The sequence below is a fragment of the Photorhabdus kleinii genome (genome assembly GCF_025384885.1).
In the GTDB taxonomy this organism is placed as follows: domain Bacteria; phylum Pseudomonadota; class Gammaproteobacteria; order Enterobacterales; family Enterobacteriaceae; genus Photorhabdus; species Photorhabdus kayaii.
In genome coordinates this window covers 1-49,448 of record NZ_JAJAFY010000035.1, presented here as the reverse complement: position 1 = coordinate 49,448, position 49,448 = coordinate 1, and the positions used below count along the sequence as shown (strand labels likewise).

The 49,448-nt window shown below is 43.7% G+C and carries 39 protein-coding genes, 1 other RNA gene and 1 pseudogene; 33 read left to right on the top strand and 8 right to left on the bottom strand.

Going from position 1 to position 49,448, the window contains the following annotated elements:
• Positions 1 to 229: fimbria/pilus outer membrane usher protein (locus tag LG003_RS16060; protein WP_262981153.1), on the bottom strand; the 229-nt coding region annotated here is incomplete at its 3' end.
• A 75-nt stretch (positions 230 to 304) separates the two neighbouring features.
• Here LG003_RS16060 and LG003_RS16055 point away from each other — a divergent pair.
• A protein-coding gene (locus LG003_RS16055; RefSeq protein WP_262981152.1) for an IS3 family transposase occupies positions 305 to 1,458 on the top strand; the annotation gives its coding sequence in 2 pieces (ribosomal slippage) (positions 305 to 551 and positions 551 to 1,458; 1,155 coding nt in all).
• Positions 1,459 to 1,520: 62 nt separating this feature from the next.
• Here the strand turns inward: LG003_RS16055 and LG003_RS16050 are convergent.
• Positions 1,521 to 2,114: a fimbrial protein gene (locus LG003_RS16050; protein WP_262981151.1), complete on the bottom strand. Its 594-nt coding sequence runs from the start codon at positions 2,112 to 2,114 to the stop codon at positions 1,521 to 1,523.
• A gap of 672 nt (positions 2,115 to 2,786) precedes the next feature.
• On the opposite strand from LG003_RS16050, the gene LG003_RS16045 reads away from it, so the two are divergent.
• The 9 genes from LG003_RS16045 (at position 2,787) to acnB (ending at position 15,194) form a co-directional block, all read left to right on the top strand.
• Complete coding sequence (locus LG003_RS16045; protein ID WP_112876764.1) at positions 2,787 to 3,365, top strand: hypothetical protein; 579 nt, start codon at positions 2,787 to 2,789, stop codon at positions 3,363 to 3,365.
• An 8-nt stretch (positions 3,366 to 3,373) separates the two neighbouring features.
• Complete coding sequence (locus tag LG003_RS16040) at positions 3,374 to 3,595, top strand: helix-turn-helix domain-containing protein (RefSeq protein ID WP_112876763.1); 222 nt, start codon at positions 3,374 to 3,376, stop codon at positions 3,593 to 3,595.
• 345 nt (positions 3,596 to 3,940) lie between these two features.
• Entirely contained in the window at positions 3,941 to 4,213 is a 273-nt protein-coding gene (locus LG003_RS16035) for a lipoprotein (protein WP_112876762.1), read from the top strand.
• Between the two features lie 47 nt (positions 4,214 to 4,260).
• Positions 4,261 to 4,629 carry a hypothetical protein gene (locus LG003_RS16030; RefSeq protein ID WP_112876761.1) on the top strand — a complete coding sequence of 123 codons (369 nt, stop codon included), beginning with the start codon at positions 4,261 to 4,263 and terminating at the stop codon, positions 4,627 to 4,629.
• Positions 4,630 to 5,259: 630 nt separating this feature from the next.
• Complete coding sequence (gene pdhR, locus LG003_RS16025; protein WP_036777528.1) at positions 5,260 to 6,024, top strand: pyruvate dehydrogenase complex transcriptional repressor PdhR; 765 nt, start codon at positions 5,260 to 5,262, stop codon at positions 6,022 to 6,024.
• 189 nt (positions 6,025 to 6,213) lie between these two features.
• Positions 6,214 to 8,877: a pyruvate dehydrogenase (acetyl-transferring), homodimeric type gene (gene aceE / locus LG003_RS16020; RefSeq protein ID WP_112876760.1), complete on the top strand. Its 2,664-nt coding sequence runs from the start codon at positions 6,214 to 6,216 to the stop codon at positions 8,875 to 8,877.
• Positions 8,878 to 8,891: 14 nt separating this feature from the next.
• Positions 8,892 to 10,490, top strand: a complete 1,599-nt coding sequence (gene aceF / locus LG003_RS16015) for a pyruvate dehydrogenase complex dihydrolipoyllysine-residue acetyltransferase (RefSeq protein ID WP_262981150.1) — start codon at positions 8,892 to 8,894, stop codon at positions 10,488 to 10,490.
• A gap of 206 nt (positions 10,491 to 10,696) precedes the next feature.
• Positions 10,697 to 12,124 carry a dihydrolipoyl dehydrogenase gene (gene lpdA, locus LG003_RS16010; protein ID WP_112876758.1) on the top strand — a complete coding sequence of 476 codons (1,428 nt, stop codon included), beginning with the start codon at positions 10,697 to 10,699 and terminating at the stop codon, positions 12,122 to 12,124.
• A gap of 472 nt (positions 12,125 to 12,596) precedes the next feature.
• Positions 12,597 to 15,194 carry a bifunctional aconitate hydratase 2/2-methylisocitrate dehydratase gene (gene acnB / locus LG003_RS16005; RefSeq protein ID WP_112876757.1) on the top strand — a complete coding sequence of 866 codons (2,598 nt, stop codon included), beginning with the start codon at positions 12,597 to 12,599 and terminating at the stop codon, positions 15,192 to 15,194.
• A gap of 1,062 nt (positions 15,195 to 16,256) precedes the next feature.
• On the opposite strand, the gene LG003_RS16000 is transcribed toward acnB, so the two are convergent.
• On the bottom strand, positions 16,257 to 16,454 hold the full coding sequence (locus tag LG003_RS16000) for a Dabb family protein (protein ID WP_262981149.1): 198 nt from the start codon (positions 16,452 to 16,454) through the stop codon (positions 16,257 to 16,259).
• A 375-nt stretch (positions 16,455 to 16,829) separates the two neighbouring features.
• On the opposite strand from LG003_RS16000, the gene LG003_RS15995 reads away from it, so the two are divergent.
• On the top strand, positions 16,830 to 17,201 hold the full coding sequence (locus tag LG003_RS15995) for a YacL family protein (protein ID WP_112876755.1): 372 nt from the start codon (positions 16,830 to 16,832) through the stop codon (positions 17,199 to 17,201).
• Between the two features lie 135 nt (positions 17,202 to 17,336).
• The gene (mscS, locus tag LG003_RS15990) at positions 17,337 to 18,209 is read left to right on the top strand and encodes a small-conductance mechanosensitive channel MscS (RefSeq protein ID WP_112876754.1); all 873 of its coding nucleotides are present in this window, start codon (positions 17,337 to 17,339) and stop codon (positions 18,207 to 18,209) included.
• Between the two features lie 111 nt (positions 18,210 to 18,320).
• Here the strand turns inward: mscS and LG003_RS15985 are convergent, their stop codons facing one another.
• Positions 18,321 to 18,701, bottom strand: a complete 381-nt coding sequence (locus tag LG003_RS15985; protein WP_112876753.1) for a hypothetical protein — start codon at positions 18,699 to 18,701, stop codon at positions 18,321 to 18,323.
• A gap of 236 nt (positions 18,702 to 18,937) precedes the next feature.
• Between LG003_RS15985 and argO the strand changes: the two genes are divergently transcribed.
• Both argO and LG003_RS15975 read left to right on the top strand, forming a co-directional pair.
• The gene (gene argO / locus LG003_RS15980; RefSeq protein ID WP_112876752.1) at positions 18,938 to 19,561 is read left to right on the top strand and encodes an arginine exporter ArgO; all 624 of its coding nucleotides are present in this window, start codon (positions 18,938 to 18,940) and stop codon (positions 19,559 to 19,561) included.
• A gap of 113 nt (positions 19,562 to 19,674) precedes the next feature.
• Positions 19,675 to 20,397, top strand: coding sequence for an oxidative stress defense protein (locus LG003_RS15975; protein WP_112876751.1), 723 nt, complete (start codon positions 19,675 to 19,677; stop codon positions 20,395 to 20,397).
• Here the strand turns inward: LG003_RS15975 and LG003_RS15970 are convergent.
• On the bottom strand, positions 20,394 to 21,296 hold the full coding sequence (locus LG003_RS15970) for a LysR family transcriptional regulator ArgP (protein WP_112876750.1): 903 nt from the start codon (positions 21,294 to 21,296) through the stop codon (positions 20,394 to 20,396). The genes LG003_RS15975 and LG003_RS15970 overlap by 4 nt on opposite strands.
• Before the next feature lie 379 nt (positions 21,297 to 21,675).
• Between LG003_RS15970 and LG003_RS15965 the strand changes: the two genes are divergently transcribed.
• The 4 genes from LG003_RS15965 to serA all read left to right on the top strand — a co-directional run bounded on the left by LG003_RS15965 (position 21,676) and on the right by serA (position 24,928).
• A complete protein-coding gene (locus LG003_RS15965; protein ID WP_262981148.1) occupies positions 21,676 to 22,230 on the top strand; it encodes a hypothetical protein in 555 nt (184 codons plus the stop codon).
• Between the two features lie 196 nt (positions 22,231 to 22,426).
• A complete protein-coding gene (locus tag LG003_RS15960; RefSeq protein ID WP_011147774.1) occupies positions 22,427 to 22,588 on the top strand; it encodes a hypothetical protein in 162 nt (53 codons plus the stop codon).
• Positions 22,589 to 22,754: 166 nt separating this feature from the next.
• Positions 22,755 to 23,414, top strand: a complete 660-nt coding sequence (rpiA, locus tag LG003_RS15955) for a ribose-5-phosphate isomerase RpiA (protein WP_262981147.1) — start codon at positions 22,755 to 22,757, stop codon at positions 23,412 to 23,414.
• 272 nt (positions 23,415 to 23,686) lie between these two features.
• Positions 23,687 to 24,928 (top strand): phosphoglycerate dehydrogenase, encoded by a 1,242-nt coding sequence (gene serA, locus LG003_RS15950; protein ID WP_262981146.1) that lies wholly within the window; start codon positions 23,687 to 23,689, stop codon positions 24,926 to 24,928.
• A 48-nt stretch (positions 24,929 to 24,976) separates the two neighbouring features.
• Here the strand turns inward: serA and LG003_RS15945 are convergent, their stop codons facing one another.
• The 3 genes from LG003_RS15945 to zapA form a co-directional block, all read right to left on the bottom strand.
• Entirely contained in the window at positions 24,977 to 25,573 is a 597-nt protein-coding gene (locus tag LG003_RS15945; protein ID WP_262981145.1) for a 5-formyltetrahydrofolate cyclo-ligase, read from the bottom strand.
• A gap of 37 nt (positions 25,574 to 25,610) precedes the next feature.
• A non-coding RNA gene (gene ssrS / locus LG003_RS15940) (6S RNA) lies at positions 25,611 to 25,797 on the bottom strand.
• 111 nt (positions 25,798 to 25,908) lie between these two features.
• Positions 25,909 to 26,238, bottom strand: coding sequence for a cell division protein ZapA (gene zapA / locus LG003_RS15935; protein WP_112876745.1), 330 nt, complete (start codon positions 26,236 to 26,238; stop codon positions 25,909 to 25,911).
• A gap of 186 nt (positions 26,239 to 26,424) precedes the next feature.
• Between zapA and LG003_RS15930 the strand changes: the two genes are divergently transcribed.
• The 15 genes and pseudogenes from LG003_RS15930 (at position 26,425) to LG003_RS15865 (ending at position 48,701) form a co-directional block, all read left to right on the top strand.
• A complete protein-coding gene (locus LG003_RS15930; RefSeq protein WP_112894387.1) occupies positions 26,425 to 27,000 on the top strand; it encodes a YecA/YgfB family protein in 576 nt (191 codons plus the stop codon).
• Positions 27,001 to 27,173: 173 nt separating this feature from the next.
• Positions 27,174 to 28,490 (top strand): Xaa-Pro aminopeptidase, encoded by a 1,317-nt coding sequence (gene pepP / locus LG003_RS15925; protein ID WP_262981144.1) that lies wholly within the window; start codon positions 27,174 to 27,176, stop codon positions 28,488 to 28,490.
• 7 nt (positions 28,491 to 28,497) lie between these two features.
• Positions 28,498 to 29,676: a 2-octaprenyl-6-methoxyphenyl hydroxylase gene (ubiH, locus tag LG003_RS15920; protein ID WP_262981143.1), complete on the top strand. Its 1,179-nt coding sequence runs from the start codon at positions 28,498 to 28,500 to the stop codon at positions 29,674 to 29,676.
• Positions 29,677 to 29,714: 38 nt separating this feature from the next.
• Complete coding sequence (ubiI, locus tag LG003_RS15915) at positions 29,715 to 30,947, top strand: FAD-dependent 2-octaprenylphenol hydroxylase (RefSeq protein WP_112876741.1); 1,233 nt, start codon at positions 29,715 to 29,717, stop codon at positions 30,945 to 30,947.
• Positions 30,948 to 31,304: 357 nt separating this feature from the next.
• The gene (gene gcvT, locus LG003_RS15910) at positions 31,305 to 32,399 is read left to right on the top strand and encodes a glycine cleavage system aminomethyltransferase GcvT (protein ID WP_112876740.1); all 1,095 of its coding nucleotides are present in this window, start codon (positions 31,305 to 31,307) and stop codon (positions 32,397 to 32,399) included.
• A gap of 121 nt (positions 32,400 to 32,520) precedes the next feature.
• Positions 32,521 to 32,913: a glycine cleavage system protein GcvH gene (gcvH, locus tag LG003_RS15905; protein WP_112876739.1), complete on the top strand. Its 393-nt coding sequence runs from the start codon at positions 32,521 to 32,523 to the stop codon at positions 32,911 to 32,913.
• 87 nt (positions 32,914 to 33,000) lie between these two features.
• A complete protein-coding gene (gene gcvP, locus LG003_RS15900; RefSeq protein WP_262981142.1) occupies positions 33,001 to 35,877 on the top strand; it encodes an aminomethyl-transferring glycine dehydrogenase in 2,877 nt (958 codons plus the stop codon).
• 797 nt (positions 35,878 to 36,674) lie between these two features.
• Positions 36,675 to 43,076, top strand: a pseudogene (locus tag LG003_RS15895) (two-partner secretion domain-containing protein); the annotation flags it as partial.
• Positions 43,077 to 43,184: 108 nt separating this feature from the next.
• Positions 43,185 to 45,752 (top strand): DUF637 domain-containing protein, encoded by a 2,568-nt coding sequence (locus LG003_RS23525; protein WP_390894146.1) that lies wholly within the window; start codon positions 43,185 to 43,187, stop codon positions 45,750 to 45,752.
• 7 nt (positions 45,753 to 45,759) lie between these two features.
• The gene (locus tag LG003_RS15890; protein ID WP_262981140.1) at positions 45,760 to 46,065 is read left to right on the top strand and encodes a hypothetical protein; all 306 of its coding nucleotides are present in this window, start codon (positions 45,760 to 45,762) and stop codon (positions 46,063 to 46,065) included.
• A 248-nt stretch (positions 46,066 to 46,313) separates the two neighbouring features.
• Positions 46,314 to 47,225 (top strand): ribonuclease domain-containing protein, encoded by a 912-nt coding sequence (locus LG003_RS15885; RefSeq protein WP_262981139.1) that lies wholly within the window; start codon positions 46,314 to 46,316, stop codon positions 47,223 to 47,225.
• Positions 47,222 to 47,518 carry a barstar family protein gene (locus LG003_RS15880; protein ID WP_118987824.1) on the top strand — a complete coding sequence of 99 codons (297 nt, stop codon included), beginning with the start codon at positions 47,222 to 47,224 and terminating at the stop codon, positions 47,516 to 47,518. The genes LG003_RS15885 and LG003_RS15880 overlap by 4 nt, the downstream gene beginning before the upstream one ends.
• A gap of 355 nt (positions 47,519 to 47,873) precedes the next feature.
• The gene (locus LG003_RS15875; RefSeq protein WP_262981138.1) at positions 47,874 to 48,020 is read left to right on the top strand and encodes a hypothetical protein; all 147 of its coding nucleotides are present in this window, start codon (positions 47,874 to 47,876) and stop codon (positions 48,018 to 48,020) included.
• Between the two features lie 235 nt (positions 48,021 to 48,255).
• Complete coding sequence (locus LG003_RS15870; protein ID WP_112876736.1) at positions 48,256 to 48,552, top strand: type II toxin-antitoxin system HicB family antitoxin; 297 nt, start codon at positions 48,256 to 48,258, stop codon at positions 48,550 to 48,552.
• Between the two features lie 14 nt (positions 48,553 to 48,566).
• Entirely contained in the window at positions 48,567 to 48,701 is a 135-nt protein-coding gene (locus tag LG003_RS15865) for a hypothetical protein (protein WP_262981137.1), read from the top strand.
• Positions 48,702 to 49,448 lie beyond the last annotated feature (747 nt).

The following is a 49,448-nucleotide window of genomic DNA, read 5'->3' as shown; positions in this document are numbered from 1 at the left end:
AACCTTGCTGGAGGTTATAACTCAGGCGGTTATCCCATAACATGCCACTGATGCCGGTCTGTTGAGAGAGGTTACCCTGTGAGTCGCGTGAGGCGGTATAGCGGGCGTAAACGCCCCGTAACGCCGACGATGACCCAAAGAGACTCAGCGGGACCTGCATATTGAATGATACCTGACGGTTTTCCGGCCAGTGGCCTTCGCCCTTTATACGAGAAATGTTATAACTCAGGTTTGATGTGGCACACTAATTTTGGTCACCATTACAGAGGTGATATTCTTACCTCAATAAAAAATAGGTGACATTATGCAAAGACGTTTTAGTTCAGAATTCAAACTGGAATCCGCACTACTGGTGCTTGAACACAACTATTCTATCGCCGAGGCAGCCAGAGTCATGAATGTCAGTAAATCTGCCATGGGTAAGTGGGTTAATCAGTTAAGGGATGAGCGACTGGGACTCTCACCAAAGGCAACGCCAATCACACCGGAGCAGCTTGAAATCCGTGAATTAAAGAAAAAACTGCAACGCCTGGAAATGGAAAATGAAATCATAAAAAAGGCTACGGCACTCTTGATCTCGGACTCCCTGAACAATTTGCGTTAATTGAACGATTCAGAGTGCATTACCCCGTCGTTTTGCTTTGCCAACTCTTCGGCATACATCGCAGCAGTTATCAAGCCTGGCGAACCCGAAAAAAATCGCCAGACCCCGAACGTGTCCAACTAAAGAGCTTAATTCGCGAAGCTTTTCAGGAAAGCCACGGCTCTGCGGGAGCCCGGACTATGGCGTCGATGGTCACTGCGAAAGGCCGGCCATTAGGGCGTTGGCTGGCGGGCAAATTAATGGCTGAAATGGGGCTGGTCAGTCGCCAGCCATCACGGCATAAGTACCCGCGGGGAACACCAGAACACATTGATATTCCTAATCACCTTGGACGTCAATTTGCGGTCACCGAACCCAATCAGGTCTGGTGTGGCGACGTGACATTTGTGTGGACAGGGGAAGGCTGGGTTTATCTGACGGTGGTGATTGATCTGTTTGCCCGGAAACCTGTCGGCTGGGCAATGTCTTGCTCACCGGATTCAGCGTTAACCAAAAAGGCGCTCAAAATGGCTTATGAATCAAGAGGAAAACCACAGGGTGTTCTGTTTCATAGTGATCAGGGCAGTCATTATACCAGTAAAGCGTTCAGGAAATTATTGAGTCATTACCCGATCAAGCAAAGCCTGAGCTGTTGGGATAATGCGCCAATGGAGCGTTTCTTCAGGAGTCTGAAGAGCGAATGGCTCCCATTGACAGGGTATCGAAATGCGGAGGAAGCCACGCGCTCCATCATCAGTTATATAACGGGCTATTACAGCCAACTTCGTCCCCATTGGTATAACAATGGGTTGACACCGAATGAATCAGAAAATTTATTTTGGAAAAACTCTCAGGCGGTGACCAATTTTCGTTGACCACAACAAACTTCCCTGTCCAATTCGATTGCTATGATGCCCTTAGCACTTGATGGCGTTGATTATTTATAAACTACTTGGAATGTTACTGGGGCTATTACCTCTTGAGAAGCTGCTGCGCCTGACTTGGAAGCCAGAGCCACTTTAAATGCTGCCATGCCTTCGCCTTCGGTTAGTGCTTTTGCGAAATCAATTTCTTTAGTACCAGTGAGATTAATCTTCTCTCCGCTAGTAATGGCAGTACCATTGTGATACACAGCCACTCCTGCGGTAGCGGCAGAGTTGGCATTAAATATCTTCTTAGCTGTATCAATGGTCTGTCCAAAAACATTCATCTCAATTGCAGCACTAGGAGTGAATTTGTTGCTTGCTGTGTTTCCATATTGAGAGCCACACTTAACTAGTTTGACCTCTATATTTTTTGCTGATGTGGGGGCAGAAGGTTGTAGGGTTTTAACGTCTAATGATTTAACGTTTCCCATATCTAATTGGTAGGAACCGTTACTACCAGTAACATCACCTTCAACATTGAGTTCACAAGTCGCTTGGCCTATGGTAGCCATCACGTTTACCGTAGTACCACTTGAAGCATGTGCCATCCCCATGCTCAGGAGCACTGCGGCTAATACGCTGGTTTTTAAAATTTGTTTTTTCATTTCATCTCATCTATTCCTTATCTACATCTATTTACATACATTTTGCCTAAAACAACACCATGACAGGTTAAACAATCGGACCGCCAAGGCGGTGCGTTTACTAGTCATTCTAACTCTAAATGTTCGGTTTTATGTCCCGTATCAGAAACTGATGTCATTGAAAGCCACACCGTTACTTCGAGTAACGCTTTTCCTCGCGATTACACTTTCTTACCGTTGCGCAGAAACACGAATCTCCAGAATCGTAAAAGCATTACATCAATTATTCTTATTGATTTTCAGTGTTGAGGGGATTGGTTAAAACCTGATATCAGGTTCATTTTGAGCCATTATTTTCGATTCACTCTATATTGAAATTGACCGGCATTGCGTGGGCTTTGAAAGGTACCCGGAGTAGGCCGTTCTGTATTTGTCATACAATCTTCACAACAAACTATCGCGGTAAACCATGTGATGGCAGGATGATAGAACAGTGACCAAGTAACATATACTGTTTGAAGATATTCAGGTAAATGATGATTTTTTTCTTTTTCTATCAATAAATTAATGACAGTTTTCAAATTACCCTGAATCATATTCTGTCTATTTAGTGATAAAAAATTATTGTCATACGATAACTTTTAAAGTACTTTAGCGACAGTTTAGTTAAACATGTATATGGAATGACACAAGATGTGTGATAAACAGGAGTTTGTAACTAATCCCAGAATCAAGCTACTCAGCTTTCTGGCTATTATTATTGCTTCCATTATGGTAATTGGTGATATTGGGTTCCATATTGCGTCTTGGTCGTTATGGCATGATGCCACTCGCCAGGCTGTTCTTCAGGCGTATAGCGATCTTATGCCGGCATTGACTGCAAAAGGATTTAAGCAATCTTTATTAAGTCAGGTGCTTTATATCTCGTTGGATACGATACCTCGGATTATATCAACGTCATCTTATATATTAATTGGCATTCTGTTTTTCCGGTTTGCTAAAGGTGAAATATGGAGTAACCGTAATATTTCCGCTTCATTTATTATTGGTTTCCTGATGATTCTAGAGCAACTTCTCTACCCTGTGATTAATATGTTACAAGGAATGGCGTTATCTGTGGATTTAGTGAAAGGGCAACGGGTATTTAGTTTTTCGTTTGGAGTTAATTCAGAATCTCTGTTTATTATTATGTTTGGTGTATTCCTTTTGATATTTAGCTTAATTATGCGTGAATCTAAGAAGATAAGCGATGAGCAACGTTATTTTATCTGAGAATCATCATGAGTATTATAATAAGGTTGGATGTGATCTTAGCGAAAAGGAAAGTAAAGTCTAAAGAATTAGCTGCCATTATTGGTATTACTGAGCAAAATTTATCATTACTGAAAAATGGCAAAATAAAAGGTATCCGTATCGAGACGCTGGAAAAAATTTGTAGGCATTTGCAGTGTCAACCTGGAGATATATTGGAATATGTGGAAGATGGAGAGGATAGCCGTTAATATAACAAATAAAGTCATTGTATGTCTTTTGGTATCTTATAAGATAGAACTTTATATTCATTAGCCAGTTTTAAATACATGAAAATATTAATTATTTCATGTTTTTTATCTAGCCTGTTACTTTTCGGTGTTAATGGTTCACCAATAAAGCAGGTTTTTCCTAGCGATAAGAATATATATTTCTCTCTGGGGGGATATTGTTCTGATATTCCGTGGAATGCCAGAAAGATAAAATGCATATGTAGATATTATTTACTCGATCATAAGAAATGATCTCTCTTTTTATATGGTTTTTCATTTAAGTTAAATTTTTATAAAATATACAGTAATTTAAGGATATTAAGAATGAATAAATTTCTCATTGCTTTATTATCAATATTTGTAGTTACGGGATGTTCCATGCCACGGCTTACTGATAGCTATATTTCAACCTGTGGTTATTTTGAATGTAATGTCAAGGATATAGTTTCAGGCAGTGAAGTTAAAGTAGATAATATACATTCTATTCCTGATATTTACAGAGATATCTCAAACCAAGATAGACAAATTATACAGTCTGGTGGACAGCCATCTTTTGAAGATAAGAGTTACCGTATTGGGGGGACTTTTAAATTCTAATTTAATTTCTTTGGTTATTTCTTTATTTTTAATTAAGGTATTGTTATATGAATTTTATAAGAAAAATAGCTGTTATCCCTTTATTTACCTTATTTACTGTATTGGCGGGTTGTACATCATGGGAAAAACCAGGCGCAACTCAGTATGAAAGAGATAGGGATTATGCTGAATGTAAAGCATTGGGTTATTCTCAATTACCATCAGACTGGACCAGCGAAGTTGTTCATTCTTTCGAGACAAAACGTTTTTCCTGCAAAGATAAAGACAAGGACGAAGATAAATCCTGTAATCATTATATTACTGTGCCGAAAACTGAAGTTAAGCGTTGGGATAAAAATGAATCGTCAAGGCGTTGGATAATTTCATCCTGTATGTATAAAAAAGGGTGGCATGAAGAGACGCGCTATTGGTTTTAATATATACCCGTCATCTTTCAAGTTGCCTCTTTGTTGGCTGCACTCACTCACCCCGGTCACATCGTTATCTATGCTCCCGGGGATTCTCTCCCTTGCCGCCGCGATGCATCTTGAAATCTATAGGGTATAGTTCATTTTTTCCATCAGCAGGAGTTATGTGGAGCTGTTGCTGGTGGTTCCTCACATTTTGTCATTATTCCTTTCTAATCGTTGGTTTTAGCCTCTCGGTTTTATTGATTTGAGCTACATTTATAACTTGATGGTATACATTTGTATTTAAAATCAGCAGGTGATGATTTGGTAGCTATATCTTTTTAATAAAGGTTCAACTATTTTATTGCTGTAACGATTCAATATACCCATTTATATGTTTAAAAAAGGTTGGTTAAAATATTATCTTAGGATGTTTATTAACCTACTGGTTATCAGCTTTTACTAATTTTTAAAAAAAATTGTCAAAATTTGCAGGTTTTTATGATTTAGCAAAAGGTCTTTATAGACAGTTGATGAATACTTTGTTACTTTTATGGCCGGGTGGTTTAAATTGGTATTACCAATTGACTTCGGCAAAGACCGAAACAACAAACAAAATAGCCTCATGAGATAGGTTCTAACTGGCTTATAATAAATATGGCTTATAGTAAAATCCGCCAACCAAAACTATCAGATGTCATTGAGCAGCGTCTTGAGCATCTCATCCTTGAAGGATCTGTGCGTCCAGGGGAGAAGTTGCCGCCTGAACGTGAGTTGGCGAAACAGTTTGATGTGTCACGTCCTTCACTGCGCGAAGCCATTCAACGGTTAGAAGCTAAAGGTTTTCTTTTTCGCCGTCAGGGTGGGGGAACGTTTGTTCAGAGTAACCTCTGGCAAAGTTTCAGTGATCCGCTGGCACAATTACTGGCTGGTCACCCAGAATCTCAATTTGACCTCCTTGAAACCCGCCATGCTTTGGAAGGTGTTGCTGCCTATTACGCGGCACTGCGTGGAACTGACGAAGATTTTGAGCGTATTCGGCAATATCACCTTGTTATTCAACAAGCTCAGGAAAGTGGTGATGTCAATGCTGAATCCGAAGCTGTTTTGCAATATCAGCTTGTCGTTGCTGAAGCCGCGCATAATGTGGTTCTCCTTCATTTATTACGTTGTATGGCACCTATGCTGGAACAAAATATCCGGCAGAATTTTGAGTTTTTGTATACCCGCCGGGAAATGCTGACGGCTGTCAGCGATCATCGGGCGAAGATTTTTGAAGCAATAATGGCGAGGCAACCAGAGAAAGCCCGTGAGGCCTCCCATCGCCATTTAGCTTTTATCGAAGATGTCTTATTGGATCTCAGCCGCGAGCACACTCGCCGTGAGCGATCATTACGACGTCTTCAACAGCATCAGGAATAAAATTAGCTGTGTAGATCTTGAAGTTTGCTGCGTTTGCACAGCTAAGTTGAGTCCCTTTACTGAGGGCGCTAGCGGCAACAACAGTGAGGGCCTATCTTCCAGTCATGACCGGCTGAACGTCAAAGGGTATGACGGGAAGGTAGGCTCCAAAACAATCATTAGAAACAGATAACAGATAAGGAATACACCATGTCAGACATTTTGAAAAATGACGTGGATCCGATCGAAACTCGCGACTGGTTACAGGCGATCGAATCGGTCATCCGTGAAGAGGGTGTTGATCGTGCCCAGTTCTTGATTGATCAGGTACTGAACGAAGCACGTAAAGGTGGCGTGAATGTTGCAGCCGGTGCTGCTAACCGCGATTATATCAATACCATTGCTGTTGAGGATGAGCCTGCTTACCCTGGCAATCTGGATTTGGAGCGCCGTATTCGCTCTGCTATTCGTTGGAATGCTGTGATGACCGTGTTGCGGGCATCCAAAAAAGATCTGGAATTGGGTGGTCACATGGCTTCATTCCAGTCTTCAGCAACCATGTATGAAGTTTGTTTCAACCATTTCTTCCGTGCCCGTAATGAAAATGACGGCGGTGACTTGGTTTATTTCCAAGGCCACATCTCTCCAGGCGTCTACGCTCGTGCTTTCCTTGAAGGTCGTTTAACTGAAGAGCAGATGAATAATTTCCGTCAGGAAATTCATGGCAACGGTCTCTCTTCTTATCCGCATCCAAAATTGATGCCTGAATTCTGGCAGTTCCCAACCGTTTCAATGGGATTGGGGCCAATCGGTGCGATTTATCAGGCTAAATTCCTGAAATATCTGGAACACCGTGGTCTGAAAGATACCTCCAAGCAGACCGTTTATGCCTTCTTGGGCGACGGTGAAATGGATGAGCCAGAATCCAAAGGTGCGATTACTATCGCAACCCGCGAGAAACTGGATAATTTGGTATTTGTTATCAACTGTAACCTGCAACGTCTGGATGGTCCAGTTACGGGTAATGGCAAAATCGTTAATGAGCTGGAAGGCATTTTTGATGGCGCAGGTTGGCAGGTTATTAAAGTGCTTTGGGGAGATCGTTGGGATGAACTGTTGCGTAAAGATACCAGCGGTAAATTGATCCAACTGATGAACGAAACGCTGGACGGTGATTACCAGACGTTCAAATCCAAAGATGGCGCTTATGTGCGTCAGCATTTCTTTGGTCGTTACCCAGAGACCGCTGAATTAGTCAAAGATATGACCGATGACCAGATTTGGGCGTTGAACCGTGGTGGTCATGATCCTAAGAAAGTCTTTGCTGCTTTGAAAAAAGCGCAAGAAACTACCGGCAAACCAACGGTTATCTTGGCTCAGACTATCAAAGGTTACGGTATGGGTGATACGGCGGAAGGTAAAAATATTGCTCATCAGGTTAAGAAGATGAATATGGAAGGCGTTCGCCATTTCCGTGATCGTTTCAATGTCCCTGTTGCTGATGAGCAAATCGAAAACCTGCCATATGTGACTTTCGATAAAGATTCTGAAGAATACAAATACCTGCATGAGCGTCGTGCAGCGCTTGGTGGCTATTTGCCAAGCCGTCGTACTCATTTTGAAGAGAAACTGGAACTGCCAACGCTGGAAGATTTTGGTGCGTTGCTGGAAGAACAAAACAAAGAAATTTCTACTACTATTGCTTTCGTTCGTGCTTTGAACGTGATGTTGAAAAACAAGTCAATCAAAGATCGTCTGGTTCCAATCATTGCCGATGAAGCGCGTACTTTTGGTATGGAAGGTCTGTTCCGTCAAATCGGCATCTACAGCCCTAACGGCCAGCAATATACTCCGCAAGACCGTGAGCAGGTTGCTTACTATAAAGAAGACGCCAAAGGTCAGATTCTACAAGAAGGTATCAATGAACTGGGTGCCGGTTCATCATGGCTGGCGGCGGCAACGTCTTATAGCACCAATAACCTGCCAATGATTCCGTTCTACATCTACTACTCTATGTTCGGGTTCCAACGTATTGGCGACCTGTGCTGGGCAGCTGGCGACCAACAGGCTCGTGGCTTCCTGATTGGTGGTACTTCTGGTCGTACAACCCTGAATGGCGAAGGTCTGCAACACGAAGATGGTCACAGCCATATTCAGTCTCTGACTATCCCTAACTGCATCTCTTATGATCCGGCATTTGCTTATGAAGTTGCTGTGATTATGCATGATGGTTTGGAGCGTATGTATGGTGAGAAACAAGAGAATATTTACTACTACATCACCACGTTGAACGAAAACTACCACATGCCGGCGATGCCACAAGGCGCGGAAGAAGGTATCCGTAAAGGTATCTACAAGCTGGAAAGCTTGGAAGGTAGTAAAGGTAAAGTTCAGCTATTAGGTTCAGGTTCTATTCTGCGTCATGTGCGTGAAGCAGCGCAGATTCTGGCTAACGATTATGGTGTGGGTTCTGATGTGTACAGCGTGACTTCATTCACTGAACTGGCTCGTGATGGTCAGGATTGTGAACGTTGGAACATGTTGCATCCAACAGAAACGCCACGTGTACCTTATGTTGCTCAGATCATGAATGAAGCACCGGCAGTGGCTTCTACTGATTATATGAAGTTGTTCGCAGAACAAATTCGTAACTTCATCCCTGCAAGCGAATTCCGCGTATTGGGTACTGACGGTTTCGGTCGTTCCGATAGCCGTGAAAACCTGCGTCATCATTTTGAAGTTGATGCTTCTTACGTGGTGGTTGCTGCTTTGGGTGAATTGGCTAAGCGCGGCGAAATCGATGTGAGTGTTGTGGAAGAAGCAATCAAGAAATACAACATTAACCCAGAAAAAGTTAACCCGCGTCTGGCATAAGAGGTAAAGAATCAATGGCTATCGAAATTAAGGTACCGGATATCGGTGCGGATGAAGTTGAAGTCACCGAAATCATGGTGAAAGTTGGCGATACAGTGGAAGTTGAACAATCGCTGATCACCGTGGAAGGTGATAAGGCTTCTATGGAAGTTCCATCCCCTCAGACGGGTGTCGTTAAAGAGATCATCATTGCGGTTGGCGATAAAGTTGAAACCGACAAACTGATTATGATTTTTGATTCTGCGGAAGGTGCTGTAGAAGCTGCGCCAGCGGAAGAGCCGGCAGCGATAACATTGTCTTCGCGTATGGCAGAGGCAGAACCAGTAGCTTCTGCGGCTATGAATGTTCATGTACCGGATATCGGTGGTGATGAAGTCGAAGTTACCGAAGTGATGGTGAAAGTTGGCGATGCGGTGGAAGCTGAACAATCGCTGATCACCGTAGAAGGTGATAAAGCCTCTATGGAAGTCCCCGCGCCATTCGCAGGTATCGTTAAAGAAATTCAAATCAAGGTCGGTGATAAAGTGAAAACCGATTCTATGATTATGGTATTTGAAGTTGCGGGTGCAGCGCCTGCTGCTCCGGCTGCCTCTGCGCCAGCGCCAGCGGCTGAACCAGAGAAAGCGGCAGCACCGGTTATTGCTAGCAGAAGCTTCGCAGAAGAAGACAAAAATGATTTCGCTGAAAATAGTGCTTATGTTCATGCAACGCCGGTGATCCGTCGTCTGGCGCGTGAATTCGGCGTTAACCTGGCTAAAGTGAAAGGTACAGGGCGTAAAGGCCGTGTTCTGCGTGAAGATGTTCAGGCTTACGTGAAAGACGCGGTTAAACGTGCAGAGTCTACTCCTGCATCAGCCGGTGGTGGTCTGCCGGGTATGTTGCCTTGGCCGAAAGTGGATTTCAGTAAATTTGGTGAAATTGAAGAAGTTGAACTGGGTCGTATTCAGAAAATCTCTGGTGCTAACCTGAGCCGTAACTGGGTGATGATCCCACATGTTACACAGTTCGACGAAACGGATATTACTGAAGTTGAAAACTTCCGTAAGCAGCAGAATCAGGAAGCTGAGAAGAAACAGCTTGGTGTGAAGATCACGCCATTGGTATTCATCATGAAAGCGGTAGCAAAAGCGCTGGAAGAGATGCCGCGCTTTAACAGCTCTATCTCGGAAGATGGTCAGAAACTGACGCTGAAAAAATACATCAACATTGGTGTGGCAGTGGATACACCTAATGGTCTGGTGGTTCCAGTGTTCCGTGATGTTAATAATAAGGGCATCATCGAATTGTCCCGCGAGCTGACTGAGATGTCTAAGAAAGCGCGTGCAGGCAAACTGACTGCATCTGATATGCAGGGGGGATGCTTCACTATTTCAAGCCTGGGTGGTATCGGTGGCACAGCATTTACGCCAATCGTTAATGCACCAGAAGTGGCTATCCTGGGCGTATCCCGCTCATCAATGAAGCCGGTATGGAATGGTAAAGAGTTTGTTCCACGCCTGATGCTACCTCTGTCACTCTCTTTCGATCACCGTGTGATCGATGGTGCTGATGGTGCGCGTTTCATCACATTTATTAATCATGCGATGAGCGATATCCGCCGTCTGGTGATGTAATCTCAAAGGCCGGCCATGTGCCGGCCTGATTGTTATTGCGGTGACAGAGAGACAGCTTACATCTGGTGAGTTTGTTGCGAGTTCTGTCACGTTAACGCACTTTTCAGGTTATTAACAATTCTGTAAACTGCTCGCGGTGTGTAGGTCCCGGTGGAATATATCGTTTTTGGCGCCTGACCCGCCGGACAAACAATTAAGAGGTCATGATGAGTACTGAAATTAAAGCCCAAGTAGTGGTACTTGGGGCAGGTCCAGCAGGGTATTCTGCTGCTTTTCGTTGCGCGGATTTAGGTTTGGAAACCGTTCTGGTGGAACGTTACTCTACCTTAGGTGGTGTTTGTCTTAACGTTGGTTGTATCCCTTCCAAGGCATTGCTGCATGTAGCAAAAGTTATTGAGGAAGCTAAAGCGCTGGCAGATCATGGCATCGTTTTTGGTGAACCCAAAACTGACATCGAAAAAGTCCGTGTTTGGAAAGAAAAAGTTATTAATCAGCTAACCGGTGGTTTGGCTGGTATGGCTAAAGGCCGTAAAGTTAAAGTGGTTAATGGTGTTGGTAAATTTACAGGGGCGAACACGCTGGTTGTTGAAGGTGAAGGTGGCGCAACAACGATTAATTTTGATAACGCCATTATTGCAGCGGGTTCCCGTCCTATCCAATTGCCATTTATTCCTCATGATGACCCGCGCGTTTGGGATTCTACCGATGCTTTGGCGCTGACAACCGTTCCTGGCCGCTTGTTGGTCATGGGCGGTGGTATTATCGGTCTGGAAATGGGAACCGTTTACCACGCTCTGGGTTCTCAGATTGATGTTGTTGAAATGTTGGATCAGGTTATTCCTGCGGCTGATAAAGATGTGGTGAAAGTCTTTACCAAACGTATCAGCAAACAATTCAATCTGATGCTGGAAACCAAAGTTACCGTAGTAGAAGCCAAAGAAGATGGTATCTACGTCACGATGGAAGGCAAAAACGCACCGACAGAACCACAGCGTTATGACGCGGTTCTGGTTGCTATCGGTCGTGTACCTAACGGTAAAATGCTGGATGCAGGTAAAGCTGGTGTTGACGTTGACGACCGCGGCTTTATCCACGTTGATAAGCAAATGCGCACCAATGTACCGCACATCTTTGCTATTGGTGACATCGTTGGTCAGCCTATGTTGGCGCATAAAGGTGTTCATGAAGGTCACGTTGCGGCGGAAGTTATTTCTGGTAAGAAACACTACTTTGATCCAAAAGTGATTCCATCCATTGCTTACACTGAACCCGAAGTTGCATGGGTTGGCCTGACTGAGAAAGAAGCGAAAGAGAAAGGCATTAGCTATGAAACGGCTACTTTCCCGTGGGCAGCTTCTGGCCGCGCAATTGCTTCTGATTGTGCTGACGGTATGACCAAACTGATTTTCGATAAAGAAAGTAATCGTATTATCGGTGGTGCTATTGTGGGTACTAACGGTGGTGAATTGTTGGGTGAAATCGGTCTGGCAATTGAAATGGGTTGTGATGCGGAAGATATCGCATTGACCATCCATGCTCACCCAACATTGCATGAATCGGTAGGTCTGGCTGCTGAAGTCTTTGAAGGCAGTATTACTGATTTGCCGAATGCGAAGGCAAAGAAAAAGAAGTAATTTCTTAAATCGATTAATGTATTAATGTAATTCACCGAAGCGGCTTTCATTTATTGAAAGCCGTTTTTTTATCTGGTATGACCTGTTTGGGAAAGTACAGTATAAAAAGTATGGCTTTTGTAGGTGCTATTGGCAAAAATCAGCGGAATAATCTGTTTTAATAGCTTTGTCTGCTGTTAATTCAGAATATTACTATCAGTTAATGTTACTTTTATGTGAACGAATTAACATCGCATTCAAATTTTGGTATGCTGAGCGCCCGAAGCTGGGCATAACTTGATTTGTACTTGTTAAGTTATGTCGGCAATCCTCTGACCTGGCACCCGGAACCATAACTAACAACCTGTCCCAGGAGGGGCTATTTGTTGCGAAAACACATATTGTTGCGCAAAGACGATAGTCTGGTGAGGCAGGTTCTAAGGCGGGTGCAGAGCCGGGTAGATAAAATGACAATGAGAGCGAGGAGAAAGTCGTGCTAGAAGAATACCGCAAGCACGTAGCCGAGCGTGCAGCCCAAGGTGTTGTCCCTAAACCATTGGACGCGACACAAGCGGCGGCGCTGGTTGAGTTACTGAAGAGCCCACCAAAAGGTGAAGAAGATTTCCTGTTAGATCTGCTGATTAACCGTATTCCCCCTGGCGTTGATGAAGCGGCCTATGTAAAAGCCGGTTTTCTTGCCGCCATTGCGAAAGATGAAACCATTTCACCGCTAATCGCGCCAGAAAAGGCGGTTGAACTGCTTGGAACGATGCAAGGTGGTTATAATATTCATCCTTTGATTGATGCTCTGGATAATGAAAAACTGGCTCCAATTGCAGCTAAAGCGCTCTCTCATACTTTGTTGATGTTTGACAACTTCTATGATGTAGAAGAAAAAGCAAGAGCAGGTAATCCACAAGCCAAACAAATTATGCAATCTTGGGCTGATGCGCAGTGGTATCTGGAACGCCCTGAATTGGCAGAAAAAATTACAGTCACAGTATTTAAAGTGACGGGTGAAACAAACACTGACGACTTATCTCCTGCGCAGGATGCATGGTCACGCCCTGATATTCCTCTGCATGCTCTGGCTATGTTGAAAAATGCCCGCGAAGGGATTGTCCCGGATCAAGCTGGTGTTATTGGCCCAATCAAACAGATTGAAGAGCTGAATAAGAAAGGCTATCCGCTGGCTTATGTCGGTGATGTGGTTGGTACAGGTTCTTCCCGCAAATCAGCCACTAACTCAGTGTTATGGTTTATGGGCGATGATATTCCATTTGTGCCAAACAAACGTGGTGGTGGTGTTGTTCTGGGCGGTAAAATTGCACCAATCTTCTTCAATACGATGGAAGATGCCGGTGCGCTGCCAATTGAGCTGGATGTGAACAAATTAAATATGGGGGAGGTAATTGATATCTACCCATATAAAGGGGAAGTACGTCACCACGAAACCAATGAGTTACTGGCTGAATTTGAACTGAAAACAGATGTATTGTTGGATGAAGTGCGTGCGGGTGGCCGTATTCCACTGATTATCGGCCGTGGTTTGACCAGTAAGGCACGTGAATCTCTTGGTTTACCACCCAGTGATGTCTTCCGTCAGGCGAAAGCGGTTGAAGAAAGTAGTCGCGGTTTCTCCCTGGCTCAGAAAATGGTCGGTCGGGCATGTGGCACGGTGGGTATTCGCCCTGGTGAATACTGTGAACCTAAAATGACCTCTGTTGGTTCTCAGGATACAACTGGCCCCATGACCCGTGACGAACTGAAAGATCTGGCGTGTTTGGGTTTCTCTGCGGATCTGGTAATGCAGTCATTCTGCCATACGGCGGCTTATCCTAAGCCAGTTGACGTCACCACTCACCATACCTTGCCTGACTTCATCATGAATCGTGGTGGGGTTTCTCTGCGTCCGGGTGATGGCATTATTCACTCATGGCTGAACCGTATGCTGTTGCCTGATACCGTTGGTACGGGCGGTGATTCTCATACGCGTTTCCCGATTGGTATTTCCTTCCCGGCTGGTTCTGGTCTGGTAGCGTTTGCTGCTGCGACGGGGGTGATGCCTTTGGATATGCCAGAATCTGTGCTGGTTCGTTTTAAAGGGCAGATGCAGCCCGGTATTACTTTGCGTGATTTGGTTCATGCGATTCCTTACTATGCGATTCAGCAAGGCCTTCTGACGGTTGAAAAGAAAGGTAAGAAAAACATCTTCTCTGGCCGTATCCTCGAAATTGAAGGTTTGCCAGATCTGAAAGTCGAGCAGGCATTTGAGTTGGCGGATGCTTCTGCGGAGCGCTCTGCGGCGGGTTGTACCATTAAATTGGATAAAGCACCGATTATTGAATATCTGCAATCCAATATTGTACTGCTGAAATGGATGATTGCTGAAGGTTATGGTGATCGCCGTACTTTAGAACGTCGTGTAACAGGCATGGAGAATTGGCTGAAAGATCCTCAATTGTTGGAAGCTGATGCTGATGCAGAATATGCCGCAGTTATCGAAATCGATCTGGCTGAAATTAAAGAGCCTATTCTATGCGCGCCGAATGATCCAGATGATGCCCGTTTACTGTCTGATGTGGCTAACAGTAAGATCGATGAGGTTTTTATCGGTTCTTGTATGACTAACATTGGTCATTTCCGTGCAGCCGGTAAGTTATTGGATCAACATAAAGGTCAATTACCGACTCGTTTATGGGTTGCTCCGCCAACGAAAATGGATGCGGCTCAACTCACAGAGGAAGGTTATTACAGCATCTTTGGCAAGAGTGGAGCACGGGTTGAAATTCCTGGTTGTTCCTTGTGCATGGGTAACCAAGCACGCGTTGCTGACGGTGTAACTGTGGTCTCCACTTCGACTCGTAACTTCCCAAATCGTTTGGGGACGGGTGCGAATGTTTACCTGGCATCGGCTGAACTGGCGGCTGTAGCTTCTCTGTTGGGACGTCTGCCTACGCCAGAAGAGTATCAGCAATTTATGGCTAAAGTTGATGAGACTGCGGAAGATACTTACCGTTATCTCAATTTTGATCAACTGAACCAATACACTGAAAAAGCGGATGATGTGATTTTCCAAACTGCGGTGTAATTCCGATATATACCCAATGGATTTCAAGATGCTTCGCGACGGCAAGGGAGTGAATCCCCGGGAGCATAGGTAACGATGTGACCGGGGTGAGCGAGTGCAGCCAACAAAGAGGCAACTTGAAAGATAACGGGTATATTGCAATATGAACGAATGGGAGGTAAAAACCTCCCATATTAGATTGCTGGCTTTTAGTGTTTCGACTATCACTGTTGAGTTTTTATCAATGATAAAACAAGTGTTAGTTAAGAAAAGTCGTTTTTTTCCTGTTAGTGTGGTTTTAAAATCTGGAGAAAAGGCAAACGTATAATGAAAAAAAAGATAAAAACTTTAATCATTAAAGGTAAAAAGTAATGATTAAGAATTTTTTAAAGTGAGTGAAAATTTCGATGTTATAACTGACATTAAAAGATAAAACATTAGGAAAAACGGATTTTAAATTGGTTAATAAGGTGACAAAATAACGCTGTTAACCGTATTAAAAAATTAGTAGTAAAAAAACGGTTAGTGGCATTAAAAACTATTAAAAAATGGATTTTGGTTTTAATAATATTAACAGAGCTGTTACTCTTTCTGGTTTTAAACCTAAGAAAATCAAAATAGAAGAAACCTAATTATCGCTATAAAAACCCCCAACCACATGATTTTAAATAAAATTATTAGCAAATAAGCAAGGTTAAAAAGTTTTTATATAGTATTTAATTATTGGTTAAATATTTGGATTTTTCACGATAATTCATATATACCCAATGGATTTCAAGATGCATCGCGACGGCAAGGGAGAGAATCCCCGGGAGCATAGCAAACTATGTGACCGGGGTGAGCGAGTGCAGCCAACAAAGAGGCAACTTGAAAGATGACGGGTATAAACATATTTCTACCGATAATCGGCGTGTCTAATTATTCTCAGGTGCGCCGATAATATTCGTTATGTTGAATATTGGTTAATAGATGATTATTCCCCAGAAATGAAAATTACACTTCATAATCAAATACGATGATATCGTTGACATAATCTATAAGGAGATCTTTTAATTCGTCATGCGCTGAGTGAGACAAATAGTTTTAAATAGCTTTATGATCATCAAATGTCATAGTGATAGCATATGTAAAACCTTTATTTTTGTTTTCATTATTTCCCAATTCGATAGAAGAAATACCATTGATTTTATGCTGCATGGAAATAGCGGTATCTCTTATCGTCGTTAATTGTTGTTGTTTTATCTCGGATGTGAATTTTAGCAAAAGAATATGGCGTATCATAATGGTTCCTGAAAGGTGTCTTTGTTTTTGCTGACAAAATAGAAAATAAATTGTTCTATTGCAAGATCCTTGAATATATCTCATCAATTAGTGGATGTATGTTCGATTTTGCTGTTTTTGTTTCTCTGAGATACTATTAATTATAGTGTATTTGTCTATATTTGCACTGAGGCTGAACTCTCCTCCGATGAAAGCCGTAGCGGACACAAACCTCAAGAATAACTTGGGGGTGTATATTTCGGTTATCTAGGTGAAAACTATACCGTTGTGTCAGCATAGAGGCTTTAATCTCCCACTTATTGGCAGTTTGTGGGCTGATTCTGGGGCGGAATTGCTAGGAAATATTAAAATGGAAAGAACGCACCGGAGGTAATGATGGAATACGAATTTTTGCTGGATGTCACTGGACTGGTGACTAGCCGGTTCTCAATGGATCACGAAGCTATTGGTCAGTGGCTGAATGAAGAAGTTAAAGGTGATTTGGCGGTGATAGATAAGATTGCCTCAGCGTTGGCCGAAATTAAAGGTAGTGAACGTCAATGGCAACTTGTAGGTCATGAATATACGCTGTTAATGGATGACGAAGAAGTTATGGTTCGCGCCAATCAGCTTGAGTTTGAAACTGATTCGATGGAGGAGGGCATGAGTTATTACGATAATGAGAGCCTGGCTTTTTGCGGTACCAAGGATTTTATTGATATGTTGGCCGATTATCGGGATTTTATTTTACAAAAGTACGATTGGTAAGAAGCTGTATATAGACAGAAATAATTCTCTGGCACGATAGGCTTTTTCTTACTGTTAATGGTTGCTATGAAGGATAATCATCGAGTAATTTTACTCAATGATAGTTTAAGTAGCTAAAGAATCAAGGTGGTTTTAATGGAAGATATCAATCTGTCTGGTGGCATTAATGAAGCTACAAGCTGGCTCATTAATCATCAGGATTTAATCATTCAATATCTGGTCAATACTGTTGCTGCTATTCTCATTCTTGTTCTGGGATTAATGGCGGCGAAACTCATTAGTAAGGGCGTGAAAAGAGTTATGTCATTGCGTGGCATTGATGTAACGGTATCGGATTTCCTGGCTGCTGTTGTTCGTTATTTGATTATTGCGTTCACTATTATTGCAGTTTTGGGCAAATTAGGTGTTCAGACGGCTTCCGTCATTGCGGTTATCGGTGCTGCTGGTTTAGCTGTTGGTTTAGCTTTACAGGGTTCTTTGTCCAACTTTGCCGCAGGGGTATTGCTGGTGGCTTTTCGTCCAATCCGTGCGGGTGAATATGTTATTCTCGGCGCGGTTGAAGGCACTGTTGTTCAGGTGCAGATTTTTTCTACTACATTGCGTACAGCAGATGACAGAATTATTGTGATCCCGAATGGGAAAATTATTGCAGATAATGTTATTAATACCAGCCGTGAACCGAATCGTCGAACTCAGATCATGGTCGGTGTTGCGTATAATGCGGATATTGACGAAGTTAAAAAAGTATTAGGTGATGTTATTGCCGCAGACAATCGTATTCAGCATGATAAAGGCGTGACGATTCGTTTGCATGAAATGGCACCTTCTTCACTGAATTTTATTGTGCGTGTATGGACCACCAATGGTGATGCTTGGGAGGTTTATTGGGATTTGATGGAGAACTTTAAACGCACATTGGATAAACACAATATCAGTATTCCTTATCCACAAATGGATGTTTATTTGCATCAGAATCAAGCTATGGCGCGGAATAAAATGAGTGATTAATCAGAGGGATTGGATAATAACCTTCTGATTATGTGAATAAACCGTAAATTTTTACCAGTAAATCAGCGCCGCGCTGTCAATAGCGCGGGCGCTCTATTCCCCAAGTCTACTTTATTGACATAAGGTATTAAAGTTGTTTTTAATAAAATCATCGTTGATATCTTCTGTCAGTGCTATTTTCTTGTTATCTGATAAGCAAAGGACAGCGGATGAAACATCTGAAGTATGGAAATTAATATCAGCAGTGACTATCCCATCACCTTTTTCACCCTGTATTTTAAGAATGAAACGTTCACAGCCTTTTTTACATAAGAAAGGCTGATAATTACTGAGATCTACATCTGTAATATTGGCTGTACCAATATAGTATTCAATTATTTCATAGTGGTTTAATGTCTCTTCAACATCATTTCGAAGCAAATAGTAGTTTCTGACAGTAAGAGCAGCAATAATAATGATGACTAGTAGCATGAAACCCATAATTTTTTTCAAAATAACCCCTTCCTCTTATTTTTCATAGAATTGATAGATTCATTAATACTTTTAGTGTGTATTAGCTTGATTTTCTTTGAATTAATCAAATAATTTTCCTGTAAAAATCTGCTTTTTGGTTGGTTATTAAAATTTCTTATGATCGATTAGAAGCATTTATTTCCTCTAATGAGCTATTCTTCTTAATATTCTGAACATTGAAATAGCAAAGTGAATAATTATTGAGGAATTTTTTTATGTTATCGACATTTGTGCAGGGTTTTTTTCTTAGCGCAGCAATGATTTTGCCTCTTGGCCCACAAAATGCCTTTGTTATGCAGCAAGGCAGTAGGAGACAATTTCATCTAATGAGTGCAACTTTGTGCGCGATCAGTGATGGTTTTTTGATTGGTGTCGGTGTATTTGGTGGTAGTGCATTACTTAGTCAGTCAACTTTACTCTTACAATTCGTCACCTGGGGAGGTGTTGCTTTTTTATTTTGGTATGGATGGGGGGCCTTACGTGTGGTTTTGTTTGCTAATGTTGAACTGGCACAGGTAAATAATTCAGTAAAAAACCGTTGGCGGGTAATTGCGATCATCTTTGCGGTCACTTGGTTAAATCCGCATGTTTATTTAGATACCATTGTTGTTCTGGGTAGTATTGGTGGTCAGTTATCTTCAGAACTCAGACCTTGGTTTACTTTTGGGGCGGCAACTGCTTCTGTTAGTTGGTTTTTCTCTCTGTCATTACTAGCTGCATGGTTTTCCCCTGTGCTAAGTAAGCCGCTTTCTCAACGGATTATTAATGGGTTTATTTGTATCATAATGTGGTATATCGCATGGCAACTTGCTAAGCAGGGATTGCTAATTTCTGATTAAGCTGAACACTTCTTTGCATACAGTCTCTGTGTTAGTGTTTCATTTATCCCATGTATATTTCGGTTTTTCCGTGGGATGAACATTTTCTGTAACAGGTTTTCTTCGGAGGTTGTGTGAAATTGAAATCATTAGGGTTGGCCGCCATGTTAAGTGCCGGGGTGCCACTTGCTGCACAGGCTGCTGATTTACCCGGAGTCCCTCATGTTATTACTTCTGGTAATGCGGTAGTGAAAGCAGAACCGGATATAGCAACATTGATGATTAACGTCAATATTTCTGCTAAAGATGCTTCTGGGGCTAAAAAGCAGGTTGATGAGCTGGTTGCTAAATATTTTGATTTTCTGAAAAATCACGGTATTGAAAAGAAAGATATTGATGCAGCGAATTTGCGTACTCAGCCTGATTATGAGTACGATAATGTGTCTGGCAAATCGGTGCTGAAAGGCTATCGTGCGATCCGTTCAGTGGAGGTGAAGGTCCGTAAGTTAGATCAACTTAATGATCTGCTAGATGGTGCATTAAAAGCGGGTTTGAACGAAATCGTATCTGTTCAGTTTGGTGTGGACAATCCGCAAAAATATCGTGATGAAGCCCGCCAGAAAGCGATTGAGAATGCAATTGAACAAGCTGATGCACTGGCGAAAGGCTTTAGTAGCAAAGTTGGTTCGATATACAGTATCAATTACCGAGCACCAGAGGCGATTGATCACATGAAGTATCGCAATACTGATGTGATGATGTCGGGAGGTGCTGCTGCTGGAGTGGGTGAAACTTACCAGCAGGATAGCATCAATTTCAGTGATCAGGTTGATGTGGTTTTTGAGCTAAGACCTTAATTAATGTCATCTTGTCTTAACATCTGACGCCCAAGTTTCAACAGGGCGTCAGTCACTTTTTTCATGGTCCTGCTTTCCGGTGCAAAACGATGCCAATAGAGCATCCGGCGTTGACATAAACCCGGTGTCAGGTCGATCAGTTCACCATTTTTCAATTCTTGATCAATCTGTAAATGTGGGATCATACAACAAGTGGAACCCTGTTTTGCCAGTTGTACAAAGGCTTCAGATGAATTGACGATATGACATGGAACGCTGCCCGGTGACAACTCGAAGTTCTGTTGTAAAAATACCTGATGCATATCATCCAGATGGTCGAATGCAACCGCTGGGGCTTTTAGTAACGCTGAACGGGTAACCCCATTTGGGAAATAGCGGGTAGCAAATTCTGGTGAGGCGACAAACAGATAATCCAGTGCGCCTAGTTTATCAATCAGACAACTGGGTAAAGGTTGTGGTTGAATACTGACTGCGCCAACGACTTCACCTCTCCTTAACTGTTCTTGAGTCCGAGTTTCATCTTCAACTTGAATATTGAGTCGGATAGGTAAATCAGCGAGTACCGGGTGTAGAGCCGGTAATAGCCAGGTTGCTAAGCTGTCAGCGTTGACTGCTAATGAAAGCAGCAATGGGGTATCGGTCCCCTGTTCATCGCCTAGCCATTGTTCTTCCAACAACTCTACCTGATGTAATAGTGCCAGTAGTTTTTGTCCTTGTTCGGTGGGGCGCGGAGGAACGGTGCGCACTAATAGAGGCTGACCAAACAGATTTTCCAACTGTTTGATACGTTGAGAAACCGCGGATTGAGTGATACAGAGTTTCTGAGCAGCACGCTCGAAGCCGCGTTCTCGGATCACCGCATCCAGAGCTTGTAGTGTTCGGTAGTCAGGGCGTTTCATTATAGAAAGATTCTCCATTTATTTTTCTGAATATCACTATGCCATATTTTTCTGATGTATGAGGCAATTTGTCTGGTGGGCCGTAAAATCCTACCTTTCAGAAATTACGCATGTTATACCCAATTTGGATAAATTTTTGTTGGTTGGTCACCTTTGGGAAGGGGGTTCCATTTTTGAAGGTTGAGTGTGTTGACGTGGTTGAATAGGCGATATGCTCAGGAGAAAGCACTGGGTGAAGCTGTTTTTGATAGCTTGATGATGAATTTTTGATCTGGCTAAAGATTGTTTGCATGTTTCACTTAAGTGTAGTCTTTCAATAAAATTGTTAAACAATTGTCATTTTGGCTATTTAATAACAATGTAAGTAAGGTTGCTTTTTATGCTGTCACTGAAACATGTTGCACAATTAACATATAATACTTTGCAGTTATACATGGATCAGAGAGGAATAGATTTGGCGGTTGGTCCTATCTCTGACAGCGATGCAAACACGCTAACAAAAGCGTATGGTGAGCTTAACTGGGAATATTATATTACAGAGGTCGGTAATCGACATGATTGCTTCAGCTTATGTATAAAATTTGTCATATCAAGGGAAAATCTCCAAATTGAATCTGCTCCGGCTGGAGTCGCTTTATCCACATATGATTTGAACGATAAGAGTTTTAACATCCATGTATTGGAAAATTTTGTGAAGGATATAGAAAATCATCCGTTGCATAGAAAGATGCTTTTGTATACTCTGTATGCAACATTGATTTTCATGAATGTGGTTGATGGTGAAGACGTCAGGATTCATGAACCCGTTAAGGATAAAATAGCTTACTATCGTTCGTTTGGTTTTGAGCTAGAACGTTGTGGATATGTAATGTCATGTGATATTAAGACATTAACGGCAAAGTTGAAGAGTCGGTCTAAGGAGTTAGTTCTTTGACCTCTCGGCATTTATATGCATGTTATAGTATTCTGGTAGACCAGGTGGGATAGTTATTTTGTTCATTTAGATTTGTTGAAGGTGAAATCTTACTAAATTTGTTGCTATGGCCATAACAGAGAGATTTTGTCGGGAATTTTTTGTCCTGTATGACTAAATCAGTTCAGTAATGTGAAGTCGTTTTAGAGGTGTTGCTATGAGAACACAAAAAGAACCGATGTTCGATACCATTCAAACTTATAAAAAAGCTGGAGAGACCTTAGATTTTCTCATGAAAGTAGGTCCGGTTTTGGAAGATCATGCACAGGCACCAAGCCAAGAAAAGCAAGGTCGTCGTCGTAACAAAGAGGCTGCATAGACATCACTCTTTATTGTAGCCCGCTAGTATGGCGGGTTTTTCACATCATTCACTCTTAATTTTTCATGATTCATTTCACTCAACTTAATTGCGGTTTCTTTGTTGCTATCAAGGTTTATACTAGTCGACAGGCTTTCCTTGTAACTGATATAGGCAATGAATTGATATGACTCAGGACGAACTAAAAAAAGCAGTAGGTTGGGCAGCACTCGAATTTGTTACACCAGGAACAGTTGTGGGTGTGGGGACAGGTTCAACGGCTTCACACTTTATTGATGCCCTTGGTTCCATTAAAGATCAGATTGAAGGGGCAGTATCCAGCTCTGAGGCTTCTACTGAGAAGTTAAAAAGTTTGGGAATTCCTGTATTCGATTGTAATGAAGTGGATTCCCTTGATATCTACGTTGATGGTGCGGATGAAATCAATGGCAATATGCAGATGATTAAAGGCGGTGGTGCTGCATTGACACGTGAAAAAATCATTGCTGCAATAGCAAAAAAATTCGTTTGTATTGTTGATGCCTCTAAAAAAGTTGATGTATTGGGTAAATTCCCTCTGCCGGTTGAAGTGATTCCAATGGCTCGGACTTATGTTGCTCGTGAGTTGGTTAAATTGGGAGGAGTACCAAAATATCGTCAGAATGTTGTGACTGATAACGGCAATGTGATTCTTGATGTGCATAATCTAGCCATACTCGATCCTGTTGAGTTAGAGAATAAAATTAATCGTATCTCAGGTGTGGTGACTGTGGGCCTATTTGCTAACCGTGGCGCGGATATTGTATTGATGGGAACACTTGATGGAGTGGAAACCATCACTCAATAATATTATTTACAGGGGCGGAGTTTTTCGCCCTTAAAAATTTTTTCACTTTTAAAATAGGTGGAGAATTTAGTGATATATTTCATATCTCTGATTGTTATTTAATCTAAATCCTAATTTTGTTCTTTTTCAGATCATTTTATTCCACATAATAACTACTTTATTAAGACTTATGTGACGGGAATAGCAATCGTTTATATTGCTGTGTTCGTTTTTTTTGTTATGTTGAGAGAATGAATCTTAAATGTAACGAAGCGTAACAATAGGCAGGATAAATGGTTAAGGTATCTCTGGAAAAAGATAAGATTAAATTTTTGCTATTAGAAGGTGTGCATCAGAGCACGGTAGAAAATCTACGAGCAGCCGGTTATAGCAATATCGAATATCATAAGGGAGCATTAGATTCCAAAGAGTTAAAAGAGGCAATTCGTGATACCCATTTTGTTGGTATCCGTTCCCGCACACAACTGACTGAAGACATTTTTCAGGCAGCTGAAAAATTGGTTGCTGTAGGCTGTTTTTGTATTGGTACCAATCAGGTTGATCTGAAAGCGGCTGCAAAACGTGGTATCCCTGTCTTTAATGCGCCATTTTCTAATACCCGTTCTGTTGCTGAAATGGTCCTTGGTGAGTTGTTGTTATTGCTGCGTCGTATCCCTTTGGCGAATGCGAAAGCTCATCGTGGAGTGTGGGATAAGCAGGCTAAAGGCTGCTATGAAGTCCGTGGTAAAAAACTGGGCATTATCGGTTACGGTCATATTGGCACTCAGCTTGGTATTCTGGCTGAAAATATTGGTATGGATGTCTACTTTTACGATATTGAAAACAAATTGCCGTTAGGTAACGCTCATCAGGTACGTCATTTGTCAGAATTACTAAATATGAGTGATGTGGTTAGTTTGCATGTACCAGAAACGCCATCAACTAAAAATATGATTGGTGCAACTGAACTGACTCTGATGAAACCGGGTTCTATCCTGATTAATGCTTCACGCGGGACGGTGGTGGATATCCCGGCATTATGTGATGCATTGGAAAGTGAACATCTGTCAGGGGCGGCTGTGGATGTGTTCCCTGTTGAACCGGCAACCAATAATGATCCATTTGAGTCACCGTTACGTAAATTTGATAACGTGTTGCTGACCCCACATATTGGTGGTTCTACCCAGGAAGCGCAGGAAAACATTGGTTATGAAGTCGGAGGAAAGTTAGCGAAATATTCTGATAATGGTTCTACCTTATCCGCAGTAAACTTCCCAGAAGTGTCTCTTCCTGTTCATGCTGATGATACCAACCGGTTTTTACATATTCATGAAAATCGTCCCGGTATATTGAACAGTATTAACCAAGTGTTTGCTGAACAGGATATCAATATTGCTGCTCAGTATCTGCGTACCAGTGGGGATATGGGTTATGTGGTTATTGATATTGTGACTGAAAATCCTGCTCAAGCTGAAATGGTATTTCAGAAACTGAAAGCATTGCCGGGTACTATCCGTTCTCGCCTGCTTTACTGATTATTTTGATATATCAAAAATGGGTGCTTTGTGTAAGGCGCCCATTTTTTACTGCCATTGCCAGATTTTTTCAGGTGTGATGATTTCGGGTAATGGGATATCCCATTCGGCTATGGGCAGTGTATCGACTAACTGACAGTTATGCGCCAGACCTATCGGATAGAAATTTTTTTGTCGCCATTGCCTCAATGTACGATCGTAAAAGCCACCACCCATGCCAAGCCGTTGCCCTGTGCGGTCAAAAGCAACCAGCGGGATCATCATGATATCCAGTTCTGATAATGGTAGAACCTGCTCAACATTCAGCGGTGGTTCTTCTATATTGAAGCGATTTCTGATGAGTGGGGTATCGGGTTGATAGTTTAAAAATAGCAGATGGTGATGACGGAAAGGATGCAATACCGGCAGATAGATCTGTTTATTTTGTTGCCAGAGTTGGTTAATCAGTGGACGGGTATCGAGTTCACCATCAAACGAAAGGAATAGTGCGATTTTGCTGGCTTGGTGAATTTTGGGGTGGTTGATTGCTCGCTTAGCAGCCCGTCTTGCAAAAAGAGATTGTTGTTCAGGGGTGAGTTCACGGCGTTGTTGGCGTATTTTCTTTCTAATGCTTTGTCTGAGTGGTAATAGGGGCTCTGATTGCATAGAACCTGCCAGTGGATAGCAGCAGCGATTAAAGTTGAGATTCTCCAAGATGTCGTTACAGGTAGTAACCCTTGAACCCTTGGTTCAAGGTGAACATAGTGTCGCAGCTTTAAGGCTTCTCGGCCGGACCGAGCATGCACACCAGACTACGGAGCACCACATTCTATAATGTATGAAATATCGGCTCAGGGGACTTTCCCCGTTCACGAACATCTCAGAGAAATTTATTCAGTGCTTGTTAAGCAACTTTATGAACCCTATTGTATGAAACTAAATACAGAAAGCAACTAATTCTCGAATGATTCACTCACTAATGCATGATTTATCAATAGAATTCATTTAGTTGGTGCAATTGTGCTCTCAGTGATGCGACCTTGTTCCACTAATGCTTGTTCTATAGTCTGCTGAAGCATCTTTATTTTCTGTTCCATATTATAGGCATAATCACGGGTTTTCACTTTTTCTTGTGCCAATTCGTGACAGATATTCAGTGCCACAATAAAAATCAGTTGTTCAGTATTGGTTACTCTGGTGCGCTCTTTTAAATCGTCTAAACGTTGCTCAAGTTCCACAGCCGCAGCCAGCAATGCTTCTTTTTGCTCTGATGGACAATTGACACGTAGTGACCGCCCAAAAATCTGGATATCTACCGGTTGTGCAGACATGACCCCTTCCTGACTTATTGCTGCGCCCTGGTTTTAATTCTGAATTATAGAATTGAAACCGGCGCCAATCATTATAACGCCATACCAACAGACAACTCACAATTAGCGAAGGTTGTTGTCTGGTATAGCGACTCCCCTTGGTGGTAGCATAGCATGAACTTACACCGTCAACGATGACCAATACACATGTCTATACAGAATTCATTACCAGATTATCAATCTTTTGACGAAATATTGCATCAACAGTCAGTGGCACTGACGGCAGCGGAGATGCATGGGTTGATTAGCGGCCTGCTGTGCGGCGGTAATCGCGACAGTAGTTGGCAGGTCTTAGTTCATGACTTAGCTAATGATGGGCTAGCTTTTTCCCATCCATTAGCCCAACAATTGCGTGAATTACGTGAAATCACATTCGAATCATTGGATGACAGTAATTTTGCATTTGGTTTATTGCTGCCAGATGAGGAAGATAATGTATATGAACGAGCAGATGCATTAGCTGGATGGGTTAACCATTTTTTGCTGGGATTAGGTGTTGCTCAACCGAAGTTCGCGGATAAAAAAGAGATCAATGAGATTATTGGTGATTTGCGCAATATCGGTCTGCTTGGTTATGAAGAAGGTGATGATCAAGAAGAGTTGGCTCAGGCACTGGAAGAGGTCCTTGAATATGTGCGGGTGGCTGCGCAGCTTTGCTATATTGCCTTTACTGAACCTAAAACCGTTTTAATCGCAAAAAATGATAAACCAACATTGCATTAATTGGTGTTTATTGAGCGCAAAATATACCCTATGGATTTCAAGATGGATCGCGGCGGCAAGGGAGTGAATCCCCGGGAGCATAGGTAACGATGTGACTGGGGTGAGCGAGTGCCGCCAACAAAGAGGCAACTTGAAAGATAACGGGTATAATTAACTAAGTCGCAGGAGAGGGTATGATCAAACAAGAATATTTATCCCGCCGTCAGGCTTTACTGGCAAAAATGGCTCCGGCCAGCGCAGCGATTATTTTTTCTGCCCCGCCTGCGCCACGAAATTCAGATAATGAATATCCCTATCGTCAGCATAGCGATTTTCTTTATTTGACGGGGTTTAATGAACCGGAAGCGGTGCTGATATTAATTAAGAGTGATGATACGCATAATCATAGTGTTCTTTTTAATCGAGCGAGTGACTTGACTGCGGAAATTTGGTTTGGGCGTCGTCTTGGGCAAGAAGCAGCACCGGAAAAACTGGGTATTGATCGCGCTTTGCCTTTTGATGATATCAAAGAAGAGCTTTACCTGTTACTGAATGGTTTGGATGTGGTTTATCACGCCCGAGGCGAATTTGCCTACGCAGATGAAATTGTCTTCCATGCGCTGGATAAATTAAGAAAAGGCGGTCGCCGTAATCTTTCAGCGCCTTTATCGATAATTGATTGGCGCCCTTGGGTACATGAAATGCGGTTATTCAAATCTAAGGCAGAAATTGAGGCTATGCGCCGGGCGGGTAGAATCAGTGCTCAGGCCCATATGCGAGCGATGAAAATTTGCCGCCCAGGAATGTTTGAATATCAACTGGAAGCTGAAATTCATCACGAATTTACTCATCAAGGGACTCGCCATCCTGCTTACAACACGATTGTAGGGAGCGGTGAAAATAGCTGTATTCTGCACTACACCGAGAATGAAAGCAGGATGAAAGAAGGTGACTTGGTGTTGGTTGACGCAGGTTGTGAATATCTGGGGTATGCCGGAGATATCACCCGGACTTTCCCTGTCAATGGCAAGTTTACTCGTGCTCAGCGTGAAATTTACAATATCGTACTGAAAACATTAAATGTTTCATTGGAATTGTATAAGCCAGGCACCAGCATCAACAAAGTTACAGAACATGTCGTGCGGATTATGGTGGAAGAGCTGGTGAAACTAGGCATTATGCACGGCGAAATTGAACATTTAATCGAAACTAAAGCCTATCGTCAGTTCTTTATGCATGGCCTCGGTCACTGGTTAGGATTGGATGTACACGATGTCGGTGATTATGGTGTAGAACGCGATCGTATTCTGCAACCGGGAATGGTATTGACGGTTGAACCGGGGATTTATATTGCGCCGGATGCAGATGTGCCGTTGGAATATCGGGGTATCGGTATCCGTATTGAAGATGACATTTTGATCACTGAAACAGGTAATGAAAACCTGACAGCCAGTGTCGTTAAAGAAGCTGATGAGATTGAAGCTCTGATGGCGAAAGCAAAACAGGGTTAAGTTAAGAATGAACGTGATTATCGTTGGTGGAGGCATGACCGGCGCGACGCTTGCGCTGGCGATATCTTCCCTGAGTAAGGGGCAGATTCATGTGTCCCTGATTGAAGCAGCAGAGCCGGAGCAGAAACATCCCGGCTTTGATGCCAGAGCGATAGCGCTGGCTTACGGTACTTGTCAGCGTTTACAACAGATTGGCGTTTGGTCTGCTCTGGAAGATTATGTGATACCGATAACTCACGTTCATGTTAGTGATCGTGGTCATGCAGGGTTTGTGAACCTTTATGCAAAAGAATATAACATTTCCGCTCTAGGTCATGTTGTCGAATTGTATGATGCAGGGCAGGGTTTGTTCGGATTACTGAAAAATGCGCCTGGTGTAACGCTGTATTGTCCATCCAGGGTTATGGCTGTTGAAAGAACTCTGTCATCGGTAACTGTTACTGTGGACAGCGGAGAACGACTGCAAGGTGAATTGCTGGTAGCGGCTGATGGCAGCCATTCTGCCATTGGTCACACCTGTAATATTCAGTGGCAACGGCACGCTTATGAACAGGTTGCCGTGATTACAAATGTACTGACTTCAGAGCATCCGCGAGGCAGTGCATTTGAGCGTTTCACGGAATATGGTCCACTGGCTTTGCTACCAATGTCTGAGGGGCGGAGCTCGCTGGTATGGTGCCATCAGTTGGCGCGGAGAAAGGAGATAGCGGGTTGGAGTGATGCGCAATTTCTTAGGCAGTTACAGCGAGCATTTGGCTGGAGATTGGGGAAAATATTGGAAACCGGTCAGCGTCATAGTTATCCATTGACACTATCTACTGCAAATCAACAAATTAGCCACCGATTGGCGCTGGTGGGAAATGCCGCGCAAACATTACATCCAATTGCCGGTCAGGGTTTTAATCTTGGAATGCGAGATGTTATGACACTGGCGCAGATTGTTTCTGAGGCTTTTGCTGCTGGTCAGGATATTGGTACTTATCAGGTTTTGGCTAATTATCAACAGCAACGGATTTTAGATCGGGAAAACACCATCGATATTACCGATGGATTGATACGAATATTTGCCAATCGTTATTTCCCATTACAAATCGGGCGTAACTTGGGCTTGATGATAATGGAAAAATTCTCTCCTGTGCGGGATATGCTGGCCCGTCAGACTCTGGGTTGGGTCGCCCAAAGATAACCGCAGATAAAGCAGACAAAATAAGAGGACGTTATATTATGCAATCATTTGATGTGGTTATCGCTGGTGGCGGTATGGTTGGTTTGGCGCTTGCCTGTGGTTTACAAGGCAGTGGTTTGCGGGTGGCTGTGGTGGAGAGCTATCCGCCTACTCACCCCGTTATTGCTGGAGAAGAGTATGCTTTGCGGGTTTCTGCGATTAATGCGGCCAGTGAGCGCCTGTTACAGCATCTTGGTGTGTGGCAACAGATTCTGGATATGCGCACTAGTCCTTATCAAGAAATGGAGGTTTGGGAGCGGGATAGCTTTGGCCGTATTCAGTTCAGCGCGGCTGAATATGGGATGGAATATCTTGGTCATATCATTGAAAACTGGGTTATCCGTGAAACATTATGGAAAAAAGCAGACAGCTTATCTGACGTGACCATTTTGGCGCCTGCGGCTTTGCAACAGGTTGCCTGGGGTGAAAATGAAGCTTTTATGACTTTATCCGATGGTCGCATGTTAACGGCTCGTTTAGTTGTTGGTGCTGATGGCGCTCACTCATGGTTGCGTCAGCATGCTGATATCCCTCTCACATTCTGGGATTATGAACATCATGCGTTGGTAGCCACTATTCGCACCGAAGAGCCGCACGGCCGGGTTGCCCGTCAGGTCTTTTATGGTGATGGTATTTTGGCGTTTTTACCCCTTGCCGATCCCCATTTGTGTTCTATCGTCTGGTCACTACCGGGTGAAGTTGCTGAACAGTATAAACAATTTGATCATAAGCGTTTCAACCAGCAATTGGCGGTAGATTTTGATCTGCGCCTTGGTCAATGTGAACTGATGAGTGAACGTCTGACAATTCCACTGACCGGTCGTTATGCCCGTAATTTTGCGGCTCATCGTCTGGCCTTGTTGGGAGATGCCGCTCATACCATTCACCCATTGGCTGGCCAGGGAGTGAATTTGGGCTTTATGGATGTCGCTGAGCTGATAGGTGAATTGCGTCGTTTGCATGGTCAGGGAAAAGATATTGGTCAGTACTTTTATTTACGTCGCTATGAGCGCCGACGTAAACATGGTGCTGCTGTGATGCTGGCCGGGATGCAAGGTTTTCGTCAATTATTTGATGGCAATAATCCGGCGAAAAAACTTTTGCGGGATGTCGGGTTGTCTCTGGCAGATAATTTACCGGGAATTAAACCTAAATTACTTCGTCAGGCAATGGGATTGAATGACTTACCGGACTGGCTCTCTTCTAAATCCTATTCGGCTGAAAAAATCTAATTTAGCCTCTGCTTATCGATAACTTTTTCTCATACCTTGCTGAAATATGAATAGGTGATTTTATTCATATTTCAGTTGGTTTGTAACAGAAAATGAGTGTTTTCTAAAGTTAATTGTTAATTTTGAGTATTATGACTCATTTTAATAGTTGAAAATTCTGCATACTTATAACTCGTTTTTTGATGTCACTGGATTGAACCCTATTTTTACTTATGGTTCATTTGGGTTTTCAGTGATAACTTTCATTTTAAGATATCGTTTGCGTCGCGTTTTTTAGCCGCTTTTTGTTCATGATTCACAGTATCTGTCGGTTAATACGCGGTATGTTTTCATGTAGGAAATGAAAAGAGGGAAATAATGGCAAAACAAACTCCATTGTATGACCAGCATCTGGCTTGTGGTGCACGTATGGTAGATTTTCATGGCTGGATGATGCCTTTGCATTATGGTTCACAAATGGATGAACATCATATTGTCCGCACTCATGCCGGTATGTTTGATGTTTCCCACATGACGATTGTGGATCTGCATGGTACTGGTTGCCGTGATTTCCTGCGTTATTTGTTGGCAAATGACATTGCTAAACTGACAGAAAAGGGTAAAGCCTTATACACCGGGATGCTTAATGCTTCTGGTGGTGTAATTGATGACCTGATTGTTTATTACCTTAGCAATGATTTTTATCGGTTGGTGGTCAATTCTGCGACTCGTGAGAAAGATCTGGCTTGGATTAATGAACATGTAGCCAGTTACCCGGTTGATATTCAGGTTCGTGATGATCTGGCATTAATTGCGGTTCAGGGGCCTGAAGCTCAGGCAAAAGTACAGTCTCTATTGAATGATGAACAGAAACAGACTATTGCTGGAATTAAACCTTTCTTTGGTGTCCAGGCGGGGGATCTGTTTATCGCAACAACGGGTTATACCGGTGAGGCGGGTTATGAAGTGGCATTACCAAAAGCGCAAGCAGCGGATTTCTGGCAAAAATTACTGAGTGTCGGCGTTAAGCCCACGGGATTAGGTGCGCGTGATACGTTGCGACTTGAAGCCGGTATGAACCTCTATGGACAGGAAATGGATGAAACCATTTCTCCCCTTGCGGCTAACATGGGCTGGACAATCGCTTGGAAACCCGAAGATCGCCAGTTTATCGGCCGTGAAGCGCTAGAAAAACAGCGTGAAAAGGGCACTGAGCAATTGGTTGGCTTGGTGATGAGAGAAAAGGGTGTGTTACGCGGTGGTTTAGCGGTTAGTTTTACTGATGAGATGGGCGCCTTACATTCTGGCGTTATTACCAGTGGTACGTTCTCTCCAACATTAGGATTCAGCATTGCCCTTGCCCGTGTGCCACAGGGGATTGGTGAACAGGCGGTTGTCCAAATCCGCAATCGTGAAATGCCGGTTCAGGTAGTCAAACCTAGCTTTGTACGGGCGGGTAAACCTCTCGTATAGTCATTTTTATCGAATAATAACTTGATGAGTAAATAGCAATTTATCCCGGTAGGCATGATTGGTGCAGAAGCGCAAAATAGCCTGATAGGGGTAGATTCTAGGATTGAAGGAGATAATGGTAATGAGTAATGTACCCGCAGAGTTAAGATATGCTGAATCACATGAGTGGGTTCGTGCAGAAGGTAATGGTGAATACACGGTAGGTATTACCGAGCATGCACAGGAGCTGCTCGGCGATATGGTCTTTGTTGATTTGCCAGAAGTAGGTAATGAAATCAATCTTGGCGATGATTGCGCGGTTGTTGAATCAGTAAAAGCGGCTTCTGATATCTATGCGCCACTGAGTGGTGAAATTATTGCCGTTAATGAAGCGCTAAATGACGCGCCTGAATTGGTTAACAGTGAGCCTTATAATGAAGGCTGGCTGTTCCGTATTAAAGCCTCTGATGAAAGTGAACTTTCGAGTTTGCTGAATGCCGAAGGATATCAGGCACTTCTGGACGAAGAAGAATAATATGCTTACCGCCGCCCTGTCTCACATGATGAACAGGGCGTTTTTATTTGTATGCCATTTCTGGCCAGCTTCAGGAATTAGTAACAAATGACCCAGACATTAAGTCAACTTGAGAACCAGGGTGAGTTTATCCGCCGTCATATAGGCTCTTCCGCCGAACAGCAAAAAGAGATGCTGGCGACAGTGGGGGCAAATTCCCTTAATGATTTAACACAGAAAATTGTTCCCCGTGATATCGCGTTACCAGAGCCACCCGATGTTGGCGGTGGTGCAACTGAACAGCAAGCACTAGCTGAACTGAAAGCGATTGCCAGCCAAAATAAACGTTACCAATCCTATATTGGTATGGGATATGTGCCTGCTGTACTTCCGCCGGTTATTTTGCGTAATTTATTAGAAAATCCTGGCTGGTATACCGCTTATACACCTTATCAACCGGAAGTTTCTCAAGGTCGCCTTGAATCACTGTTGAATTTCCAACAAGTGACGATCGATTTGACGGGTTTGGATATTGCTTCTGCTTCTTTGCTGGATGAAGCTACCGCGGCGGCTGAAGCAATGGCAATGGCAAAACGTACTAGCAAACTGAAAAATGCTGACCGTTTCTTTGTTGCTGATGATATCCATCCTCAAACATTAGACGTTGTTCGTACCCGTGCGGAAACCTTTGGCTTTGATGTGATTGTAGATAAAGCAGAAAAAGTCTTGGAGCTGGACGGTGTATTTGGTGTGTTGTTACAACAGGTTGGCACGACAGGTGAAGTTCATGATTATGCTGATCTGATTACACAACTGAAACAGCGCAAAATCATTGTCAGTGTTGCCGCTGACTTGATGGCGTTGGTGCTGTTAACTGCGCCGGGTAAACAAGGAGCTGACATTGTGTTTGGTTCTGCCCAGCGCTTTGGGGTACCGATGGGTTATGGCGGTCCCCACGCAGCATTTTTTGCCAGCCGTGATGAATTCAAACGTTCTATGCCGGGACGTATTATCGGCGTTTCCCTTGATGCGGCAGGTAATACGGCACTGCGCATGGCAATGCAGACCCGTGAGCAGCATATCCGTCGTGAGAAAGCGAATTCCAACATCTGTACTGCTCAGGTGTTGTTGGCAAATATCGCGGCGATGTATGCGGTATATCATGGTTCGAAGGGGCTGAAACGCATTGCGAGCCGTATTCATCGTCTGACTGACATTCTGGCGGTTGGGTTACAGAAAGCGGGATTTACTCTACGTTACAAAACTTGGTTTGATACTCTGACTGTTGAAGTTGCTGATAAAGCAGCAGTATTAGCCCGGGCAGAGAAAGCTGAAATCAATTTGCGTACCGATATTTATGGCGCAGTGGGTATCACATTGAGTGAGGCTACTGGTCGTGATGATCTGGTCAAATTATTCTCTGTGCTGACAGGCACGGATGACAAGCTAGATGTTGAAGCACTGGATAAAGAGCTGATGACGGAAAGTCTCTCCATTCCTGCATCAATGTTGCGCAGTGATGAAATCCTTCTGCATGCAAATTTCAACCGTTATCACAGCGAAACGGATATGATGCGCTATATGCATCGTCTTGAGCGCCGAGATTTGGCACTGAATCAGGCAATGATCCCATTGGGTTCTTGCACTATGAAACTTAATGCTGCGGCAGAAATGTTACCGATCTCTTGGCCTGAATTTAATGAACTACACCCATTCTGTCCGCCAGAGCAAGCACAGGGTTATCAGCAAATGATCAGCCAATTATCTCACTGGCTGGTGCAACTGACAGGTTATGATGCCGTTTGTATGCAACCAAACTCCGGTGCGCAGGGTGAATATGCGGGTCTGCTTGCTATTCGCCGTTACCACGAAAGTCGTGGAGAAGGGCATCGTCATATCTGTTTAATCCCAAGTTCTGCTCATGGTACTAACCCAGCTTCTGCTCATATGGCGGGTATGACGGTTGTGGTGGTGAGTTGCGATAAAGAGGGCAACATTGATCTGGCAGATCTGCGTGAAAAAGCGGAAGAATCAGGTGGTGAGCTTTCCTGCATCATGGTGACTTACCCATCAACCCACGGCGTATATGAAGAAACTATCCGTCAGGTGTGTGAAATCATTCATCAGTATGGTGGTCAGGTTTACCTTGATGGTGCAAATATGAACGCGCAGGTTGGCATCACCGCGCCGGGTTTTATTGGCGCTGATGTTTCACACCTCAACCTTCACAAAACATTCTGTATTCCACATGGCGGTGGTGGCCCGGGAATGGGGCCAATTGGCGTAAAAGCCCATTTGGCGCCATTCTTACCGGGGCACTCGGTAGTTCAAATGGATGCCATTACTGAACAGAGAGCCGTCTCAGCGGCACCATTTGGTAGCGCTTCTATTCTGCCGATTAGCTGGATGTATATCCGTATGATGGGCTCGCAAGGGCTGAAACAGGCAAGCCAGACGGCGATTTTGAATGCTAACTATATTGCTGCCCGCCTAAAGAATGATTATGACGTGTTGTATACGGGTCATAACGGTTATGTGGCGCATGAGTGTATTCTGGATATTAGACCGTTGAAAGAAGCATTTGGTATCAGCGAGATGGATATTGCCAAACGCTTGATTGACTATGGTTTCCATGCACCAACTATGTCATTCCCGGTTGCTGGCACACTAATGGTGGAGCCTACAGAATCAGAAAGTAAAGTAGAAATTGACCGCTTTGTGGATGCTATGCTGGCAATTCGTGCTGAAATTGGCAAAGTGGCGCAAGGTGAGTGGTCATTAGAAGATAACCCGTTGGTCAATGCGCCTCACGTACAAGCTGAACTGGTTTCTGACTGGAGCCATAGTTACAGCCGTGAAACCGCGGTTTTCCCAACCTTAGAAACCAAAGCCAATAAATATTGGCCTGCGGTTAAACGTCTCGATGATGTTTACGGTGATCGTAATTTGCACTGCTCTTGTGCACCTGTCAGTGATTACCAATAATTACCAATATAATAGTCAACACCAGTATAATAACTGGTGTTGCTATTATTTATATTTATTGGCGAAGTCGGTTTAAATATAAAATTATTTTATATATTTAATGCCTTTTCCTTCCAAATTTTACATTCTATTTCTAATCTAACAGTACCTTTCATTATTGCTATTATTATTTAATAAATTGTTTTTATTGATATTTTATTTAAATAAGTTTTTATGGGTAATGATATTTCATTAATAAAAAATTGAAACTATTATTAATATAATACTTTATTATTATTGTATATTTAAAAATTTCATGAATTAAGTTTTCCTATAAGTGTCTCTTCTGTTGAAGAAGGGAAACACGGCGAGTAGTACGAGATTGATTCTTTTCCTTTTATACCCGTCATCTTTCAAGTTGCCTCTTTGTTGGCTGCACTCACTCACCCCGGTCACATCGTTATCTATGCTCCCGGGGATTCGCTCCCTTGCCGCCGCGATGCATCTTGAAATCTATAGGGTATATACCCCGCGCCATTTAATATCTCCAGCCTTATCGCGATTTCCTAGCATTTAATATAACAGATTCCCCATTATCAGGATTAAAAAATTGAATGATGATCACATTTTGCGCTACCTATTCAGACGGTCAATTAATTACAAATTAGAATAGTTTAATGTTGTCACTATTAAATCATCAATATTCTCTGTGGGAAGATGACCATTTTATCACCAAAGCCAGACTGAGGATAACGGGGTCGCTTATTAGTCAGCATTACTGACTTTGTCACACTTAAATTAGGAAAAGGGACAGTACGATGGATAAACGCTACAACTCGATGGCCAAGGTTACGAGTTATCTTTTAATTTACCTGACGGCAATCCAGCCATTGCACCCGGCTATGGCTGTCGGCATAACACCGGATAACAACCGTACACAGGTACAAAATCAGGGCAATGTGCCGGTGGTGAATATCGCCACGCCGAATGACGCAGGGGTATCTCACAATACCTATCAAGAGTTCAATGTTGCCACTCAGGGGGCCGTACTCAATAACGCGACACAGGCGGCTCAATCACAACTGGCAGGACAACTTAACGCGAACCCTAACCTGCATGGAAAAGCGGCGGCACTGATTATTAACGAAGTCACTGGCAGCGGCCGCTCTGACCTGCAAGGCCAGTTGGAAATTGCTGGCAATAAAGCCAATGTGATGATTGCCAACCCTAACGGCATTACCTGTGATGGCTGTGGTTTTATTAATACCGCCAACGCAACCTTGACCACCGGTAAACCTCAATTTGATAAACAGGGTGCACTGGAAGCACTGGAAGTGAAAAAAGGCCAGATTACCATTGGTGGCAAAGGGCTGGACGGCAAGGCGACGGATTATGTCGATATCATCAGCCGCGCAACGGAATTGAATGGAAAAATTCAGGCTAACACCCTGTCGATGACTCAGGGGGCTAACCGTATCAGCTTGAAAGACGGCACGGTTAAACCTATCGCAGGAGAAGGGGCAAAACCGCAATTAGCGGTTGATACCAAAGCCTTAGGCGGTATGTATGCCAATAAAATCCGACTGGTAGCGACTGAAGAGGGGGTTGGGGTTAATCTCACCAACTTAACCACAACCCAAGATGCTATCAGTTTAACTGCTGAGGGTAAAATTATCCTGGGGGAGGTTCAGGCCAGGACGGACATTAATATCAACAGCAAAACCATTGAAACGGCGGCACAAAGCCATGTGCAAGCGGGTCAACATCTGAAATTAACCACCGAAACATTGCGGAATCAAGGCCAAATCCGTGCGGGTGGTGATGTCACCATTAAAGCGACTAAACTTGATAACGTAAACCCGACCAGACGAAGTCACCCGATTATTACCGCGAATAAAAATAACAACATTACCGCTAACGAGATAAATAATGTTGGCGAGTTAAGTGCGGTACAAAATCTCACCCTGACAGGCAAAAATTTTTCAACGCAGGCGATAAAAGACAGTCAGGAGAATATCATCGGTAAACTGAGTGCTGGCGGGGATCTGACGGCTGTCTTTAAAGATGGATTTAGTTTTAATTTTGATAAAGAACATTTTAAAGAGGGAAAGAAACCCACTGATCTGGCTTTAATCACCGGGAAAAACATTTCTCTCACTGCCAGAGATTTAGCGAATCGTGCGTCAATGATGGCAGAACAAAACCTAACCGTTGACGCAGAAACAATCTATTTAGGCCAGGGGAATTTAAAAGCCGGGAACCATGTCATGCTGGAGGGAAGGTCACATCTTGATGTGAATGGCTATGATATCTCCGGTCGTGATGTCACCTTGCTAGCGAGCCGGGGGCCTCTTTCTGTTGTCTCTGGAGACGACTATACCCCGGAAGGAATAAGCGCATTAACCACGCTTTCTGCTGATAACATATTACGCATTATCGCCGATGGTCCTATTAATATCGTCGATACCCTGATTAACCGGGCGAAAAATATCTTTTTGGCAACCAATGATAAGCTTGAGATTTATGTATCTGCTGATTTAACTGATGAGCAGAGCCCATTAAATGACGACGCTAAACAAGAGTTAATTAATCAGCGTCTGCGCCAGCTCAGTCAATTGCAAGCGGATGAAAATATTGAGATCCATGCAGGAAAGATTGTCGATCTAAGAAGCATTTCCTTGACGGCAGGGAAGGATATCACTCTGACCAGTGGCGGTACGCTTGATATTAGTAAAATAACAGCAGAGGACCCCTATGAATATGAAAATGAACATGGAGATAGTTATGAAAAACATTACGAATATGAAAATGCCAGTGACGAGGAAGACGAACAATCTTACCCACAATTTCAATTCCCAATAGCGAAAAGTGTCATTACTGCCGGCAATAATTTAACCCTGAATGCTGGCGGTGACATTATTGACACTGAGGCGACGTTGTCGGCAAAAGGGACAACGACAGTTGCCAAGAACAATGCAGAATTGCACTCACCTGAAGGAAAGTATAATTCAGTTGAAGGAAAGTATACGCCGGTAACTTCTGCGCTGATTGAAAGTGCGTTAAGGCATAGTCCTGAACTGACAATGAACTTCTCCGAAATAGAAGGAGAAGTACCGGGGATTAAACTTGCGGATAAGCAAACCCGGATCACCTCGAAAAACAATCGCCCTATTATTCATATTGCGGCACCTAACGCCCGTGGTGTTTCACATAACCATTATCAGACGTTTAATGTTGGGACATCAGGACTGGTATTGAATAACGCGACCCATGATACGCAGTCTCTACTGGCGGGGCAAATTGGCGCGAATCTGAACTTCAACGGTCAATCGGCTGAACTGATTATTAATGAAGTGATAGGGACTTTTGCCTCAAATCTGCAAGGTCTGTTGGAAGTGGTAGGGCAAAAAGCCCCTGTCTTCATTGTCAACCCGAATGGCGTAACCTGTAATGGTTGCGGCTTTATCAATGTCCCAGCTGTCACATTATCGACAGGTAAACCGGTGTTTGATAAAGACGGGGCATTAGAAGCCTTAGCCGTGAAAAAAGGCGTCATCATCTTGGGTGAAAAAGGGCTGGATGCGACGGCACAGGATAATGTCGATATTATCAGCCGGACCATTAAGCTTAACGGTAGACTACAGGCGAAAAACCTGACATTGACACAAGGCCCCAACCAGATTGATTTAAAACGCGGGACGATTGTTCCGATTACAGGGGAAGGTTATACCCCCTGGGAAGCGATTGATACCGGGTCATTGGGGGGAATGTATGCCAATAAAATTCGTCTGGTGAGTACCGAGCCGGGTAAGGTTGTCAATCTCACCAACCTGACGGCAACGCAAGGCGACATCAATTTGACCGCCGACGGTAAGGTTATTCTGGGGGATGTGCAGGCCAAAACGGACATCAACATGAGCGGTAAAGGCATTGAAATGGCGAAACAGAGCCATATGCAAGCCGGTCAACATCTGATATTGACAACCGATACATTGCAGAATCAGGGACGAATTCGTGCCGCCGGCGATGTCGCCATTAAAGCGAAAGCATTGTCTTTAAATGGGGGAAATGTCAACGCCGGGAACCATATCCTGCTACAGGGCGAGAACAGTTTTACGATGCGTGGCACGGATATCTCAGGTCTTAACATTACCTTGATTTCCAACGGTTATAGTACTGCTGTTTTACCTGGCGGCAGTGACACGCAGAAAGGCACACGGGCATTATCCCTTATTTCTGCGGTTAATACGTTGCGTATTCTGTCTGAACGCGGAATATCTCTTTCAGATACGCTAATTAACCGGGCAAAAAATATCTTTGTGGCGAGTAATGAGTGGATTGGTATTAATCAGCATTTGGCTGCGGATGAGAATATTGATCTTCACGCTGGTGGCGGGATAAATTTGGGTGGCATTTCCCTGACCGCTGGGAAAGATATTAGCCTGACAAGTGGTAACTCGCTTTATGTTGGTAACGTCACCGCCGGCAACAATTTAACCTTGATTGCTGGTGGTAATATGACGGAGACGACATTATCGGCAGAAGGGGCGACCGCGGTTGCCAAAAATAGCACGGCGTTGCACTTAGCTGACGGGAAATATACCCCGGTGACTGCTGGGTTGATTGACCTCGCATTAGGCAATGCCCCCCAGTTGGCAATCAATATCCCAGAAATAGCCGGTGGAATACCCGGGATTCAACTTGCGGATAGACAAGCGCGAATTGCCGTGAGAAATAACCTGCCTATTATCCATATTGCGGCCCCTAATTCCCGCGGGGTTTCACATAACCGTTATCGGGAGTTTAATGTTGGAGCTTCGGGGTTGGTGTTAAATAACGCTACCGATGCTACCCAGTCCGTACTGGCGGGACAAATTGGGGCAAACCCGCACTTCAACGGTAAATCGGCTGAGTTGATTATTAATGAAGTGGTGGGGACTTTAGCCTCAGATCTACAGGGCCTGTTGGAAGTGGTGGGGCAAAGAGCTTCGGTCTTTATCGCTAACCCGAACGGCATAACCTGTCATGGCTGTGGCTTTATCAATACCCCGGCTGTCACCTTATCGACCGGGAAACCGGTGTTTGATAAAGAGGGAGCATTAGCGGCTTTAGAAGTGAAAAAAGGCGCCATAACCTTTGATGAAAAAGGACTGGATGCGACGGCGCAGGATGATGTCGATATCATCAGCCGGACTACTAATCTTAACGGTAGACTACAGGCGAAAAACCTGACATTGACACAAGGCTCCAACCAGATTGATTTCAAACGCGGGACCCTTGTCCCCATTGCTGGGGAAGGTTATACCCCTTGGAGAGCGATTGATACCGGGTCATTGGGGGGAATGTATGCCAATAAAATCCGTCTGGTGAGTACCGAGCCGGGCAAGGCTGTCGATCTGACTAACTTGACCGCAACGCAAGGCGACATCCGTTTGACCGCTGATGGCGAGATAACGCTGGGAAATATACAGGCCAAAACGGATATCACCGTAAGCAGTAAAGGCATTAAAACGGCGGAACAGAGTCAGATTCAGGCAGGGAAAGATATTACGCTTGCCGCGAACACATTGGACAACCAGGGTAAGGTTATCTCCGAAGGGGATATGCGGTTGTTTATTGACCGTTTAAACAATCAAAATAAGGGGCTGATTCAGGCAAATAATCATCTCTGGCTGCAAAAAGACGCGAGCGGTAATTTAAGCACTGAAATTAACAACACGTCAGCGACACTGAAAACCAATCATGGCGATATCGTTATTCGTACAAAAGCATTCAGTCATGCCAGTCAGGCTAACCTTGTTTCAGGGGCGAATGCTTATATCAATGCGACCAGACTGGATAACAGCCAAAGTCAGTTTCAGGCGCAGAAAAATCTCATCTTAACCGGTCATGACTTTAATAACGGGATGGACGGTAAACTCTCAGCCGGTCTTAATGTGGTGGCTGATTTTATTGATAAATTCAACGGAACTGCGTTCATATCGGCGAAAAATATTCTGCTGCATGCTGGTGAAATTATTAACATAGGGCACCTCAACGCGGGCAATGATCTGTCCGTCATCGCCGAGCGTCGAATGTATGCTGGCCAGAGTACACTGGAGGCAAAGAGAAATCTGACCTTGATTGCGGGTAAAGATATTGATGCCTTTCAAGTCGAGTTGAAGGGAGAAAATGTTGAACTGCTTACGCGTGAAGGCGACATCCAGATGTGGGGGGACGGTTCTCGTATTTCGGCCAGCAACAATTTGCGGATGTTCGCGAGTAACAAACTGGATCTCTATGGTCTTTTATTCGATAAATCAAACACGATAACGTTAAATGCGGGTCATGAAATTGATGCCAGCCAGGTTAAATTGGCCGCACAGAAAAATCTGACACTCAGTGCGGGCAAAGATATCACCGCCCGTCAAACTGAGCTGAAAGGGGAAAATATTGAGCTTCTCGCGCGTGAAGGTGACATTAGGGGGCCGATGAGCGGGGAGGATTCTTCTCGTATTTCGGCCAGCAACAATTTGCGGATGTTCGCGAGTAACAAACTGAATCTCCAGGGTATTTTATTCGATAAAGCAAACAATATAACGTTAAATGCGGGTCATGAAATTGATGCTGACCGGGTTAAATTGGAGGCAAATAACAACCTGACATTAATTGCGGGCAAAGATATCACCGCCCGTCAGGCCGAGTTAAAGGGGAAAAATGTAGAGCTGCTGGTGCGTGAAGGCGACATCCAAATGGGATGGAATAGGTCTGCTGAATCATTAGCCTCAATTTCGGCCGATAATCATTTGCGGATTTCAGCGGGCAACGATCTGGATCTCTCCGGTATTCAGTTGGACAAATCACGCCATCTGACATTAAGCGCGGGTCGTAACCTGAATGCCAGTCGAAGTCAATTGAACGCTGCGGGCAATATTAATCTGTTTTCTGGGAATGATTTAATGTTGCGGAGAGCTAGTATCAATGCCGGGCAACAAGTCATGCTCAGCGCGGGCCACGATATTGATATCTCTCGCCCCAATACGCCGGAGGCATCAGAGCGCCGGTTTGATTTATCTCAATCAGGCACGCAAATTACCGCCGGTGATCACCTGCAACTCAGCGCAGGGGGAGATATCGCGGGTATTGCGAAATTAACATCGACTAAAGGAAATATCTCGGTTAACGCCGGCCGGGATTTAGTGTTCTTTGCCCAGAAATATTCGCCGATTAATGATAGCGATAAACAATATCTTTATGGCACCGGCGACGTCAGCGCGGCTCAAAATCTCACATTAGTTGCAGCAGGCAACCTGCTGACATCTGGAACCCGTTTGACATCCGGCAGTGATATGCTGCTTTCCGCGGGTGGAAATGTTCGCTTTGAATCGCGACAAGAATTTATCCGCGAGGGGAATATTGAGCGCTTTACGCAACATGCCAGCCGGCTGAATAGTGGTGGCGCATTAACTATGCGTTCCCAAGGCAGTATTTTATTTCAGGCGACGGAGTTAATCGCCAAAGGCGTGATGGATATCGCGGCAACCGGCGGCTTTCTTTATGCGCAAGCAATGGAAGAAGTCTATAGGCGGGAAGAAACGGAGAAAAGCTGCAAAGGTTTTGGTCCCATAAAATCGTGCAAAGTATTTGGTTCTAAAACAGAGCATAAAATACAAATCAGGAATACCAACAAAGTCACGGAATTTACTGCCGGTGGTGATATTAACCTGATGGCAAAAGATGAGGTGACATTAGAAGCGAGTCGGATAAAAACCGATAAAAACGCAAAAATCACCAGCCAGACCGGGAAGGTGAACTTCAAGGCGATGCCAAATATTGATTTTGAGCAGACCATCACGACATCAAAAGGCTTTTTTATTACGCAGCACGATAAAGGTCACCGTGAGGAGACATGGATAATTCCGTCAGTGCATGTTGGCGGTACGCTGACGGTAGAGGCGGCGAAAGGCATCAACGCGGATGTGAAAGTGAAAGAGGGACAGTTACTGGAAGACGCGTTAGGGGTACTGAGTAACACCCCCGGTACGGAATGGTTGAAAAATCTTCAAGACCGCAATGACGTCCAGTGGAATCGGGTTAAGGACGCTTACAGTAGCTGGGACAAAAAAAGCGAAAACTTAAACCCCGTAGTGGGTGCGGTGATTGCGATTGCTGTCGCGGCGGTCACGGCGGGTTCGGGTCTGGCTGCCTGGGCGGGAAGCGGCGCTGTGGGGGCGACAGGCGCCACGGGCACCACGGCAAGCGCGGTTTATGGGGCGGCTTATGGCGGTATGATAGGGCTGACCTCTCAGGCGGCGGTGGCCTTAGTTGAAAATAAAGGGGATCTCAGCAAAACACTGGCTGCCTTAGCGAAGCGCGATGCCGTCAAATCCCTCGTGACCCAAATAGCGGTGGGTGGCGCCTTAGGGGGATTAGACCACACAATGGGCTGGGGAAAATTAGTGGAGGGAAAAGGCGTTGTCGACCCGATAAAATCGTCGCTTCCCTTATTGAGTAACAATAACTGGAGTCAGGTGGCCCAGCGTGTCGCGGCGCAATCCGTCGTGAGCTCAACCATAGGCACCGCTATTAACGGCGGCAGTTTTACGGATAATCTGCAAGCGGCGTTATTGAGCAATGTGGGTAACCAGATTAACGCCGAGGGAGCCGGATTGATTGGTGATAAGGGTCAGATTCTGGGTGTCCCGGGTAAAGCGATTAGCCATGCCGCGGTATCTGCTCTGGCTGCCGAAATCGCTGGCGGGGATGCCAAAGGGGCAGCGGTGGGCGCGCTGGCGGCTGAATTAGCCGCCATCACCATGGAAAGCCGGCTATTTGAACCGGCGTATAAAAATGAAACAGAACGGCAAATTCATAAACTTCAGGAAGCGCTGACGGGTAATGAAGTGAAGGCCCAGACAGCCAAATTTATCGGGGCGTTGTCAGGCGCACTGATTAGCCATACCCCGGAAGGCGCTTACAGTGCGGCAAACAGCGCAGAGCTTGTCTACCGTAACAACATGACTGAGCACATGTTGTATCAGTTATCGGTAGATAATCAAAAAGATATATTAGCGGCAAAAAAAGGGGATAAAGCTGCGGAAGAGCGCGTTATTGCGCGACGGAATGCCGCGATTGCCGTCACCGCAGTGGCGGCAGGGGGCTATGCGCTGGTTTATGGCGGTCATATACTGATTGCGGGTTCGGCTGAAATGGCAACGGCAGGGCGTATTGCGCTTGAAGGTTGTAAAGCCAATCCGGCGCTGTGCCTGAATAACGTGGGGATTTTTGTTGCTGATGCGGTTGCGCCGGAAGCGGCTGTTGGGACGGGTGTTTTGGCTGCTGGAGCGGTAAAAGTATTAGGTAACAGCAAAGAAGGTGCGAAGGATCTGGCAGAAGGATTGAGTCATGCCTCAAAACCGCTGTTAAGTAATGCTAAACCTGATACCCATGCCGTAGCTAGTTTAATTGAAAATGAGAAAGTGTATGTTGGAAAGGGGACGACACAAGCTGGAAAAGATGCAGGTTCATTAACAGGATACCCAGCCAAAATATCTCCTAATGCTTCTACAGAACAAATACGTTCATTAACAAGGGAAAATGAGAGTGCCAAGATATTGGCTCAAAATGGCTATCATGTCGAACAAAATCCGAAAGTTATAGGAGATAAAAAACCCGATTATAAAGTAAACGGGGAAGTTTTCGATAATTATGCCCCTAGCTCTAGCAGTGTTAGGAATATTTGGAGTGAAGTAAAAGGTAAAGTCGATGAAGGACAAACTAAAAATGTTGTCATCAATATATCAGATACTAAAGTGACTTTAAATGATTTGAAAAATCAATTCAGTAAATACCCAATTAATGGTCTTGATAAAGTCATAGTAATAGATAAACTTGGCAAACCAATTAAACTGAAATGAGGACGAAATGGCTATTAATTTAGTATGTTATACAACTATAGGACCCTCAATCTTACAAAATAAGGTAAATGAGTTTGTTTCTAAATATTCAAGTTTATTCCCTAGCGAATATATTGTATATCCAGTTAGAGAACCAGATGAGATCCAAAAAGAGATTTCAAATGAAAACAATTTAGATCCTTTATCTATATTTAGGATTGCGATGAATAATAAAGAATCAAAAATATCTATAACAGATATGGCTAATTTATTAAAAAAAGAGTTAGGTGCTTCAAATATTATTGTTCTTTTTGAAGGTGAAATTTTAATTTAAATATTGTCCCCCGATCACCCGTGAACTCCTCCCCCGAATGTTAGACAAATATATAACATTCGGGAGGCAGTTCATCCAATCGGGGCTATCTTCTTCTATTTTTATGACAGCTGATTTGTCAACATAAAAACCGAGTTGTTCCAGTCAGAGCCCTTCAACGGTGAGTTGAGGTCTGGGCACTGATTAGCCATACCCCGGAAGGCGCTTACAGTGCGGCAAACAGCGCGGAGCTTGTCTATCGTAACAACATGACTGAGCACATGTTGTATCAGTTATCGGCAGATAATCAAAAAGATATCTTGGCGGCGGAAAAAGGGGATAAAGCGGCGGAAGAGCGCATAACTGCGCGGCGGAATGCAGCGATTGCCGTCACCGCTGTGGCGGCAGGCGGCTATGCGCTGGTTTATGGCGGTCATATACTGATTGCGGGCTCGGCTGAAATGGCAACGGCAGGGCGTATTGCGCTTGAAGGCTGTAAAGCCAATCCGGCGCTGTGCCTGAATAACGTGGGGATTTTTGTTGCGGATGCGGTTGCGCCGGAAGCGGCGGTGGGCACAGGTGTTTTGGCGGCGGGAGCGGTAAAAGTATTAGGTAATAGCAAAGAAGGGGCGAAAAATCTGGCAGAAGGATTGCACAATGCGGGTATGCAGGTCGCTGAGGCATTAACACCGGGTGGTGTGGCTGACATAATAGGTGTGGGTAAAACTGCGGCGGAAGCGGCGGCTGCGAAAATTGTGGTAGCGAGCACTACTAAAAGCATGAATAATGCAGCTCATAATGCTGCTAATTACGCTGGCCTTAAGATGGATCTGAAAACAACTCAAGCTGCAAATGAAGTAGTGGAGAGTCTGAAAACTACAGGTCAGTTGCCGAAAAATTATGTTACTAAGAACCAAGCGATAGGTAATGGTTGGAAACCTGGAAAGGCTCTCAATAATACTACACCTGGAGGTCAATTAGGTGGCGATATCTTTGAGAATTCAAATAACCTACTACCACCCTCTCTTGGCCGGGTATGGCGTGAGGCTGACATAGGATTGGATAATACGATGTCTCGTGGTAATCAACCAGGAACTCGATTGCTGTATTCTAATGATGGTTTGTTATATATCACCGTTGATCATTACGAAACGGCTATTTCAATAGGTAAGTGGAAATGAGAGATCATAAAATTATTTTAGATGGAAAAGACATCTGTTCAGAGGGTGATTTTCATAAAGCATTATCTGAACAGTTAGAATTTGGCCCTTATTATGGGAATAATCTTGATGCGTTATGGGATCGTTTAAGTAGTGATATTGAACGTCCAGTGACAATTGTTTGGCTAAATTCTGAATCTTCTCATCAGTATTTGGGCGATACTTTTAAAAAAATTATTACCATATTTAATCGGGTTAAAGAACAAGACATCAATTTTAAACTAGCTGATAAATTTGACTATCAATTAGAGTAACTGGGTTATGTAGCGGTTAATGCGACTAAAAATTTGCTTAATAAGCCTGTTGCTCAAAAAATAGGTGCAGAGAAATATTGCATAATGCGGGGATGCGGATTGTTGAAGCACTAACACCGGGTAGCGCGTGCAATCGGTGTAGGTAAAATTGTAGCAGAAGCGGTGGCTGCGAAAACTGAAGTTGTGGCAGTTAATGTGACGACAAATCCATAAACTTCAGGAAGCGCTGACGGGTAATGAAGGTAAGGCCCAGACGGCTAAATTTATCGGAGCGTTATCAGGCGCCCTGATTAGCCATACCCCGGAAGGCGCTTATAGTGCGGCAAACAGCGCGGAGCTTGTCTATCGTAATAACATGACTGAGCATATGCTGTATCAGTTATCGGTAGATAATCAAAAAGATATATTAGCGGCAGAGAAAGGGGATAAAGCTGCGGAAGAGCGCATAACCGCGCGACGGAATGCAGCGATTGCCGTGACCGCAGTGGCGGCAGGTGGCTAGCTTATCACAAAAATTATCCACGTTTGATATTTTCTATAAAGTTGTGCCATTATGACGCCATAATGGCAGAAATTGCGTTTAAAATGCTTCGAATGTGCTTACATTTTTTTCGCTCTTCATCTAAGTCCGAGCTTCTTTTTTGAGAAATAGGTTTGCTTAACACTAAACGTATTACACTAAATTCTATACAGTCTGTATATGGGGCGAGTCTCTGAGGTGACAGGGGGGAAGAAAAATGAGATTACGTTGCATGGCTTATCGTCAGGGTGAGGTATATGTAGCCGCCTGCTTAGATCTGTCTTTAGCGGCGCAGGGTGATAATATAGAAGAAGCAATAAATAAGCTTGAAGCCCAGATTGAAGATTATCTTGAAGAAGTGAGAGCGGAGCCTCAGTACGCCAAACAAATGCTAAGTCGAAAAGCACCATTATCAATGTGGGTTAAATATTGGCGGATTGCCTTTCGAATTTTCATGAATAGAGAAGACAGCGGTATGGCTAAAGTTTTTAATGAACAGTGCGAACCGGCTTGACATAGGGCAGCGCCATGTTTTTTAAAAAATTAACGCCATTGAAATATGCGGAAGTTATCAAAGGGCTTACCGCACTTGGTTTTGAGATGAAGCCCAAAAAGGGCACATCTCATGAGCAGTGGATTAGGAAAACAGAGGGCAGGAAATGACTGGTAATGGTCGATAAACATCACGCTCCGTTTTCCAGAGACCTTATAAAATCAATGGCTAAACAGGCTGGTATCAGCGCAAAAGAGTTTCACTCATTATGTAAAGGTGTGATTAGCGTTGAGCAAGTGCACGCTGGGAATTCAGAGTAAGCAACTTATTATAGTTTAATTTATCAACACTAAAAAATTTTCTTACGCCGCTTAACTGCGGTTTTTTTATTTAATCAGCCTCGCGATTTCCACAAGGTTTTTTATGGGTGGAATATGGTAAAAGCGATCAAAGGTAGAAAGGGTGGCAGCAAAAAACCACGCACACCAGTTGAAGCCCCGGATTCAATTAAATCATAAAATATTGTTAGATTATATGGCAGACGCAGTAGCGATTATTCCGGGTGCGGGTGACGACTTAAACAGAACTCAGGTTAATTAACTTTTATTTAATGTTTAATAACGCTTTATTGTATCAACAATGGTGAAAAGTCTGATGGATTAATAAACCCAGAAATATGATAACAGTTAAACAGGTAGTTAACCGTTAACAGCGCTGAAAATAACTTGGTAAAATAATGATATAAATTTATTTTAGCGTTAAATCACATTGACAGTATAAAAAGAGGAATGGTTTAAATTAAACAGTAAAAAAGATGTTATTGGATGGGTTAAAGTAGTGTAAAGCCAGTTTAAACTGGCGGATTTACGCTATCACGGTTTTGTATAATAAAGGTAACATAATAACGTTGTAAGTAA

What these genes read in the sequence shown, in the direction of transcription:
- LG003_RS15875 (WP_262981138.1), top strand. Translation starts at nt 47,874, where the DNA reads ATGACTGAGCATATGCTGTATCAGTTATCGGTAGATAATCAAAAAGAT.
- rpiA (WP_262981147.1), top strand. Translation starts at nt 22,755, where the DNA reads ATGACTCAGGACGAACTAAAAAAAGCAGTAGGTTGGGCAGCACTCGAA.
- LG003_RS16000 (WP_262981149.1), bottom strand. Translation starts at nt 16,454, where the DNA reads ATGATACGCCATATTCTTTTGCTAAAATTCACATCCGAGATAAAACAA.
- ubiH (WP_262981143.1), top strand. Translation starts at nt 28,498, where the DNA reads ATGAACGTGATTATCGTTGGTGGAGGCATGACCGGCGCGACGCTTGCG.
- gcvP (WP_262981142.1), top strand. Translation starts at nt 33,001, where the DNA reads ATGACCCAGACATTAAGTCAACTTGAGAACCAGGGTGAGTTTATCCGC.
- argO (WP_112876752.1), top strand. Translation starts at nt 18,938, where the DNA reads ATGTTATCGACATTTGTGCAGGGTTTTTTTCTTAGCGCAGCAATGATT.
- gcvH (WP_112876739.1), top strand. Translation starts at nt 32,521, where the DNA reads ATGAGTAATGTACCCGCAGAGTTAAGATATGCTGAATCACATGAGTGG.
- aceF (WP_262981150.1), top strand. Translation starts at nt 8,892, where the DNA reads ATGGCTATCGAAATTAAGGTACCGGATATCGGTGCGGATGAAGTTGAA.
- LG003_RS15885 (WP_262981139.1), top strand. Translation starts at nt 46,314, where the DNA reads ATGACTGAGCACATGTTGTATCAGTTATCGGCAGATAATCAAAAAGAT.
- pdhR (WP_036777528.1), top strand. Translation starts at nt 5,260, where the DNA reads ATGGCTTATAGTAAAATCCGCCAACCAAAACTATCAGATGTCATTGAG.
- lpdA (WP_112876758.1), top strand. Translation starts at nt 10,697, where the DNA reads ATGAGTACTGAAATTAAAGCCCAAGTAGTGGTACTTGGGGCAGGTCCA.
- zapA (WP_112876745.1), bottom strand. Translation starts at nt 26,238, where the DNA reads ATGTCTGCACAACCGGTAGATATCCAGATTTTTGGGCGGTCACTACGT.
- LG003_RS16050 (WP_262981151.1), bottom strand. Translation starts at nt 2,114, where the DNA reads ATGAAAAAACAAATTTTAAAAACCAGCGTATTAGCCGCAGTGCTCCTG.
- LG003_RS16030 (WP_112876761.1), top strand. Translation starts at nt 4,261, where the DNA reads ATGAATTTTATAAGAAAAATAGCTGTTATCCCTTTATTTACCTTATTT.
- LG003_RS15960 (WP_011147774.1), top strand. Translation starts at nt 22,427, where the DNA reads ATGAGAACACAAAAAGAACCGATGTTCGATACCATTCAAACTTATAAA.
- gcvT (WP_112876740.1), top strand. Translation starts at nt 31,305, where the DNA reads ATGGCAAAACAAACTCCATTGTATGACCAGCATCTGGCTTGTGGTGCA.
- LG003_RS15865 (WP_262981137.1), top strand. Translation starts at nt 48,567, where the DNA reads ATGTTTTTTAAAAAATTAACGCCATTGAAATATGCGGAAGTTATCAAA.
- LG003_RS15890 (WP_262981140.1), top strand. Translation starts at nt 45,760, where the DNA reads ATGGCTATTAATTTAGTATGTTATACAACTATAGGACCCTCAATCTTA.
- LG003_RS16040 (WP_112876763.1), top strand. Translation starts at nt 3,374, where the DNA reads ATGAGTATTATAATAAGGTTGGATGTGATCTTAGCGAAAAGGAAAGTA.
- pepP (WP_262981144.1), top strand. Translation starts at nt 27,174, where the DNA reads ATGATCAAACAAGAATATTTATCCCGCCGTCAGGCTTTACTGGCAAAA.
- LG003_RS15995 (WP_112876755.1), top strand. Translation starts at nt 16,830, where the DNA reads ATGGAATACGAATTTTTGCTGGATGTCACTGGACTGGTGACTAGCCGG.
- LG003_RS16045 (WP_112876764.1), top strand. Translation starts at nt 2,787, where the DNA reads ATGTGTGATAAACAGGAGTTTGTAACTAATCCCAGAATCAAGCTACTC.
- LG003_RS15930 (WP_112894387.1), top strand. Translation starts at nt 26,425, where the DNA reads ATGTCTATACAGAATTCATTACCAGATTATCAATCTTTTGACGAAATA.
- LG003_RS15970 (WP_112876750.1), bottom strand. Translation starts at nt 21,296, where the DNA reads ATGAAACGCCCTGACTACCGAACACTACAAGCTCTGGATGCGGTGATC.
- LG003_RS15965 (WP_262981148.1), top strand. Translation starts at nt 21,676, where the DNA reads ATGCTGTCACTGAAACATGTTGCACAATTAACATATAATACTTTGCAG.
- mscS (WP_112876754.1), top strand. Translation starts at nt 17,337, where the DNA reads ATGGAAGATATCAATCTGTCTGGTGGCATTAATGAAGCTACAAGCTGG.
- LG003_RS15880 (WP_118987824.1), top strand. Translation starts at nt 47,222, where the DNA reads ATGAGAGATCATAAAATTATTTTAGATGGAAAAGACATCTGTTCAGAG.
- LG003_RS16035 (WP_112876762.1), top strand. Translation starts at nt 3,941, where the DNA reads ATGAATAAATTTCTCATTGCTTTATTATCAATATTTGTAGTTACGGGA.
- LG003_RS23525 (WP_390894146.1), top strand. Translation starts at nt 43,185, where the DNA reads ATGCTGCTTTCCGCGGGTGGAAATGTTCGCTTTGAATCGCGACAAGAA.
- LG003_RS15870 (WP_112876736.1), top strand. Translation starts at nt 48,256, where the DNA reads ATGAGATTACGTTGCATGGCTTATCGTCAGGGTGAGGTATATGTAGCC.
- LG003_RS15945 (WP_262981145.1), bottom strand. Translation starts at nt 25,573, where the DNA reads ATGCAATCAGAGCCCCTATTACCACTCAGACAAAGCATTAGAAAGAAA.
- serA (WP_262981146.1), top strand. Translation starts at nt 23,687, where the DNA reads ATGGTTAAGGTATCTCTGGAAAAAGATAAGATTAAATTTTTGCTATTA.
- ubiI (WP_112876741.1), top strand. Translation starts at nt 29,715, where the DNA reads ATGCAATCATTTGATGTGGTTATCGCTGGTGGCGGTATGGTTGGTTTG.
- aceE (WP_112876760.1), top strand. Translation starts at nt 6,214, where the DNA reads ATGTCAGACATTTTGAAAAATGACGTGGATCCGATCGAAACTCGCGAC.